Source organism: Cohnella cellulosilytica, from assembly GCF_042431195.1.
In the GTDB taxonomy this organism is placed as follows: domain Bacteria; phylum Bacillota; class Bacilli; order Paenibacillales; family Paenibacillaceae; genus Cohnella; species Cohnella cellulosilytica.
The window spans coordinates 303,936-361,606 of sequence record NZ_JBHMDN010000034.1; the positions used below are offsets into that span (position 1 = coordinate 303,936).

Below are 57,671 nucleotides of genomic sequence, written 5' to 3' on the forward strand. Positions count from 1 at the left end.
TCGGCAGATTCGTCACGATCCAAACGTCCTGCTATATTACGAGCAATATGCTGATCGAAGACGACGTGTTCATCGGTCCATGCTGTTCGACTTCCAACGATAAATATATGGGAAGCGGAGGAGAGGCCCACCAGGGACCGATCATTCGGCGGGGGGCCAAAATCGGCAACAACGCGACGCTTCTTCCGGGGATCCGCATCGGAGAGGGCGCCGTCGTCGGAGCCGGCGCCGTAATTACGAGGGATATCCCGCCGGGCTGCACGTATGTCGGCAATCCGGGCAGACCGCTAACGGACAGGAAGGTGAAAGGATGAACCGTGTGCAGAACCGGCGCAGCGTCCAAATCGTCGGACTTGGCTATGTCGGCTTGCCGCTGGCCGTATTATTCGTGGAGCAGGGCTTTGTCGTTACAGGCGTAGAGGTGGACGAGAAGAAGATCAAGCTTCTGGAGGAAGGAAAGAGTTATGTAAAAGATTTGACGGACGAAGAGCTGCAAGCCGCGTTGGCATCGGAAAGGTTCCGTCCGAGCTCCCGGTACGACGATTCCGCTCGGGCGGAAACGATTATTCTGTGCGTTCCGACGCCGTTATCGGATCGGGCGACGCCGGATATGAGCTATCTTCATGCCGCCGTTACCGAGATCGGCAGACGGCTTCGTCCGGGGCAGCTTGTCGTGTTGGAAAGCTCGACTTATCCAGGAACGACATCGGAAGAAGTGGTTCCAATACTGGAGAAGGAAAGCGGCCTTAAAGCCGGGCAGGATTTCGCCGTCGGCTATTCTCCCGAACGGATCGATCCGGGAAACACAAAATACAAGGTGAGGGATATCCCGAAGGTAGTCAGCGGTCTGACGCCGACTTGCCTGCAGAGAACGGAAGCCTTGTATGCCCAAACGTTCGGACAAACCGTCCCGGTGTCGTCTCCGGAGGTTGCGGAGATGACGAAGCTGCTGGAGAATACGTACCGTCTCATTAATATCTCGTTCATGAACGAGATGGCGATGCTGTGCGATGCGATGGGAATCGATCTCTGGGAAGCGATCGACGCCGCGAAGACGAAATCGTTCGGCTATGCGGCGTTTTATCCCGGACCGGGCATCGGAGGGCATTGCATTCCCGTAGATCCGCTCTACCTGCAATGGAAAGCCTGCGAATTCGGAATGAAGAGCTCATTTATCGAACTGGCTGAAAAGCTGAACCGCAATATGGCGGATTATTTGATCAGAAAGGTGCAAGAAAGGCTGACCGGCGGCTTGCGCGAGGCGGTGATCTACGGCGTCGCCTACAAGAAGGATGTGGGCGACGTGCGTGAATCGGCCGCGATTCAGTTGATCGGACGATTGCTGGACGAGGGGGTACGGGTCGCGTATCACGATCCGAACGTGCCGACGATTCGCATCCGGAACCGGCAGATCGACAGCACCCAGCTGTCGGATGAACTGCTGAACAAGGCCGATTGTGTTTTTATCATGGCGGATCATACGGGGATGCCCTTGCGGAAAATCGTTTCCGAAGCACGTTTTATCGTGGATACGAGAAACGCGACATCCGGTATGGAAGGGAGACATATTTACCGTTTCGGAAGCGGAAATGTCGGGCTTGTCCGCAAAAATCCGCTCTCATAAGAGGCAAATACTAGAACGGGTAAGCCGCGATTCTAATAAGCTGATCTAGATTTCGCGGCAGTTATCGGCACTTTCCCAACTTGGTCTTAGCCTATGCCAAGGGCGGAAAAGGCCTTTTCGCTTGCACGGAATCGAATCGATTGTAGAGGTGGTGAGATTCTATTGTCTATTGAAAACCGCATTGCCAATGGAGGTTTCGAGACGGGTACGCTGGCTCCGTGGACAGGCGTTAACGCCACGGTCACCAATACGAGAAGCCATTCGGGCTTGTACAGCGCGCAGTTGGCCGGCGGATCGACGTTATCGCAAATCTATCAATATGTGCCCGTTTCCGTAGGAGAAACCTTCCAGGTATTCGTCTCCTTCTCGAGAACGTCGGGAACGATCGGCGTCATTGCGGTCGTCGGATTAAATTACTACGACGGCTCGCTTAATTTTCTTGGAACCGGGATACTTTCTTACGTTCCGTTCAGCATTACGAGCTTGACCGGAAGCGACTGGGTTGAGTTCTATCAGACGGCTGCACCGGTTCCGCCGGGAGCTACGCAAGCTTTGCTGGTCATCCAGACTTTTCCGATAGCCGGCACGGCCGACTTGTTTGTAGACGACGTTGAACTGTTGACGGTGACTACAAGCGGTCCGACAGGCCCTGCTGGCCCGGCCGGCCCTACAGGGGCAACAGGCGCAATCGGTCCGAAAGGCGCAACCGGAGCGGCGGGCTCGACGGGTCCAGCAGGTGAGACAGGCCCGGTAGGAGCAACGGGTGCGACAGGTCCGAAGGGCGCGACGGGAGCGGGTGCGACGGGCGCTACCGGCGCAACAGGCGCAATCGGTCCGACAGGTGCAACAGGAGCGGCGGGCTCGACGGGTCCAACAGGTGCGACGGGTCCGACAGGAGTAACGGGTGCTACAGGTCCGACAGGTGCGACGGGTCCGACAGGAGCGACTGGCCTAACAGGGGCAACGGGAGAGACAGGTCCCACGGGAGTGACCGGCCCGACCGGTTCGACGGGGCCAACAGGGCCAACAGGCACAACTGGAGCCATTGGTCCAACAGGTGCTACAGGTCCGACAGGTGCGACGGGTTCAACAGGTGAGACAGGCCCAACTGGAGTGACGGGTCCGACAGGAGCGACTGGCCTAACAGGAGTAACCGGCCCGACCGGACCAACGGGAACGACGGGAACCACCGGTCCAAAGGGTGCGACAGGAGCAACTGGCCCAACAGGAACGGCAGGCACAACAGGTGCAACTGGTCCGACAGGAGTGACGGGGCCAACAGGAATAACAGGCTCGACCGGTCCAACAGGAACGGCAGGCACAACAGGTGCAACTGGTCCGACAGGAGTGACGGGGCCAACAGGAATAACAGGCTCGACCGGTCCAACAGGAACGGCAGGCGCAACAGGTGCAACGGGCGCAACCGGACCAACAGGTTCAACAGGCGTTACCGGTCCGACAGGCCCAACGGGTGTAACCGGTCCAACGGGTGCTACAGGAACAACTGGCTCAACAGGAGCCACTGGTGCAACGGGAGCGACTGGAGCCACCGGTTCAACAGGTTCAACAGGCGTTACCGGTCCAGCAGGAGCCACTGGCCCGACAGGAGTGATGGGGCCAACAGGAATAACAGGCTCGACCGGATCCATCGGTCCGACAGGAGTGACGGGACCAACAGGGGCCACAGGTCCAACTGGGACAACAGGCCCGATTGGTCCGATGGGAGTAACCGGAGTGACAGGCGCTACTGGCCCAACTGGTTTAACAGGTGAACCAGGTGTGACGGGTCCGACGGGAGCAACAGGATCAACCGGTCCAACAGGCTCAACGGGAGCAACTGGGGCCATCGGTCCGACGGGTTCGACTGGCGCGACCGGTCCAACAGGGGTTACCGGAGCTATTGGTTCGACTGGTTCGACAGGTCCAACAGGAGCCACCGGCCCAACTGGATTAACAGGTGAACCAGGTGTGACGGGTCCGACCGGAGCAACAGGATCAATCGGTCCAACAGGCTCGACTGGAGCAACTGGTCCGACAGGCGTGACAGGTCCTATAGGAGTAACCGGTCCAACAGGCGCGACGGGTCCAGCAGGAGCCACTGGTCTAACGGGTGCGACAGGTCTGAACGGGCCCACAGGATCAACAGGAGTCACCGGTCCGACAGGAGTGACAGGACCAACAGGGACCACAGGTCCAACTGGGCCAACAGGGGCAACCGGACCAACCGGTGCTACAGGAACAACTGGCTCAACAGGAGCAACCGGACCAACAGGAGCTACCGGCCCAATGGGTCCGACAGGCGTGATAGGAACCACTGGCGCAACTGGCCCGACGGGAACCACCGGTCCAACGGGTGTTACAGGTTCAACTGGCTCAACAGGTTTGACAGGCGCAACGGGTCCAACGGGGACAACAGGCCCGATTGGTCCGACAGGATCAACAGGCCCAACAGGAGTCATCGGCCCGACCGGGGTCACGGGGACTGCCGGCCCAACAGGCTCGACCGGACCAACAGGAGCGACAGGCGCAACAGGTGTAACGGGCGCAACGGGTGTTACCGGCCCAGCAGGATCAACAGGAGCCACTGGTCCGACAGGCGTGACGGGGCCAACAGGAGTAACAGGCTCGACCGGACCAACAGGAGCGGCAGGCACAACAGGTGCAACGGGAGCAATCGGACCAACAGGTTCAACAGGCGTTACCGGTCCGACAGGAGTGACGGGACCAACAGGGGCCACAGGTCCAACGGGGACAACAGGCCCGATTGGTCCGACAGGATCAACAGGCCCAACAGGAGTCATCGGCCCGACCGGGGCCACGGGGACTGCCGGCCCAACAGGCTCGACCGGACCAACAGGAGCGACAGGCGCAACAGGTGTAACGGGCGCAACGGGTGTTACCGGCCCAGCAGGATCAACAGGAGCCATCGGTCCGACAGGCGTGACGGGACCAACAGGCCCAACCGGAGCGACTGGAGTGACTGGCCCGACCGGAACAACGGGTGTGACAGGCCCAATCGGAGCAACGGGAGTCACCGGCCCGACCGGATCCATGGGAGCCACTGGTTCAACAGGCTCGACCGGCCCAACGGGAGCAATAGGAATAACTGGCCCAACAGGTGCAATTGGTCCAACGGGTGTGACAGGCCCAACAGGAGGAACGGGTTCGACAGGTCCAACGGGGGCACCAGGAACAACAGGCCCAACAGGCTCAACAGGTGCTACAGGTGTAACCGGTCCAGCAGGAGCCACGGGTGTTATAGGTGTAACCGGTCCCACGGGTCCAACAGGTGCGACGGGTGTTACAGGTCCAACTGGCTTAACAGGCCCAACGGGTTTGACAGGCGTAACGGGGCCAACAGGAGTAACCGGAGCCACCGGAACTATCGGTCCGACAGGAGTGACGGGATCAACAGGAATAACAGGCTCGACTGGTCCAACAGGAGCAATAGGCGTAACAGGCTCGACTGGTCCAACAGGAGCAATAGGCGTAACAGGCCCGACCGGTCCGACCGGAGCCACTGGCCTAACAGGTACGACAGGTCCAACCGGAGCCACCGGTCTAACGGGCGCGACAGGAGCCACAGGCGCAACGGGTCCAACGGGGACAACAGGCCCGACTGGTCCAACAGGAGTCACCGGTTTAATGGGCGTGACGGGTCCAACGGGAGTCACCGGCCCGACTGGAGCAACAGGAGCAACGGGCCCAACCGGAGCCACAGGTCTAACAGGTGCAACAGGGGCAACCGGTCCAACGGGTGCTGCAGGAACAACTGGCCCAACTGGTCCAACTGGAGCAACTGGAGATAGCGGTCCAACAGGTGCAACTGGAGCCACCGGCCCAACAGGATTAACTGGTTCGACAGGTCCAACTGGCGCGACCGGTCCAACAGGGGTTACCGGAGCTATTGGTTCGACTGGTTCGACAGGTCCAACAGGAGCCACCGGTTTAACTGGTGTGACGGGAGCCACCGGCCCAACTGGATTAACAGGTGAACCAGGTGTGACGGGTCCGACCGGAGCAACAGGATCAACCGGTCCAACAGGATCAACAGGAGCCACCGGTCCGACAGGAGTGACGGGACCAACAGGGGCCACAGGTCTAACTGGGCCAACGGGAGCGACAGGCCCAACAGGGGCAACCGGTCCAACGGGTGCTACAGGAACAACTGGCTCAACAGGAGCAACCGGACCCACAGGAGCTATTGGAGCCACCGGCCCAATGGGTACGACAGGCGTGATAGGAACCACTGGCGCAACTGGCCCGACGGGAACCACCGGTCTAACGGGTGTTACAGGTCCAACTGGCTCAACAGGTTTGACAGGCGTAACGGGTCCAACGGGAGCAATAGGAATAACTGGCCCAACTGGAGCCACTGGTCCGACAGGAGTGGCGGGAACAACAGGGGCCACAGGTTCTACAGGAACAACAGGCCCGATTGGTCCGATGGGAGCAACCGGAGTGACAGGTCCGACCGGACCAACAGGGACGATGGGTGCAACGGGAACCACCGGTCCAACGGGCATGACGGGTCCAATAGGAGCCACTGGAGCTACAGGAGCAACAGGCCCAACTGGCCCGACGGGAGCCACAGGTCCAACGGGTGCGACAGGTCCGACAGGAGCCACCGGTCTAACGGGAGCAACCGGAGCCATCGGTCCGACAGGAGTGACAGGACCAACAGGAATAACAGGCTCGACTGGTCCAACAGGAGCAATAGGCGTAACAGGCCCGACCGGAGCGACTGGAGTGACTGGTCCGACCGGTCCGACCGGATCTACGGGTCCAGTAGGAGCTACAGGTGCTATAGGTGTCACTGGTCCGACGGGTTCGACAGGACCAACAGGAGCAACAGGTGTGACCGGAGTAACCGGACCAACAGGTTCGACGGGAGCCACTGGCCCAACGGGAACCATCGGTCCGACTGGTCCAACAGGAGTCACCGGTTTAATGGGCGTGACGGGTCCAACGGGAGCCACCGGCCCAATAGGCCCGACGGGAGCCATCGGTTTAACGGGTGCTACGGGAACAACTGGCTCAACAGGAGCAACTGGAGCCACCGGCTCAACAGGTTCGACAGGTCCAACTGGCCCGACCGGAATAACGGGTGTGACAGGCCCAATCGGAGCAACAGGTGCAACTGGAGCCACTGGTCCGACAGGAGTGATGGGCCCAACAGGAGCTACAGGTGCAACCGGTCCAACGGGTTCAACTGGAGCCACTGGCCTGACGGGTGTGACAGGCCCAACAGGAGCTACTGGAGCCATCGGCCCAACAGGCCCGACAGGAGCCACCGGTCTAACGGGGGCAACAGGCCCAACCGGGGCAATTGGTGTAACAGGCGCGACCGGCCCGACGGGAGCCACAGGCCCAACGGGTCCGACGGGTGCGACAGGATCCACCGGTCTAACAGGAGCAACAGGCCCAACCGGGGCAATTGGTGTAACAGGCGCGACAGGCCTGACGGGAGCAACAGGCCCAATCGGAGCAACAGGTGTAACTGGCGCCACTGGTCCGACAGGAGTGATGGGACCAACAGGAGCTACTGGAGCCATCGGTTCGACAGGGGTGACGGGACCAATAGGAATAACAGGGTCGACCGGCCCAACGGGTGCAACCGGAGCTATTGGCCCGACGGGTGCGACAGGTCCGACAGGTCCGACAGGATCCACCGGTCTAACAGGAGCAACAGGCCCAACGGGTGCGATAGGTGTGACAGGCCCGACGGGAGCCACAGGTCCAACGGGTGCGACAGGTCCGACAGGTCCGACAGGAGCCACCGGTCTAACGGGAGCCACAGGCCCAACCGGAGCAATTGGTGTAACAGGCGCGACCGGTCCAACAGGCGCAACAGGCCCAACGGGTGCGACAGGTCCGACAGGAGCCACCGGTCTAACAGGAGCCACAGGCCCAACCGGGGCAATTGGTGTAACAGGAGCAACCGGCGCGACGGGAGCCACAGGCCCAACAGGTCCGACAGGTCCGACAGGAGCCACCGGTCTAACGGGAGCAACTGGTCCAACCGGGGCAATTGGTGTAACAGGCGCGACCGGGCCAACAGGCGCAACAGGCCCAACAGGTGCGACAGGTCCGACAGGAGCCACCGGTCTAACAGGAGCAACAGGCCCAACCGGGGCAATTGGTGTAACAGGCGCGACCGGGCCAACAGGCGCAACAGGCCCAACGGGTGCGACAGGTCCGACAGGAGCCACCGGTCTAACGGGAGCAACAGGCCCAACGGGTGCGATAGGTGTGACAGGCCCGACGGGAGCCACAGGTCCGACAGGTCCGACAGGAGCCACCGGTCTAACAGGAGCAACAGGCCCAACCGGGGCAATTGGTGTAACAGGAGCAACCGGCGCGACGGGAGCCACAGGCCCAACAGGTCCGACAGGATCCACCGGTCTAACGGGAGCAACAGGCCCAACCGGGGCAATTGGTGTAACAGGCGCGACCGGTCCAACAGGCGCAACAGGTCCAACGGGTGCGACAGGTCCGACAGGAGCCACCGGTCTAACGGGAGCAACAGGCCCAACCGGAGCAATTGGTGTAACAGGAGCAACCGGTCCGACGGGAGCAACAGGTATCATTGGTCTAACTGGAGCGACCGGCCCAACTGGCCCCACAGGAGCCACCGGCCCAACAGGCCCGACAGGAGCCACCGGTCCAACCGGTCCCACAGGCCCGACCGGTCCAACGGGCCCGATGCCTGAATTGTTTGCGGCAGGTACGGCGGGAACGTTGGCGTTGGCCAACAATACGCCTGCAACGACGATGACCGTGAGCAATGTGCCTGTGACCGCAGCGGACAGTGTGAAAATCGATTATGCGGTTCAGGTAAACACGACCATCACGTTAGGAGCTGTCAACCTGACGGTCACGATTGCGCTGCAAAGGAACGGCACGTCCATTCAGACGATCCAGTATGCAAGCGCAGGACTTGCTCTGGGCAGCCAGACCCAACCGATCAGCTACACCTTTGTCGACAGTCCTCCGACTACCGCTTCTGTCAGCTACTCCGTCCAAGTCACTTACTCGGCTACGGGAATCGGAACGGCTGCCGTTACGGTAAGCAACCGATATATGAACATTGCGAATTTCCAGTGATTCGATTCTTTGCCGGCAAGCAGGATACATCTCTTCTGTAGATGCATCCTGCCTTTGCCGTTCGGCATGCCCGCCATTCCGCAAAGTTTAGCCCAATACGAAAGGGGAAGTTATACGGTGGTTTCCATCAGTCTCTGCATGATCGTCAAAAACGAGGAAGCCGTGTTGGCGCGATGCCTGGATTCCGTCCGCGATCTTGTCGACGAAATCAACATCGTGGACACGGGCTCGTCCGATCAGACGGTCGCCATCGCTCGCCGATACACGGACCGGATTTATTTTCACGAATGGACCGGCAATTTCGCCGAGGCCCGCAACGTATCTTTTTCCTACGCGACTCAAGCGTACATCCTTTATATGGATGCCGATGACGTTATGCTCGAGGAAGACCAACATCGATTCAGGAAGCTGAAGGAGACGCTGGATCCGGCAGTCGATTCGGTGTCCATGTTTTACAATGCGGGGGAGGACAGCTTCGGCAACGTTACGCTTCGTTATCGTCGAAATCGGCTGATTAAGCGGTCGCGCAACTTCCAATGGAAGGGGGATTGTCACAATTACCTGGAGGTGACGGGGCTGATCGTCAATTCCGATGCTGCGATTACCCACCGCAAGATCAAGCATTCCGTCGGCAGAAATTTGGATATTTATAAAATGAAGCTTGAGCGGGGAGATGCTTTTACCGCACGCGATTATTTTTATTACGGGAACGAGTTGAAGGATAACCGGCACTACGCGGAAGCGATCGAGAGCTACATCAGGAATATCGAGCTCGATACGGGGTGGGCAGAGGATAAAATCAACGCCTGCATCAACATGGCCGACTGCTGCCGGTATTTAAACGATCAGGACAACGAATTAACGGCGCTGTTTCAATCGTTTCGGTTCGACAGCCCCCGGCCCGAAGCGCTTAGCCGGATCGGCGACCATTTCAAACGCCGCAAAGCATACAGGACGGCGGCATACTGGTACGAACAGGCGATCCGGATTCCTGAAAACCTGAACCAGTGGAGCTTCAGCTACCCCGCCTACCGGACATGGTATCCGAGCTTGCAGCTGTGCGTATGTTATTACAATCTGGGGGATTTGGACGCCGCTTATCGGCACAACGAGGAAGCGCGCAAATACCGGCCTCAAGACCCGCACGTTCTTCACAACAAGCAATTGCTGGAATCCAGGCGGGCCTGAACTGCATCCCGACTTCAAGAAAATCGGCCGCGCGAAAATCGTTCATTTCGGTTTTCAGCGCGGCTTTTCCTATGCTGCGAAGCTTTAGAGAAATTCGTCGCTCCCGCCGCGACAAGCCGCCGACCGGATCAGCCTGCTGCCGCTCCGATCTTTGGGACTGACGACGGAAAAGGACGGCTAAATTGCAAAGCGGGTTGCGGCCGGCACGGTTATTCGGCGGAGGGAAATGCTATAATCTTAATACGGCCGGAGGTTTGATCCGGGTTGAAGGAGGGAAACGATGAGCTTTCGCAGACATTCCACGTTTCTGAAATACTCGCTGCTCTTTATCGTTTACGCGATCGCGGTCGCTCTCTACGCATGGTATACGATGCCGAACCAGGTTCCGGAAGCGTACCGGGGCACGCCTGCCGATCCCGCGACGTTTTTTACTTCGAACCAGCTGCGCAACAGCGAATGGCTGAACGCGGCCCGCAACTGGATCTTTTTCATGAGCGGCCCTTGGGAATGGCTGATCTACTTTATGATGCTGGCGAGCGGGCTCGCCCGCAGATGGCGGGATAAGCTGGAACGACGCGGCTTGCCGGTGTACATACGCTTTCCTTTCTATGTGCTGATGATTCAGGCGACGGCGTATTTGCTTTATTTTCCGCTGCGGGTGATCAGTTACAATCTGTCGAAGGCGTACGGCATCTCGACGCAGCCGGTGGCGGGATGGCTCAGAGACAAGCTGATCGCGTTCGGGATCGGCTATGCGACGATGCTGGCCGTATCCGCGGTTGCGTTCTGGATCGTCTCCCGGGGCGGGCGCTGGTGGCTGAAGCTGTGGCTGCTGTCCGTTCCGTTTACGTTGTTTATGATGTATGTGCAGCCGGTCGTGATCGATCCGCTGTACAGCAAGTTTAGCCGTCTGTCCGATCCGCAGCTGGAAGCCCGCATCCTGGAGCTGGCAGCGAAGGCGGAAATTCCCGCGCACCGGGTGTACGAGGTCGACATGTCCGAGAAAACGAACGCCCTGAACGCCTATGTGAACGGCATCGGCTCCTCTCTGCGGATTGTGCTCTGGGATACGACGCTGCAGCGGCTCGACGAGCCGGAGATTTTGTTGATTATGGCCCATGAGATGGGGCATTACGTCATGCACCATCTGGAGTGGAGCGCCGTGGGAGCGGTCGGCTCGTCGTTCGTGCTGCTTGCGGTCGGAGGCTGGATCTACCGGGTCACGATTCGTAATATGGGCACCCGCTGGGGGATACGCTCGCTGTCGGATATGAACGCGCTCCCGCTCGCACTGCTGATTATTTCGATGATTTCCTTTGCGGCGCTGCCGGTGTCCAACTATGTGTCGAGGCAGGCGGAATCGGCGGCCGACCGGTATGCGGTCGAATTGATCGGAAGCGCGGAAGGGTCGGTGAGCATGAATCAGAAGATGGCCGTGGCCGCGCTGAGCGACATCCATCCGCCGCTGCTGGTCAAGTGGTTCAGAGACACCCACCCTTCCGATATGGAAAGGATCCTATATGCGGAAAACTACGAGCGGACGCGGGGAAAATAACCTCGAAATCTATTGTCTGGCGGGATTGGCGACGGCTCCGCGGTTTATGGAAAATTTGCGGCTGGCGCTGATGGAGCGGCTCGGGCGGACGGATGTGTTCGAAGGGGCCGGAATTCGGTCCAGCCTGCTCTATCCCTACGGCGATTGGAGCCGGAACGCGATCGCCCAAATGCGGGAAATTCGGGCGGACATGAGCAGGAAGGACGGGGGATTCGAAAAGTCGATCGGAGGCGGCAGAGCTCTGGAAGCCATTGGACGGGAGCGGAGGGAATCCGGCGATTCGGGAGAGGCCGGAACGACGCTGCTCGTCGGCCACAGCGGAGGCGGCATAGCGGCCGTCCACGCCGCGGCCGTGCTGACGGCCGGCGGGGCGAGCGCTTCCTGCTTCGCGGTCAAGATCGGTTCGCCGCGCTGCCGCATTCCGGAGCGGCTGAAATCCCGCGTGCTCTCCATTCATGCGGAAGGACGGAAGAGAAGCGGCGGCGAGGGGAGATCGCCGGATTTCGTGTCCCGCATCGGCTCCTACGGGGGCTGGGGGAGAAGCCGGGCATGGCCCGTCTGGCGCAGCGCCCTGCACGCTCCGGGAACCCGGATCGCGGTGCCGATCGTCGGGAAGCACGCGGATTATTTTCGCGACAAGGCTCCTTACCTGAACGAGGACGGGAAGTCCAATCTGGAGCTGGTCGTCGAGGCGATCGCCGCCTGGCTAACTGCATGGAAATAAACATCATTTCGGTAATTTCGCGCATTTCGGCGCCGAACGTCCGGCTTCATAATGGAAGGTACATTTGAAGTCGAAGGCGGGGGAACGTCTATGAGTTGGGTCGTCGAGGAAGCCGGATTCGATCCGAATCGGATTGCGATCAACGGAAACAAGTATATGCTGGGCAACGGAGCCATGGGCTACCGGGGGACGTTGGAGGAGTTTGGGAAGGAGCAGTTGACGGCCTGCACGCTCGCAGGTCTGTACGACAAAGTCGGCGACCGCTGGAGGGAGCCGGTGAACGCGCCGAACGGGCTGTCTACGCGGTATTACTGCGAGGGCAGACCGCTCGGCTTGCTGTCGTCGGAACACGAATCGCACCGCCAATCGCTGAACGTTCGCAATGCGACGTTCGAGCGGGAGACCGTATTGGCCGGTCCGGGAAACAACCGGATCGAGATCCGTTCCCGGCGCTTCGTCAGCATGAAGCGGCTTGACCTGCTGCTGATGAAGGTGGAGCTCTGCGCTTCGGAGGATTGCGAGCTTACGGTGCTGACGGGCATCGACGGCGACGTGTGGGATATTAACGGACCGCACTTGGAAGAACCGGAAACGCTCGCGGCGGACGGCATCGTCGCCGTATCGGCGGTCACGCATGAATTGCGCAGGACGGTCGGCGTGGCCGAGGCGATCCGCTGGGAGAGCGTTCCCGCGTCGGTGTCGATCGAGCGCGAAGGTCCGTCCGTCTTCAGAAGGGCGACGTTCTCTTGCAAGGCGGGGGAGACGTACGCGTTCACGAAATACGTGTCCGTCGTTATCGGGGATGACCGGCCAGCCGTTCTGGAGCGGGCGCTGAGCCGGGCTCGGAGCGCGGCCGAATCGGCTTACGAGGATCATCTGCGGGAGCACGAGGCGGAATGGGAGAAGAAATGGGCGGAGTCGGACGTCGCGATCGAAGGGGACGAGGAAGCCCAGTTCGCGCTGCGCTACAGCCTTTACCAGCTGCATATCATCGCTCCGACGCATTCCGAGAGAGTGTCGATTCCCGCTCGCGGATTGTCCGGTCAAGTGTATAAAGGAGCCGTATTCTGGGATACGGAGATGTTTATGCTGCCGTTTTTCCTGTACAGCCAGCCGGACGTCGCCAGAAATTTGGTCATGTACCGCGTGCATACGCTGGACGGCGCGCGCAGGAAAGCGAAGGAGTACGGTTATCGGGGCGCGTTCTACGCCTGGGAGAGCCAGGAGACGGGGGACGACGCCTGCACGCTGTTTAACGTGACCGACGTCTTCACGAACCGTCCGATGCGGACGTATTTCCGCGATAAGCAAATTCATATCAGCGCCGACGCGGCCTGCGGCATCTGGCAGTATTACGAGTACACCGGCGACGAAAGCGTGCTGCTGGACGGCGGCGCGGAGGCGATTCTCGAATGCGCGCGTTTCTTCTATTCTTATGCTTACTATAAAGAAGACAAGAAGCGCTACGAATTGCTCGACGTGACCGGGCCGGACGAGTATCACGAACGGGTCGGCAACAACGCGTTCACGAACGCGATGGCCAAGCGGACGATCGGAATCGCCCTGGCCGCGCTGGAGCTGCTGCGCGAGAAGCATCCCGAAATGTGCCGCGAGCTGATCGGGAAGCTGGATTATTCCGAAGATTTGGCCAGCCTGAGCAAAATGCACAACGAGCTGTACGTGCCGGGTCCGGACCCGCGGACGGGCGTCATCGAGCAGTTCGACGGTTATCGGAAGCTGGAGGACGTCGATCTGCCGACGTTAAAGTCGCGAATGCTGAACAAAAACGAGTATTTGGGCGGCGGCAGCGGATTGGCGACGACGACGCAAATTTTGAAGCAGGCGGACGTCGTGCTGATGCTGCATCTGCTGAAGGACGATTACGCGCAGGACGTGAAGCGGGCGAACTGGGAATATTACGAGCCGAGGACGGAGCACGGCTCGAGCCTCAGCTCGTGCGTCTACGCTCTTGTGGCGTCGGATATCGGGGCTCCGGATTGGGCGTACCGCTACTTTATGAAGACGGCGACGATCGATTTGACCGGGGAATCGAAGCAGTACGTCGGCACGCTGTATATCGGCGGAACGCACCCGGCCGCCAACGGAGGCGCCTGGATGGCGGCCGTGCTCGGCTTTGCCGGGGCGAGGCTGCATCGCGGAGCGCTCGTCGTGAAGCCTTCCCTTCCGCAAGGGTGGCAGTCGATTGCTTTCCCGATGTATGTGAAAGGGCAGCGTCTTCTGATCTCCGTGACGCCTTCGGAGGTCGTCGTCCGCTCCGACGCCGCCAACCTCAAGTCCCAGCTCATTCGCGTCGGAGAGGAAGAACGCGCGGTTTGGCCCGGAGGCACGCTGACTTTCCGCAGCGGCCGTTCGGAAAGAGAGACGGATCTGCCGGGTCCGTTCAAGGGCGCGCTGTTCGACCTGGACGGGGTGCTGGTGGATACGGCGAAGTATCATTATCTCGCCTGGAAGCAGCTGGCCGGGCAGCTTGGCTTCGAGTTTACGGAAGCCGACAACGAGCGGCTGAAGGGCGTCAGCCGGATGAGATCGCTGGAAATCGTGCTGGAGGTCGGAGGCGTCGAGCTGTCGGAGGAAGAGAAGCTTAGATTGGCGGAGGAGAAGAACGAAAGATATTTGCAGTACATTCGGCGGATGGACGAATCCGAGCTGCTTCCGGGGGCCAAGCGGTATTTGCAGGCGCTGAGGGCGCAGGGCGTGAAAATTGCGCTCGGCTCCGCCAGCAAAAACGCGGCGTTTATTTTGGATAAAGTGGGCATTGCCGATTTGTTCGACGCGATCGTCGACGGGACGAAGGTGTCCCGCGCCAAGCCCGACCCGGAGGTATTCGTCGTCGGCTGCCGTGAGCTCGGACTGGAGCCGGACGATTGTGTCGTGTTCGAGGACGCCGAGGCCGGCGTCCAGGCGGCGCTCGCCGCGGGCATGCGCGTCGTCGGCATCGGCCATGCCGACATTCTCGGCGCGGCGCATCGGGTCGTGCGCGGACTGGATGAGCTGGTCGGTTAGTTGACGCTTAAGCTTGGCGCTTATATACTCGTTACAGCACGAAAATAACGGAGGGATAAGCGCCATGACGCAGCATGAGGCAAAGTTGGGCAAGTACGAGAGCGAGCAAGCGGTCTTCCTGAAATACGGAAAATATTCGGCCATTATACTGCCGGGAATCGGCGGCAATCTGATTTCGTTCCGGGACGACGACCGGGGCTTCCGGTTTATTCGCGAGCCGGAGACCGCGGACTGGGCGGGATTCGTCGAGCGTCCGTGGGTGCACGGGATTCCGGTTCTGTACCCGCCGAACCGCTACGATGCCGGAACGTTCGAATTCGACGGGCGTACATACCGGTTTCCGGTGAACGAGCCGGCGACGGGCAACCATCTTCACGGCTTCGTCTACAGCTCGAAGTGGGAGCTTGTCGAGTACGGCAGTTCGGAGGAGAAGAGCTTCGCGACCGTTCGGCTGCGTTTCGACGAGAAGGAGCCGGGTTTTGCGCATTTCCCGCTTCGGGTCACTCTGTCGCAGACCTTTACGCTGACGGACGCCGGACTTTCGCTGCGGTTCGACGCGACGAACGACGACGACAAGGCGATTCCGTTTATGCTCGGCTTCCATACGACGGTTAACGCGCCGTTCGCTCCGGGAAGCCAGGCGGAGGATCTGGAATGCGGATTTTCCTTCGGCGAACGCTGGGAGCTGGACGAGCGCATGCTGCCGACCGGGATACGGCTGCCGTTGAACGAAGGGGAGCAACAGCTTCGCGACGGGAAAGGCAATCCGTATTTCGCGTCGATGGACAACCATTATACGGCGGCGAACGTCAACGGAGTCAACGCGATGACGCTGTACGACCGCCGCGCGGGCGCTCGCTTCGTCTACGAGGCCGGCGACGCGTACAAGCATTGGATGGTGTACAACGGCGAGGCGAGCGGCACCTTCTTCTGTCCGGAGCCGCAGACCGGCATGGTCAACGCGCCGAACGTCAACTTGCCCGCGGAGCTGACCGGATTGATCCGGCTGGAGCCCGGCCAGAGCTGGAGCGCGGTCAGCCGCATGTACTCGGAGTAACGCGCGGCCGCGCCGCAAGCCCGGGCGTTCCGCCCCGCGAAGCGTTTTAGGCCGTGCATCCGCATGATCGTAAACCCGCCGGGAGGGACGTCCGATGTCGAAAAGGTTCGTACTGGATATCGCGATGCAGCACCAGGTAACCTCTTATTTGAATATCGCTTATCCGCTGCTGTTCATTTTATCCGATCCCAAGCTGGAGCATTGGGCGAAGGAACGGTTCGTGCATATGTACGCGCAGTGCTGGTTCGGCAACTATTTGCGCACGGACTATACGGATTCCAGCCGCTATTTCGGAGATTTGCTTGAGCGAATCTCGTATTCGCTCTCCGAAGCGCGGGAGCTTGCGCAAGCCGGCGGCGCGATCGGCTTTGTCAAGGAATCGCTGGAGCGCGGTTATGCCGTCAACGTGTTTACGATCGACCTGTACCATCTGCCGGAAGCGGCGGAATATCGGAAGGAACACCGCATTCACGAGCTGCTGGTGTACGGCTATGACGATTTGCGAGGCAGGCTGGAAGTGATCGGCTACGATCGGAACGGCTTGTTCGCGGCGTATTCGGTTGCCTACGCCTCGTTCGAGGAAGCGCTTGCGGAAGCGTTGGCCAAGCCTCCCGATTATTTGCGCGAAGCGCTGCATTTGATCCGAAAGCGGGAGCTCAGGCACGCCTATCGTTTCGACCCCGCCGCGTTCAGCGGGGAGGTAAGCAAGCTGGCCTTCTCCGTTCCGGATCGGCCCAAGCTTTTCTACACGCTTGCCGACGACAGCGAGGCGGTGTTCGGAATGGCGGTGTACGATCGCATCCTGGAGCAGATGGAGCGGAGGCTGGAGGGCAAGCCGAGCCTGATCGTGAACTTCACGACCGTTCATTTTATCCGCGAGCACGGCAAGCTGCTGGAGGAGCGCTTTGCTTTCGTCGACGCCTTCTGCCGACCGAAGGGGAAGCTGCAAAGCCTTCTGGCGCGGTACCCGCAAGTGGCGCAGGAATACGAAGCGGCGAGGAACGGCTATTTGCGGCAGGCGATGAAGGAGTCGAGCTTTGCGAGCCGATACAAAATTGCCGATGAAGAGGCGTTCGGGAGAATCTACCGCCTGCTGAAGGGGACGACGGAACGGGAGAAGGAGCTGCTCGCCGAGCTGGCGACGGAGTTGAAGCGCGAATATGCCTGACGAACAGCAAGGACTGTCCGCAAGCGATCGGAGTCGTACGATTCCGCCGCCTGCGGACAGTCCTTGCCGCATTAGAGAGAGGGAGACAACTTGGAGGAGCCGGGCGACGCCCGGACGCTCTCCAGCCATAGCAGCTCCTGGCTTAAATAATGGAACGGATCGCGGCCGAACCATTCGAGCGAAGCTTGAACGTCCGGACATGCCGCCTGCATGAGCGGCAGGACGCGCCTGTAGTCGACGGCCCCCTCGGCCAGCGGAACCATTCCCGAACGGCTGCCGCTCGGAGCATAGACGTTCTCGGGCGCGAAGACGTGCCCCCCGTCCGCACGCAGCACGTTTTTCAGATGCGCGTGAAGCACGAACGGCCGGAGGGAACGCCAGGCCTCCTCGGGGGACGTTCCGCTCTCCCACAGATGCAGGAAATCGAGATTGATGCCGATGCCGGGGTGATCGGCGTCCCGGATGAGGCGAATGGCCGATTCCAGCCGATCCGCATACGTCCGGGGATGCGTTTCGATCAGCGTGCGTATGCCGTGCTGCGCGGCTCGGTCGGCCAGCAGGCGAAGCCTCAGAGCGACCGTCTCCCAATCGCGGACGCCGCATTCCCGGCTGCCGCGATTGCCCGCGAAGATGCGGATTTTGTCGGTGCGGAAGGCCCGGGCGAGCTCGATTAGCTCCTGCCAATGCTTCTCGACCGCGGGGAAACCGGCGGCATCGGCGTTCAAGTCGGCATAATGGCTGATCATGGAAATGCCGATGCCGCGCCTGTCCATCTCCTCCGTCAGCAGGGGGATATCGAGCGGACGCTGGCGAAGCGCGGCCAGCCCGTGCACGCCCCACAGCTCGATGCCCGCGAAGCCGCTGTCGCCCGCGAAGCGCACCAGTTCCAGCAGCGATACCAGCTCATGGCGAAAAGAAATCGAACAGATGGAATACTTCATCCGATCGCCTCCCCTTCTCTGTAGAGCGCTTCAAGAATTGCGGATTCCGCCAGGCGAAGGGCCTCGAGCCGGGAGCGGATCGCGTCCGGCAGACCCGGCGAAAAGCGGGCTTTGCTCCACTTGAACAGCTGCAGATTCAGCTGCGTCCATTGCGCGACGAGGCCCGAGAAGGCGGCTTCCAACGGAGCGCTTCGCTCCGCCGGCAGGACGTTCGCGGCGGACAGGCTTTGCCAGATGAGGCGGCGGTTTCTGACGATCGTCGTAATGGCGATGTTGTTGCGGGCGACCCAGTCGAGCTGCCGCTTGGAGGGCGCGGGAACGAAGCGCTCGAGCTCCTGCAGCACAAGGGAGAAGATTTCCCGGTTTCTTAAATTGCGCACGTAATTCTGCTTGCTGGCGAGCGCGAACGCTTCCTTGGTGGCGGGAGCCCGGAAGCCTTCCGTGCGCTGCAGCGACCATAGCCGGAATCCGCCGCCGGACGGAGCGGCCTCAAGAAGCCGCTCGCCGGCCAATTCGCCGGCATAGCCCGCGATCGGATCGACGATCAGAAATCTCCCGTCGGCCTCGCGATAGCCGTGCGCCAGCACGTAGTGGTCGAAGCCCTCGTCCTCGAACCGCAGCAGCTGCGGCGGAAAATACGGGAGCTTGGACGCCCGGGTGACGAGCAGCGCGTAACGGCCATCTTCCCGCACGAGATCGGCGCAGGCTTCCAGCGGCGCGTCCGCGAGCCACTCGCTGCGGATGCCGTACAAGGCCTCCAGATCGATTCCCTTCATATTTCTGCCTGCCAGCAAAGTTCCGTTCTCGTAATAGAGATTCCAATAGTTCATGAAAAAGGCGCCGTAGTCGCAGCCGAGCATGCCGAGCAGCGTGGAGACGCACGACTCGGTGCAGGTCATCGCGCCCAGGGCGACGATGGACGAGGACGCCGAAGCTCCGGATGGAACGGGGGCGATCATAGACTACCTCCTGCGGTTGCGGATTTTTTTGAATCGTTCGGAATGCAGCGGCTCCTCCTGCAGCGTGACGTATACCGGAATTTGATAGCTTTCGAGCCTGTCGCGGCAGAAGCTTCGGATCAGCGCCTTCAACTGCCCGGCGCCCAGACCGGCGAACGGGGCCCGCACGTTGACGGCGGCTTCGAGGACGCTGCCGACGAGCGCGTGAGGTCGGCCGGTGACGACCGCGTCCTGGATTTCGGGCATCTGCAGCAGCACCTCCTCGACCTCGAGCGGGAACACTTTGCGTCCTCCGACGTTGACGATGTCCGAGGCTCTGCCGATGATCCGCACGTAGTCTCCGTCGACGAGCGCCTGATCCTGGGTGTTGAACCACCCTTCGTCGTCGAACGGATCGGGGGCGTTCAGATAGCCGAGCATGGCCGAGTCGGAGCGGATGTGCAGCAGTCCGTCGACGATGCGGGTTTGCACGCCCTCGCCGCCGATTTTCATCCACAGCGATCCGGAGCTTCGGGATTTTGCCCTCAAAATGCCCAGCTCCGACAGACCGTACGTCTGCCGGAATTCCAGACCGGGGAAGAGGCCGGCCAGCGCGGCCAGCGTGCTGGCGTTCATCGCTTCGGTTCCGTACGTCGCGATGCGCAGCGAGGACAGATCGCAGCGCTTGTACGCCTCCGACATGATCAGCAGGTTCAGGAAGCTCGGCGTCGTCGGCAGCAATTCGGCCCGATACCGCTCGATGCAGGCGCAGATGTGCAGCGGATGGCGGTTGTGCGGGAAGATGAGCGTGCCCCCGTTGGCCAGCGTATGGAATAAAGTGTTCATGCCGCCGATGTGGTCGATCAGCAGAAACGACAGCGTCCGGAAGGCGGCGCGCCGGTGCGCGTATTTCTTCAGCAGGCGGCTCATGTCGTGAACGATGGCTTTGGGTGTTCCCGTACTGCCGGACGAGAACAGGACGAGTCCGGGATGCCCCGCCTCGCGAAGGGCGATCAGCAGCTCGCTGCGGATTTCCCGCGAAGTACGCTCTGCCCTGAGCTGGCCGCCGTCTTCGCGCAGCAGCCAGCGCGCCTGGGTCAGCTCGATCAGCTCGGATCTGCGGGACGGGGAGGAGCTTCCGGATACCGGTACGACAATGCTGCGGTTGGCGATAAGCGCCAGCAGCATGCCGCACGTCTCGAAGGTAAAGTCGCCTTCCAGCCAGACGACTTCTCCGGGACCGATGCCGATGTCGGCCAAGCGGGAACGCTGCTGCGCGACGCCGGCGAGCAAATCTCCGTACGTGCGGGTTTGCCCCTCCCAGATGAGCGCTTCGCGTTCCCGATGCTCGGCCATGCGCTCGAACAGCCAATCGAGGGCGCTCATACGCCGTGCTCCCGTCCCGCCGCGGCCGCCGTCCGCGCCGATTTGACCTGCACGAATTCCCGGAACCGGCCGTACCGGCTCATTATCGGCAGCGTCATTTCCCGCACGTCGATCTCGATGTCGAAGGCTTCCTCCAGATCGGCGAACAGATTAACGATCGACATCGAATCGAGCGCGAGATCGTTGACGAGATCGGTTCCGTCCGCAATATCGTCCTTGCGGCAGGGCATCGCGGCGTTGCGCACAATCAATTCTTTCAACAGATCGTCGGCATCCATATCGGGACGGCCTCCTTGTTCGTTATCCGTATTGGTTGAATCCTGAAAAGGAAGTCCATTTCATTGGGTCATCCCTTCGTCGTCCGCCGGTAATCGGCCCGTTAACGGTCTGCCAGACCGCTATTCCCGCGATTCCACCGGGATTGGCCCGTTAACGGTCTGCCAGACCGCTATTCCCGCGATTCCACCGGTGATTGGCGCGTTAACGGTCTGCCAGACCGCTATTTCTGCGATTCCACCGGTGATCGGCCCGTTAACGGTCTGCCAGACCGCTAATCCCACGATTCCATCGGGATTGGCCCGTTAACGGTCTGCCAGACCGCTATTTCTGCGATTCCACCGGGATTGGTCCGTTAACGGTCTGCCAGACCGCTAATCCCACGATTCCACCGGGATTGGCCCGTTAACGGTCTGTCAGACCGCTATCCCCACGATTCCACCGGTGATTGCCCGTTAACGGTCTACCGGACCGCTATCCCCGCGATTCTATCGGTGATTGGCCCGTTAACGGTCTGTCAGACCACTATTCCCGCGATTCCATCGGGATTGGCCCGTTAACGGTCTGCCAGACCGCTATTTCTGCGATTCCACCGGGATTGGTCCGTTAACGGTCTGCCAGACCGCTATTCCCGCGATTCTACCGGTGATTGCCCGTTAACGGTCTGTCAGACCGCTATCTTTGGATCAACTTATCTGGAAGTTTGTTCGAGAGCTTGAACGGGGCGGAACGGCTTTCCCCACTCGTTCAGCTCGGACAAGATATACCTTTCTTCCGTCTCCAGCCGGGTTAAGGTCCGGATCAGCTCCTGCGCCTGCTCGCGGGACGGGTGGAGCGATTCCTTGTATTTGGACAATTGGTAGTTTAAGTGCTGCCACAGTCTTACGACGGCTTTGACCCGGACGCCGCCTTCGGATAGCTGCTCTCCGGTCATGACCTGCAGCTCGCGCAGACTGTTCCACACCTGCTGGCGAACCTTCCAGATCGAGGTGACGGTGAGCTGGTTTCGCTCGATCCAGCGGCGGAGCGCCGGGCCCGGCCAGTCCGGGGAAGCCTCGACATCCCGGCGGACGAGCTCGAACGCCCGGGCACCGCTGTTGCGATTGCCGAACCATTCGCTCCACAGCTGCTGCCGGTCTTGGGCCGATTCCGCCGGCGCCCGGTCCGGGATCGCCCGGTCCGGGATCGCTTGGGCGGCGTTGAAGTGCAGCCAATTTCGCTCCGTGCAGTAGCCGAACACGGCTTCGGCCGACGGAGGCTCGTACTCCGGCAGCGCCTCCAGCAGAAAATAAATCATTTGCCGGCGATGATCGCTGCGGGTTCCGGCCTCCGCAAGCTCCTCCCGGTCCGCCTCCCCGATATAGTCGACCATCGGATCGGCGACGCGATACGCTGCCGTCCGCGGATTCCAGCTTTGCACAAGAATGCAGTGCTGGAAGCCCGACGTCTCCAGACCGAGCATCGAAGCGGGAAAGTAGCGCAGCTTGGAGGCGGAACAGAGTAGAATGGCGCAGCCGCCGGACAGCAAATCCGCCTGCAGCCGCTCCTGCTGTCCCCGAACGAGGGTTATGCGGACGCCGTAATGGAAAAGAAGCGACAGCTGCCTGGCGTCCTTGCTGGATAGCAGCGTGCGGAACTGATAGTTCAAATTCCAGTAATCGGGCATGATGCCCGGGCGGTTTCTTCCGAGCGCTCGCGCGTAGGTGAGCGCGCAGGAGGCGAAGCATTCCATGGCCGCCAGCTTGACCAGATGCTCCGGGGCGATTTCCGGGACGGACAGGTTCATTCCAGCTCTCCTTTCTGCCGGCGGGATGCCGGCCGTCAAGCGGTCGAACGGGACGGATCGCGGGCGGAGCGGGCTTCCGCGAGCACATCCCGGAACAGCTGACATTGCTTCGCCAATTGCTCGTAGGTGCCGGAATCGACGATCCGGCCGCCGTCCATCACACAGATGACGTCGGCGGAACGGATCGTTTCGATTTTGTGCGTGGAGACGAGCGTCGTTTTGCCCTCCATCAGCCGCCGCAGGGCGTTCAGCACGTACGCTTCGGTCTCGCGGTCGAGCGCGGAGGTCGGCTCGTCCAGAATGAGAATGTCCGGCCGCTTGAGAATCGCCCTGGCGATCGACACCCGCTGGCGCTGTCCTCCGGACAGCAGAAAGCCCTGGTTGTCCAGCCGCGTATGCAGCCCTTGCGGCAGGCCGTCGATCAGCTCCCGCAGCCCCGCCTGGCAGGCCGCTTCGTACACCTCGTTCTCTTCCGCGGACAGATTGCCGATGGCGATGTTCTCCAGCAGCGTACCGGCGAACAGGAAGGCGTCCTGGAAGACGAAGCCGACTTTCCCGGTCAAATCCGCCCGGGTCCACTGCTCGTGCGGACGGCCTTCGAGATGGAGGCGTCCGTCCGCGACGGGCCACAGCCCGCAGATCGTCTTCAGCAGCGTCGTCTTGCCCGCGCCGCTGCGGCCCACGAAGGCCGCGGTCTGGCCCCGACGGACGGCGAAGTCGATCCCGCGGATCAACTCGACGCCGTCGACGGATACGCGCAGGCCGCTCGCTCCAATGTAAGGCGCGTCTTCGCCGCAGGTCGCCTCCGGCCGGGGGCCGTCCAGGGCGGCAGGCTCCGGCGGAATGCGCATGAACAGCTCGATTCGCTCCATCGATACTTCCGCCTGCTTCAGATCGCCGAACAGGTTGTTCATCGTCATCAGCGGCTGCAGCAGGTTGTAGAAATATTGGACGGCCGCCACCAGCAGGCCGACGGACAGCGCTCCGCTCAGCACCTGGCCGCTGCCGAAGCCGTACAGAAACACGATGATCGCGCTGACGGCGAATACGCCGGTCTGGCCGGAGAGCGCGCGGTAGAGCGTCTCGCGCGTGCTGTAGGAGATCAGATGGCGATAGAGCTTGTCGTTACGCCTAGCTTCCCACTGCTCCAGCCCGAACGCGCGGATTTCGCGCGAGCCCTGAATCGTCTCGTACAGGAAGGTCCCGATTTCCTCGTTGTGGGCGCGAAGCTGTCCGGCGTAGCGGGCCAGCGGCTTCTGGAACAGCCGCGGAATGAAGACGATGGCGGCAATGCAGCCGAGCGCTGCGACGCCCATCCGGTAATCCATGTAGAAGATCATGCAGACGGCTCCGGCTATCGTAAAACACTGGATAACCAGCTCGACGACGACGTGATTGACGAAGTTGCCCAGCGCCGCCGTATCCCAGCCGAGCAGCGCCGAATATTTTCCGGGACCGTGCCGTTCGATCTCGGAGAGCGGAATGCGGCGGAGATGCGCCAGCGTCCGTTCCCGCAAGTCCAGCGTATGGCGGACGCCCAGGTAGCGAAAAATGCCCGCCCGGGCAAGGCTCGCCGCAAAATAGCCGACCGCAAGGCCCATGGACAGCGTCAGCAGGGGAACGATCCGGCTTCGTTCGCCGGCGATCAGGACGCGGTCGATCAGGTACGAAAACAAAACGGGCTGCACCAGGCTGCAGACAACGGCGAGCAGGGCGCACAAATATCCGACGGCGGCCAGCGGCCGGCGAAGTTCGATATAGGGCCGTATTCTGCGGAACAGCCTATAGCTCTGCATACGCGCCCCTCCCGGCGTAATGGCCGATGATCGGCTTGGCCAGCGGCATCCAGTCGGCCGGCGGAATCGCGGCGGCTTCGGACAGAATCGCCAGCAGGCTGTCCCGATAGAAGGGCAGCCTTTCGAGCCGCTCCCGGCGATAATAGTCCGGGAGCTCCGCAGGCGACGCCGCGGCGATCGCGGCAGCGCCGCTCATTCGCGGAGGCGGCAGCTTCGCGCGCTCCGCGGCATGCCCGACGATGCGGGGCAAGATGCTGCGGTAATCGTAAGCGCGCGCGGACGCAAAGGCGCGTTCGGCCATCGCCCGGCGGCGAGAGCCTGAGCGCAGCAGCTCCAGGCAGCGGGCTACGATCTGCCGCAGGTCTGGGGCAGGCATGTCCGCTTCCCAGACGCAGTCGGCGAGAAATCCGTCCTCCCCGTCCGCGATGAGCTCGCGGAAGCCGTCCCAGCTCGTGCAGACGACCGGCAGGCCATAGGCTTTGGCCTCGATCAGATTAAAGCCGAACGTCTCCCCGGGATCGGTCGACAGATTAAGCAGAATGTCCGACGAGCGGAACAGCGCCGCCTTGTCTTCTCCGTCCACGGGACCGACAAACGAGACGCTGTTATCCAGCCGCAGCCGGACGACAAGCGCCTCCAGCCGGGCGCGGTAACGCTCCGTCTGGCCGGGAAGCGAGCCGGTGTATTCACCGGCGACGATCAGACGCAAGTCCGGAATTGTCCGTCTCAGCGCGGCGAAGCCTTCGAGCAGCAGATCGATGTTTTTGACGTCCTCGATTCTGCCGATCGAGAGCAGCTGCTTGCCGGTCCGTCCGGCAAGCAGCGTCTCGAGCGGGACGGACGGGTCGACCGCCGTGCACAGCGGAATATGCAGGGCCGTCCGGTAGGCGTCCGACACGTTCAGCAGCGCCTCTCGGCTCGTCGCCGTGGCGGTCAGCAGCGTGTCGCGTTCCGAGAGCCAGGGGGCGATGGCCAGCCACTGCCGCAGCCAGGCTTCGGAGCCGACCGAGTGGGCGAGGAACAGGAAGCCGAGATCCAGGCCCGCGTGGCTGCGCGCCATGAGCAAATAAGGAATCAGGGCGGGAACGTTCATGTAGAGCGTCGAGATGCGGTACGCGCGGCACAGCTCCCCCAGACGCTCGCCCAATTCGTCCAGCGAATGCGGGAACCGCGAGCGCCAATCTCCGATCGCGCCGCCGAACAGCTTGAACAGCGCGACAGGGGGGATGCGCACGACTTCGGCGTATTGTCCCAAGTAGCGCGTCCACTGCTCGTCGATCGCGCGCTCGTTGATTCGCTTCGCCCTCCCGGCACAGCAGCCGATGCGGATCGTGCTGGTCTCACTCATGCGGCATAGCACTCCCTCCATCGTTCGAATCGTTTCCACAGCTCCTGCCGGACCAAGCGTTCGGCCTCGTCGATCTGGGCCGTCCTGGAGCGGAAGGCCTCGGGATCGACCGAGCGGCTGCCCGTCATGCCGAGGCGGAACAGCATCAGCAGCAGACTGTCCCACTGCTTCAGAAGCTCCGCCGTCCGGTCTTCGCCGGGCGGCCCGTCCAGTCCGGCGGCGAAATAATGCGCGCAGACACGGTAGCCGTTAAGCCGCTTGACCAGCGTCTTGGCTTGTTCGATCTGCGCTTGCAGCCGCTTGGGCTCAAGCGTCGTCCGCCCGTCGAGCAGCCGTTCGCCGTATCGCCGGACGGCCTCCGTCAGGCTGCCGGGGCTGCCGGCCAGGCTGAAGCGGCTCTCGAACGCCCGGGCGATGGCTCGCGTGTCCGGCTGCCGCAGCTGCCGGGGACGGATCGCAACGCCCGTGCCCATGCCCTGACAGCCGAAGCCGGCCCGCATCGTCTCGTGAGGGACGACGCCGCTCCAGCCCCAATAAGGATCGGAGAGCTGCCAGCCGCCGTCGGGCGTCCGCCCGTCGACGAGCAGGAAATGCGGGAAATGCTCCCTGCCGCAGCGGACGGAATGCGGCAGATAATACAGATCCGCCATGACGAGAAGCGTCCGTCCGTCGCTTCGTTCCGCCAGCCGCTCCAGACGGAGAAAATTGGCCGCACCGGACGCTCCATAGTCGTACCACTGCTCCAGCGGCTGTCCGTACAGCAGCTCGAAATGGTCGAACAGCTCGGGGACGAGGAACCGGTCGGAATAATAAGCGAAGCCGTCCCGTTCCGAGTAAGCGAAGGGCAGATCCCAGACGCCGAAATACAACGGCTGCCAGTCGACCTGGCCGGACGTTCCGATCGCATGGGCCAGACAGTCGAGGAAGCAGTAGATTTGCCGCGTCTCGTGTCCGCTCATGCCAGCGCCTGTTCGACTTTCCGCCGTATTCGCTCGACCGTGCCGAACTGCTGCATGATCATTTCCTCTTCCTTGAACGCGATGCCGAACCGCTGCTCCATGCCGACAACCATGCGAATGAAGGTCATCGAATCCAGCTCGGCGCCCAGCTTGGCGTTTAATTGCTCGACGTCCGGCTCCGCATCCGGCAGCTCGAACAACTGCGCGAGCTGGCGAACGATGGCGCTCTCCATCTCCTGCCGGGTCATCGTTTCCATTATCTCTCCTCCGTTTCTGTCGCTTGAAGCCGATCTAGACGCGAACCGGGCCGAGGAACGCCAGCATTTCTCCGGCCACCTGCGCCACGGCGGCTTCGTCCATGGCGATGTGCATCGGCAGCGAGACGATCTCGGCGGCCAGCCGTTCGGCGTTCGGGAACGACCCGGCCTCGTAGCCCAGATGGGAGAAGGCGGGGGTCAGATGAACGGGAACGGGGTACTGCACCGCGGTCAATATGCCTTTTTTCTGCAGCTGCCTGCGCAGCGAATCGCGCGCCGAAGCGTCGGTGCGGACGACGTACAGATGAAATGCGTGGCTCTCGTCTCCGCGATGGGCGGGCAGCATCAAATCTCCAACGCGCGCCAGCTCCGCTTCGTACATGCGGGCGACGGCGCGGCGATGCTTCGACCATTCGTCCAGGTAGTTCATTTTCAGCGCCAGCGCGCTTGCCTGAATCGGGTCCAGCCGGCTGTTGAAGCCGGGCAGCTCATGCTCGTAGCGGACTTCGCCGCCGTGGTTGCGCAGCTTGCGGAGCACGGGAAGCAGCGCTTCGGTGTTGACCGCGATCGCGCCTCCGTCTCCGAGCGCTCCGAGATTTTTGTCCGGATAGAAGCTGAAGCATCCGAGCGCTCCCTGGCTGCCGGCGGCCCGTCCCCGATGGAAAGCTCCGGCGGCCTGCGCGCTGTCTTCGACGACGGCGATTCCCCGGCTCTCGGCCCATGGCAGCAGCCGCTGCAGATCGACCATCTGGCCGTACAGATGGACGGGGATGACGGCTTTCGTGCGCGGGGACGCCGCGGCCATCGTCTGCTCCTCGTCGATCAGGAAATGGTCCGGATCGCAGTCGACGAGCACCGGCCTGGCTCCGGTATGATGAATGGCCTCCACCGTCGCGATGAACGTATTCGCCGCCGTGATCACCTCGTCTCCCGGCCCGACGTCCAGCGCCTTCAGCGCCAGGAACAGGGCGTCGGTTCCGTTGCCGACCCCGACGGCGGCCCGCGAGCCGAGATAAGCGGCGAATCGCTGCTCGAAGGAAGCGACCGGCGGCCCTCCGACGAATACGCCGCGCGCGGCGATGTCGCGGACGGAGCGGAGCCAGTCTTCGGCAATAACGGCAAACTCGGCCTGGGAGCCGGAAAATAAAACGCCCATTCGTTTCCCTCCTCGTTACATTGCGGCTTTCTCTCTTATGGCGGCGATCGCCCGCATCGCCTCGGCCGCCTCGTCAAGCGTCACCGCGGGGCGCTCCCCGCGCAGCAGGCAGCCGGCGAAGGCGGCGTACAGCCGCTGCGGTCCGCCGCGGTTCGCCTGCGGAAGCTCGAACCGGCGGGCGGGCTGCCCTTTGGCCAGCAGCAGCGCCTCCCGCTCCGGCCCGACCTGCAGCGTCGCCCGCTCCCCGCCGACGATCCACAGCGGGAGAGCGGCGTTCGAACCGAAGTTCACGTCGCAGCTCAGCACGATTCCGTTGTCCAGCCGGAAGCTGGCGTGCACCAGATCCTCCGCGTCGCCCTGCTGCCAGCGAAGCGAAGCGGTATGGGCGGACAGCACGCGCTCGATCCGTCCGAGCCGCAGCTGCAGAAGCTGGTCGAGCAGGTGAACGCCCCAGTCCAGCAGGGCTCCGCCGCCGAATTCGCCTTCGTTGCGCCATTGCGGGCGGAACGATTTGACGCCGAAGGAGGCGCCCGAACCGAACATCTGATGCCGCCTCTCAACGAACAGAACTTGTCCGAGCCAGTCCTCCGCCAGCGCCCGGCGCACGAGCTCGTAATCGGGATCGAAGCGCCGGTTGTGAAACACGCTGACCGTCCGGCCCGTCATCCTCGCGATCGCCAGCAGCTGCTCCGCTTCCTCGGCCGTCCGGGTGACCGGCTTCTCCAGCATGACGTGCTTGCCCTGCCGCATCGCCTGCGCCGCCAGCGGGAAATGGCTGCTGGGCGGCGTGGCGATCAGCACGGCGTCGATCGGGGCGTCCAGCAGCCGCTCCAGCGACGGATAGACGGGCAGTCCCCGCTTGGCCGCAAGCTCGAGGCGCTGCGGGGTCAAGTCGTAGACGCCGCCGATCCCGATCTCGGGCACGCGCTTCAAAGCCGGAAGATGGACAAGCTCCACGATTCTGCCGAAGCCGACGATGCCCAGCCTGATCTGGCCGCTCATCCGTTACACCCTGGAGGCTTGCAGGTCCTGAATGAACGCGACCAGGCCGCCCAGCGTCTCGAAGGCGGACGGATCGACGTTCTCGTCGGGGACGGACACCTCGAACGCTTCCTCGATATAGACGACAAGCTGCAAAACCATAATCGAATCGATGTTCAAATCCTCGTAGACGCGCGACGCCTCTCCGGCATCGGCGGGGAGGGGATGCTCCAGATTTTCCTCGATCACCTGCTTCAGACGTTCCAATATTTGCTCTCGGCTCATAGGGATTCCTCCTGCTCCTGCAATAATTTTCGGCTGATTTTGCCGGACGGCGGCTTGGGGATTTCGTCCACCAGCCGAATGAGACCCGGCACTTTGTAGCCGGGCAAATGGCGGACGCACCACGCTTTGATCTCCTGTTCCCGAATGCCGGGGGAGGCGACGACGAGCGCCTGGACGGCCTCGCCCCACACGCTGTGCTTCGCCCGGTAGACGACCGCCTCCGCGACGCCTTCCATCCGGGCGATGACGCTTTCGACCTCCGAAGGGACGACCTTAAGCCCGGCGACGTTGATCAGATCGTCGCTTCGGCCGGTCACCGACAGCGATCCGGAAGCGTCGGCGAAGCCGATGTCCCCCGTATGCACGACGCGATCCCCGGAAGCGGCGACGATCTCCCGCAGGCCGGAATTCGGGCCGTCCGCCGCGAGCGGCAGGAACGACAGGCGCTGATGGCCGAGCGGCGGACCGACGTCGAACGGGGACGAGGGATCGCCGCCGAGCGCGATGCAGCCCGCCTCCGAGCAGCCGTACTGCTGCCAGATGCGCTGCGACCCGCGCCGCAGACGCTCCAGCAGCGCCTCGGTCAAAGGCGCGCCCGAGCTGACGAGCTCGGAGCCGAGCGGCCGGCCGCCGCCAAGCGTCTCGTAGAGATGGTGCAGGAACGGCACGGCGTACACGAGCGCGCGCGGCGTCTCGCGAATCGTCCGGACGGCGAATTTCGGATTTTTGTCGCGAACGATGTGCGGCTCGGCCCGGCGCGCGATCGCCGACAGCACCCCGGAGATCAAGCCGAAGGAATGGGAGACGGGGACGCAGACGACCGGCTGCGCGTCGGGCGCGTCCAGCCGCTCGTTATAGGCCGCCACCTCCCGGTCGACCTCTTCCCAGGAACGGCGAATAAGCTTGGGCGGCCCCGTCGTGCCGGAGCTGAATTGGCACAGGGCGGGCGCTTGTCCGTCCGCGTCCGCTGCCAGCTCGGCGATCCGGTCGAATTCGCCGTAGATCAAATAATGGGCCCCGGCCTGCCGGGCCGCCGCCGCGGCGCTCTCGAAAGGCGTGCTCTCATGCAGCAGCAGCACGCTTGCTCCCTGTTCCCGGGCGAACTGCACGAACCCGACGACATCGAAAGGATGCGACAGGCAGACGGCATACAGCTTGCCGTAACAGCTCCGAAATTCCCTCCTTCCGCTTAATTCCCCGAACAGGCGCCGCAGCCGCTCGGCGTCGAAGCGAATACCGTCGATTTTCAGCATGAATCGCCGCTTTTCCCCCTTCCGTTTATCCTCATATTTCAAGATTTAGCATAAGGAAGATCGAATGCCGGGGGGAGGTACAATTTTATGCAAAGTGTGGGCATTTCTACGAGCTTCCCCGAACTGTGTGCGATTCCATGATAATGGTAGTCAAATTTACGTTCCTTGATCTACAATGACGTGGAATGCTTTATTATCGAAGATAATGGAAATGTGAATCGTCCCGCTCGGGGATGGATCGGGGGCAGACCTCTTGGGCAAATCGCTAATGAATCCGTTAACCAGGCTCAGCGTCAAGCAGCAGCTGGTGCTGCTCTTCATCGTGCTCGTCAGCCCCGTCTTCGTCATTCACTGGTACGGCAACTTCAAGGCGGAGCAAATTTTGAAGCGCCACGTCACCCAGGCGTATTCGGAGCTGAACAAGCAGAACCGGCTGTTGATCAGCCGCGATCTCGATACGGTCAACCGGGTGACGCGGGCGATTATCCAGGACCCGCTGACCCAGGCGATGAACACGAACCGGCCGGCGACGCTGCTCGATCGGCTGACCAACTACGACGAGATGGAGAAGCTGCTGGGCTCCTACTCCGGCGGCATCAACGGCGGGGAAGCGATCCACTACACGCTGTACGTGTACGATCCGGGAGGGGAGTATTCGGTCGCGCCCAAAACGCCGAACCAGACGAAAAATTCCGGCGTCTTCTTCTATTCCGACGATTCGAAGACGGACTGGATCAAGGAGGCCGAGGCGCGCAAGGGAGCCGGCTACTTGCGGATGCTGTCCCGGGACGGGAGCCCGGAGTGGAGCAAGCAGACGCTCTACTACATCCGCGCGATCAACAACATCTACCGCGCCAACGACGTCATCGGCGTGCTGATCGCCACGATGGACCGCAAAATCGGCCAATCGCTGCAGACGATCTCGCTCTCCGACGGGGAAATTTATTTGACGGACTGGTCGAACCGCATTCTGGCCGCTACCGTTCCCGTGCAGGACGCCTACTTCCGCCTGCCCGAGGAAATCCATACGGGAGCCTCCTACGAAGGGACGCTGGACGCGATCTCCTCCGATTTTATCTATGTCATGAGCTACAGCTATCGCGCGGACCAGAAGCTGATCTACCGGGTACCGGTGCATACGCTGCTTCGGCAGCAGAACGAGCTGAAGCGGGTCATCCAGTTCATTACGGTGGCGGACGCGCTGCTCGCCGTCCTGGTCATGAGCTATTTCTGGCAGGGGCTGATGACGCCGCTGCAGCGGCTGGCCTGGTTCGTCCGCCATTACGTGCCGGGCCGGCTCGTGCCGAACACGCCGGACCGGTACCGCAAGGACGAGGTCGGCGTGCTCGTCTCCTCCGTATACGACATGGCCAGAAGGCTGAACGTCCTGATCCGCGACCATTACACGGACGAGATCAAGCGGAAGGAGACGCAGCTTCATCTGCTCTATCAGCAGATCAATCCCCATCTGCTGTACAATACGCTGGAGACGATCTATTGGAAGAGCATGCTGGAGGGCAAGTCCGAATCGGCGGAGATGATCAAGGAGCTGTCCAAGCTGATGAAAATCGCGCTCAGCCGGGGCAAGGAGCTGATCCCGCTCGAGGAGGAGCTGCAGCATGCCACCGCCTATACCGCTCTGGTCGAGAAGCGGCAGGAGCAGCGCTTTCACATTCGCTGGAACGTGGATCAAGACGTGCTGGCTTGCGCGATTCCGAAAATTACGCTGCAGCCGCTCATTGAGAACGCGATCATCCACGGCGTCAAAAATATGGGGGAGGACGGGGAAATCGCCGTGAACGGCCGACGGGACGGCGACCGAATCGTCATCGATATCGAGGACAACGGCTATAAGGAAATCGACGTCGAAGCGCTGACGAACCATCTGAACGAGGAGCGCGGCGAGGCGGACAAGGGGTATGGCATTCGCAACGTGCACCAGCGCATCCAGCTTCATTTCGGCGCGGCGTACGGATTGAGCTACAGCAAGCGCCCGGGCGGGGGGACGATCGCGACAGTGACGATTCCCTGCGGCCGACACGAGCAAACCGAATCCACATCATCGGAGGTGTCCCATGTACAACATCCTAATCGTCGATGACGAGCCGCTGATCTGCAAAGGGCTCAGCAGCCTGCTGCAGACCTCGGGGCTCGATCTGGATCGCATTCTGATCGCCTACAACGCTTACGAGGCGCTGGACTGCATTCGCATGGAGAACGTCGACGTGCTCGTCACCGACATCCAGATGGGCGCGATGAACGGCATCGAGCTGATGTACCAGGCGAAAATGATCAAGCCGTGGCTGGAGACGATCGTCATCTCCGCGCACGAGACGTTCCAGTACGCGCAGATGGCCATTCGGCTGGGCGCCAAGGATTACTTGATCAAGCCGCTGAACAACGAGCATTTTCTCAACACGGTGCGCAACGTCATTCTGAACATCAACCGTCCCGTCTCGGCGGAGCATCCGATTCTGTCGGGGACGCGCGACCATTTTCAGATGGAACATCCGGATTCCCGCAAAAGCCGGTATTTGCAAGAGCTGCTGACGAATCCCGCCGCCGCCGCGGATCGCTTGCCGCCGCCCGAGGGCTGCGGGGAATCGCCGGCCGGTCCTTATTTTGCCGTGATCCGGGTGCACCTGCAATTTCCCGACGTCTCGGAACGGGACGAAAATCTGCTGCGGTACGCCGCGCTGAACATCGTCAGCGAGCTGCTCGATCAGGAGTCGAACTGCCAGGCGTTCTATGCGGAGCCGGACGAAATCTGCATCCTGTTTCAATGGAACGAAGCGGACTATGCCGACACGACGGTGAACAAGATCAACCAGCTGGAAATTATCGGTCGCAGCCTGCACTATAACATCGAGCAGTATTTGCGGCTGGAGAACGTCGTCGGCATCAGCCAGATTCTGAAGGGAACGGAGTTTCTGGCGCAGCTGAACGAGCAGGCGATCAAGGCCGTCAAGTGGAACGACCGGCACAAGGATCACTACGTGTTTTATTTCGGAGATTACAAATGGGGGATCCAGTCCGAGGAGCTTACGGAGGAGGAGTGGATTTCCCGAAACAATTTTATCGTCGAGAAAGTGAAGGAATACATCGATGTCCATTTCCGGCTGAAAGGGCTCACGCTGAACGAAATCGCGCATAAAAACCACGTCAGCCCCAATTACTTGAGCTATCTGTTCAAAAAATATATGGGCTGCAACCTGTGGGAATACGTCATCAAGCTGCGCATGGAGGAGAGCAAGCGGCTCATCCTCACGACCGATCTGCGGCGGTACGAGATCGCCGACCGCGTCGGCTACGAATCGCCGGAGCATTTCAGCAAAATCTTCAAAAAATATTTCGGCTGCAGCCCCAGCGAGCTGAAGAAGTAAAATCGCCCATGATTGCGATAGATTCGCACATGTTAAGCGCTCCCGTTCCTTTTCTATAATGAAAGACAGACCAAAAGAAAAGGAAAGAGGAGTGCTTATGCAGCCACAAGCTACAGCTTCGATGCGGCCGACGAACGCGAATAAGCGAGGTCTGTTTCGAACCCTGAAAAGACATTTTTGGGGTTACTTTTTCGTGTTGCCCGCCGCTGTTCTGTTCATCCTGTTTTTGTGGACGCCGATCGTCAAGGGGTTCGTGTTCAGCTTCTACAACGTGGATTTCGTCAAGGGGAACACATTCGTCGGATGGGACAATTACAAGACGGTATTCGAAGATAATTTAATCGGGGTCGCGATTCGCAACACGCTGTATTATATGGCGCTCGGACTGCTGATCGGCTTCTGGGTCCCGATCGTCTTCGCCATTGCCATATCGGAATTGCGGAGATTTCAGGGCGTGTCCCGGATCGCAGCCTACCTGCCCAACGTCATTCCCGTCGTCGTGCTGTACGGCCTGTGGAGATGGCTGTACGATCCCGTCGGGCCGATCAACGCCCTGCTGAAAGGGCTCGGGCTGAATCCGATCATGTTCATGGCCGATTCGAAATGGTCGATGTTCGCGCTCGTGCTGATGGAGACGTGGCAGCAGTTCGGCTCGGCGCTGCTCATCTACCTGGCCGCCGTCGTCAGCATCCCCAAGGACTGGTACGAAGCCGCGGAGATCGACGGAGCGGGCGTAATGGCCAGAATTCGCCATATTACGCTGCCGTCCATCCGCAATCTCATTTTGCTGCTGCTCGTCATGCAGTTGATCGCCACCTCGCAGGGCTTCCAATCCCAGCTTGCCATGCTGGACGGAGGGCCGATCAACTCGACGCTGACGTACGGGCTGGTCATCGTGAAATACGCCTTCTCCCGGTTGGAATACGGCGTAGCCTCGGCGATGGGCGTGCTCATGTTCTTCGTGCTCGCCGTCCTGGCCGTGCTGCAGTTCAGAATGACCAACAAGGGGGACGACTGAGATGAGAGCCGCCGAACGCGCCATTTTATCCCGTTACGATTACCGGAAGACGTCCAATAAAATCGCCTTTGCGCTTGTCTGTCTCGTCATTGCGGCGATGGTGTTCACGATGATCTATCCGATCGCCGTGACGTTCATGAATTCGTTCAAGACGACGGTCGAGGTCAATTCGTTCCCGCCCAAGTTTCTGCCGGAGTCGTGGAAGCCGGACAACTTCAAAGAGGGCTGGCGCTATATGGACATCCCTCACTTCATGGGCAATACGTTCAAAATATTCGCGGGCAACATGATCGTCACGATATTTGCGCTCGGGCTGGCTTCCTTTGCCCTGTCCCGGCTGAATCTGCCGTACCGTCGGGCCATCTATCTGTTTTTCCTGATGACGCTGTTCATCCCGCCGTCCACCTACATCGTGCCGAATTTTGTCAACCTCAAGGACCTGGGGCTGCTCAATACGTTTTTCGCCTTCTGGCTGCCGGCCGGGGCAAGCGCGTTTAATCTGCTGCTGCTCAAAAGCTTCTTCGACAACATTCATCACGAGATGTTCGAAGCGGCGCGGATCGACGGCGCTTCCGACTGGCGCAGCTTTACGCGAATCGCGCTGCCGCTGTCCGTGCCGATCTTCTCGACGCTGGCCATCTTCGTCTTCTCGGCCGTGTGGAACGACTGGTTCTGGCCGTCTCTCGTCATGCACGGCGATCCGAATTATCCGCTGGCCACGGCGATCTACAAGAAGGTGATCGCGGCGCGGGGGCTGAAGCTGAACGTGAAGTTCGCGATTCTCGCGATGACGACGATTCCGCCGATGATCGTGTTCCTGATCTTCCAGAGATACATTATGGGCGGTCTGCAGATCGGCGGGGTGAAGGGATAGCCGGGAGCGGCTCCGCCAACAATCGTAAACACGCACACGAACGGAATAGGATTACACATCGTGCAACGATAACGTCTCTATTATGATGAAACTGTAATTCAAATTCAGTCGATAAGGGGAGTTACCATGCAAAAGAAGAACGTATTTTCCGCACTGCTGAGCTTGACGCTGCTCGGCTCGCTGCTGGCGGCATGCGGCGGCAACAACGGGGGCAACGAGGCTTCTTCGTCTCCTTCGCCGTCGCCATCGGGCGAGTCGGCCGCGCCGGCTCCGAGCGAGGCTCCGCCGGAGAAGGTAACGATTAAAATCTACTATCCTACGGCGGACAAGGTCGAGCTGAGACAGCTCGAGGACGAGAAGATCAAGCGGTTCCAGGACAAGTATCCGAACGTCGAGGTCGTTCCGGACGACTGGCAGTACGCGGTGGACGAGATTGGCATCAAAATGGCCGCCAACGAGGCGCCGACCTTCTTCAACACGTTCGCGACCGAAGCGAAAATGCTGGTGGAAAAAGGCTGGGCGGCGGACATTACGGAGCTGTGGAACAACTATTCGAACAAAGACCAGATCAACCCGGTATTCCAAAATCAATTTATCGTCGACGGCAAAGTGTTCGGCGTTACGCAGAAGGGCTACGTCGTCACGACGATGATCAACAAAAAGATGCTGGACGAAAAAGGCATCGCGCTCCCACCGTACGATTGGACCTGGGAAGACATGTTCAACGTCGCCAAAGCGGCGGCCGATCCGGACAAAGGCATCTCGGGCATCGCGCCGATGGCCAAGGGCGGCGACGGCGGCTGGAACTGGACGAACTTCCTGTTCGAGGCGGGCGGAGACATTACGACCGTGGCGGACGGCAAGCTGCAATCGGCCTTTAACTCCGATGCCGGCGTCAAGGCGCTGGAGTTCTACAAGAAGCTGCGCTGGGAAGCAAACGCCGTTCCGCAGGATTGGGCTTTGGGTTGGGGCGACGCGACGGCCGCGTTCGCGCAAGGCCGCGCCGCCATGGTGATCGCGGGCGCGGAAGGTCCGCTGCAGCAGGCGCTGCAAGCCGGCTTTACGCCGGACGACGTGCTCGTCTACCCGATGCCTGCGGCCGAGAAGGGCGGCAAGCACACGGGCGTGCTCGGCGGCGACTATCTGGTCATCAACCCGAACGCCACCAAGGCGGAGCAGGAAGCGGCGTTTAACTATATTACGTTCGACTATTTCTCCGACGATTATCTCGCTTCGCTGGAGAAGAACATTCAGATGTTCAAGGATGAGGGCAAATATTTCGTGCCGGCTCATATGGACTACTTCAATTCCGATTCCGATTACGGCAAGAAGGTTCAGGCGATTTTCGACAAGTACGACAACGTCTACAAGTATGCGAGCGAATCGAACGCGCTGCTGGACGGCAAGCCGGAAGCGCAGTACAATACGCAGGAATACTACAACGAGATGACGACGGTTATTCAGGAAGTATTCTCGAAGCAGAACGCCGATCTGAAGGCGCTGCTTGATACGGCGGCGCAAAATATGCAATCGAAGTATTTTGACGCGATCACCGTTCAATAAGAGCCAAAACGAGAGTCGAACCCCCAACGCGCGCAAGCGTAGAGGTGGTTCGACTCTTTTCTATTTCATAAAAAGTAAAAATAGCCTCTTTTTGGATATAAACGCACATCGTTATGTAAGCGTTTCCCGATTATGATGAAGAAGCACGGGACTGAAAACAATGAGGGAGGATCGAGCATGGCGCGAATGAAACGAATGCTGTTGCTGCTGCTTGTGACGCTGCTGGCCTGGCCGGCGATTCCGGCAGGCGCGGAAGGGGCGTCCGACGGAGGCGGCTTGCCGGAAGGGCCGTCCGGTTACGTCCGGTTGAAGAACAAATGGCAGAGCAACTATTTGTACGAGGGGTCGGACGGCGTCGTCCGCTACGGCGCGACGAGCGCGGACGATCGCGCTTCGCATTGGCAGGTAGAGACCGAGGACTCGTACAGCCGATTGAAAAATCGGGCAACGGGGCATTACATAACGGTCGAGTCCGGCATGGAGCGCACGGACCCGCTGAGAAGTCTGCCGCTGACCGGCAGCACCCTGGACGATCAATGGGTCATCGAAGCGTCGAACCGACCGGGATTTTACGTGATCAAGAACGCGCGAGACCCGGCCGGCAACTATGTCATCCACGAAGAGAATCAGCTTGGCTACGCGCAGTACAGCAACGATATCAATGTGACGTTCGAGAGTCCGCAGTGGGCGTTCGAGCCCGCCGAGGATACGGCTCCGGTCCGGTTGGCGAACCAGTACAGAGCCGGTCAATACTTGTACGAGGACGCCGAAGGGTTCGTGAAATACGGCCCGCTGCCGGCGACCGACTCTTCGTCCCATTGGTATCTCGACGTTCAATCGGAACCGGGCGACGGCACGCAAACCGTCCGCATCCGCAACCGGGCGACGGGACATGTCGTCACGCAGGGCGTGTTTTTCGACAAGATCAAGGCGCTGCCTCCCGGTCCGGGAAATCCGGCGGAGAGCGAATGGACGATGGCGCCGAACGCCGACCCTTCGTACGTCTTCTTCCGGAACGCGGCGGCGATGCAGCAGGACCCGCCTCTGACGTATGTGCTGAACACCCAGTTCGAGGAAGATACGAACGCCCGGTCGAACGATTGGGCGCAGCCGGAGTGGGGCAGCGCGCTGTGGCGGGCGGAGCTGGCGCCGGACACGGCTCCTCGCCGCATCTACAATTTTACCCCGGCGGCGACGGGGAGCGATTATCTGTACGACGATAACGGTCTCGTTAAGGTGGGCGCTTTGAATGCGGCGGACCCTGGCCGATCGTCGGCTTATCTGTGGGTGTCCGAGGATTACGATGGCGCGAAGCGGCTGCGGAATCTGTCCACCGGCCGTTATGTGAGCGAGCGGAATATCGCCGTCGCCTCCGATCCGCTGGAGACGCGGGAAGCTCCGGTCAGCGACGGGGGAGACCGCTGGCTGCTGCAGCCGTCGACGGAGTATGACGATTACGTCAGCGTGCAGAGCGCGGTCTATTCGAATCGCTATATTCATATCGCGGATTCGCTCGGCTGGGCGCAATCGGGCGAGGTCGATCCGGATTTGAACGCGGCGCAATGGCTGTTCGAGGACCCGGAATTCGCTTCCGACGGCAGCCCGGTCTACGTGCGGATCCAGAACGAGTGGCAGCCTTTCGTGCTGTACGAGGATGCGAACGGGGAGCTCAAGTACGGCAACGCGGCGGCGTCCGACCAGCGGGCGCAGTGGGAGATCGAGCGGTACGAAGGCAGGAAGCGGATCAAAAACCGCGCGACCGGCCATTACGTCAGCCTGGGAACGGCGGCTCCCGGACGAATCGGCGTCAGCGGCGGAGACGCCTCCGGCCTGGCGGCCAGATGGATCATTCAGGAGCTCGGGGGCGGCGTCAAGCTGATCCAGAACCTGGGGGATCGGCAGGACGGGAGCGGGCAGGACAAATACGTGCACCTGCAAGGTCTGAACAAGTACGCCGAATACGGCGTCATTAATTCCGGCTGGGGCAGCCCCCGGTGGCGCTTCGTCATCGTGAGGGACGCCGAGCCGACAACCTTCCGCTTCAAGAGCAAGACGACGGGACAATATTTGTACGAGGTTTATACCGAAGGCGACGCGGGCGAGCTGAAATTCGGCAGCGTATCGGCCGACGATCTGAGCTCGGTCTGGTTTAAAGAAGATACCGGGGACGGCGTAGGCACGTACCGGCTGAAAAATATGCGCAGCGGCAACTATGTCTCGATGGAGCATTTCGCGGCGGGCGGCCACGAGCTGGAGGACGCGCCGAATGTGCCGCTGCAGACGATCAAGCAAATCTATCCGACCTGGGGCAGCGTAAAATGGTACGTCGAGCCGGGCGCGGAGGCCGAGGACGTGCAGCTGCGCAGCGGCTGGACCGGAGCGCACTACGTGTACGACGACGGTTCGGGAGCGGTCAAAGTTCGCAAAAACGCGGCGGGAGACGATACCGCCCAGTTCGCGGCCGAGGAGGCGGAGCTTCCGGACGCTTCGCTGCCCGCGGGCGAGGTGCGCATCCGCAGCGCGGCCAACGGCATGTACCTGTACGAGAACGGCGGCGGCATCGTCATGTACGGCACGCCGGAAGAGCATAACGGCTATTCGCATTGGCGCATCGTGGTGGAGGCGGGGGATCACAAGCTGGTCAACCGCGTCACCGGCCATGCGATCCGCGTAAGTTCGACGGGCCGCATGATCGAAAGCGCGGAGCGGACGGATGCGGGCGATCCTCCGTATCGCTGGAGCGTCGAGCCGGCTCCCGACGGCGTCAGCTACGTCATTCGCAGCGCGATGCCGGGCATCGACGACGAGCTGCTGAACGTCCAGGCCGGGGCGGGCTACGCGGAAAGAGGCTTGTATCCGATCTCCTTCGGCTCCGTGCAGTGGACGCTGGAGGAGGCGCCGGCCGAATTCGACGCTCCCTCCTGGGACGAAGGACGCAACGGCAATACGGCCACGCCGATTCAGGACGAGGCGAATTATATCCGCATCTTGACTTCCGCGGATTCGAGCGGGGGGCTTCGGACGCTGTACGAGAGCGGCGGCAGGCTGCTGCTCGGTCCGGCCGACAAGTCGGACGAAGCGGCGCAATGGCTGCTGCAGGACTTCAACGGCCGCAAGCTGCTGAAAAATCGCGCGACGGGCGGCTACGCGACGATCGGAGCGGAGGGCGACGGCGCCTTGAACGCGCAGTGGACGATCGAGGAGCGTCTCGGCTACAATGTGCTGCGCAACGCTTCGCAGGGGGCGGGCAGCCTGACGGCGTCGACGGCAGGGGTGTCGCACGGCGCTTCGGCCAACGCGAACAATTCGCTGTGGACGTTCGAGCCGCTCGCATCCGACGTCAAATACGAGGCCGAGGAGGCGTTCGCGGGCGCCGGGGTAGCAATCGGCAGCTCCGGTACGGGCTTCTCCGGCAGCGGATATGCCGAGAACTTCGCGCAGGATAAGGGCAGGCTCAGCTTCGCCGTTCACGCGCAGTCCGCGGGGACGTACGAGGCGGTTATCCGCTACCGCAATACGGGTGGGGAGAGCGCACTGAACATCGTCGTCAACGGCTATTCGGCGGAAGCGCTGACGCTGCCGGAAGCGGCGGACTGGACGGACGCGGTCGTCGACGTCGCGCTGCGCTCCGGCATGAACTCGCTGGCGCTTGAGACCGCGGCGCCGGGAGGAGACGGCATCGCCGTCGACTACGCGGTCGTGAAAGCGAGCGTGAACAAAAATTACCGCGGGGCAACCGTTCCGTATACGACGTACGAAGCGGAGCACGCCGCGACGAACGGGGAAGTGATCGGGCCGTCGCGGACCTATCTGGAGATCGCCTCGGAGGCTTCCGGGCGGCAGGCGGTCAGGCTGGACGAAACCGGCCAGTACGTCGAGTTCAAGCTGACGAAGCCGGCCAACTCGATCGTGCTGCGGTACGCGATGCCGGACAGCGCCGACGGCGCGGGCATCGAAGCCGACTTGGCGCTGTACGTGAACGGCGTTTTCCGCCAGAACCTGCATCTGACGTCCAAGCACGCCTGGGAGTATGGAAGCTATCCGTGGTCGAACGATCCGAGCCAGGGAAGCGGCCACCGCTTCTTCGACGAGGCTCACGCGCTGATCGGCGACGTTCCGGCCGGAGCGACGATCCGGCTGCAGAAGGACGCCTCGAGCGCCGCCGATTATTACGTCATCGACCTGGCCGACATGGAGCAGGCGGACGGTCCGTACGCGATGCCGGACAATTTCCTGTCAATCGCCGATTACGGCGCCGTGGCGGACGACGGCATCGACGATACGGCGGCTTTCCTGGACGCGATGGCGGCGGCCAAAACGAGCGGCCAAGGGCTGTGGATTCCGTCCGGGGAGTTTACGTTCGGCGACGATCCGATCGAGCTGGACGACGTGACGATCCGCGGCGCGGGCATGTGGCATACGACGCTGCTCGGCGCGAAGTTTTTCGGCCGGGGAACGAACATCCGGGTGTACGATCTGCTGATCGACGGGGATTTGAACGTGCGGGACGACGAGGCAAGCACGCACGCCTTCGAAGGCGCGTTCGGCATCGGCTCGGTCATCGAGCACGTATGGGTCGAGCATTCGAAGACCGGCCTGTGGCTGACCCGCCCCAAGACCGGAACGGAGCTGACGGAAGGGCTGTACATGATGGGCCTTCGCCTGCGCAATCTGATGGCGGACGGCATCAACTTCTGCGTCGGCACGAGCGACAGCATGATGGAGCAGACGGACATTCGCTACCCGGGCGACGACGGCATCGCGATGTGGTCGGCCGAAGGGGTGGCGAGCGTCAACAATACGGCCAGATTCAATACGGTGTCGCTGCCGTGGCTGGCCGACAACATCGTCGTGTTCGGCGGGAGAGACAACAAGATCCAGGACAACATCGCCAAGGATACGATCGTCAACGGCGCCGGCATCGCGGTGTCGACGCGCTTTAATCCGGTTCCGTTCTCGGGAACGACGATCGTCGAGCGCAATACGCTCGTTCGCACGGGCAGCTACGATACGGGATACGGCACGAATCTCGGCGCGATCTGGCTGTTCGCCAGCGACAAGGACCTGAACGGCAGCGTGATCGTCAGAGATAATGTCGCGATCGACAGCACGCACAGCGGCATCTTTGTTCACGGCTCCTTCGCGGTCGACAATTTGCTGCTGCAAAACATCGTCGTCGACGGCGCCGGCACGAACGGAATCGAAGTGTCGAGCGACGTTCGCGGGGAAGTCGAACTGGACAACGTGATCGTGAGAGGAGATCGCGTGGCGCCGGTCGGCGCGCTGCCGGGCGGGTTCGCTCTGACGGAGCGGAACGCGGGACTCGTTTCTCTCCGGCCGGCGTTCCAGGTTCGGCTGAACGGGGGAAGCCCCGGAGCGCTGCGGCTTCGTCCGGATCAAACGGGGACGCTGCAAATCCGCGATGCCTCCGGCGCGAATGTTACCTCCTCCGCCGTCGTGCGGCTTGAGCCTTCCACCGTCGCTTCGCTGGATGCGAACGGTCGGATCGCAGCCGCGGCATTGGGGAACGCGCTTGTTACCGTTCAAGTCGGCGGCGTTACGCAGGCGTATACGCTCATCGTTGCCGCCGGTTCGGGCGGCAGCGGGAACGGAGGCTACAGCGGCGGCGGTGGTGGCGGTAGCGGCAATACGGCCGGCGAAACGGCGGCCAACGACGCCCGGCTGACCGAAGCGGAAGCCGGACCGGACAAGACGATTCGGTTCGAGACGGGCGGCGGGGAGATCGGCACGGTATCGTTCAGCGCGGATGCGCTGCGGACGTTTGCCGAAGCGCATCCCGACGCGTTCCTCCGCATCGGGCATGGCGGCGCCTCCTTAACGTTCCCGTCGGCGCTGATCGCGCGTCTGCTCGAGGAAGCGGGAGCGGACGGCCGGGAAGGGGTATGGACGTTCTCCATAGGCAAGCCCGACGCGGATACGCTTGGCCGGGTGGGCGAGCAGGCCGGCAAGCAAGGCATTAAGACGATCGGCGAACCCGTCGACTTCACGATCGGCCTCTATCGGGACGGCAAGCCGGTAAAAGTATTCAAGCATTTCGGCGGCACGTTCGTCGAGCGCACGATCGAGCTTGCGGAAGCGGCGGACCAATCGCTGGCCGCGGCATTCCGCTACGATCCGGATACGGGCGAGCTGCGATACGTTCCGGTCCGTTTCGAGACGGAGGACGGGAAGACGATCGCTGTCATCCGGAGCATGAGCAACAGCGTTTACGTCGTGGCGAGCCTCGCTGGGCAGAGAGCGTTCCGGGATGTACGGGGCCACTGGGCGGAGCGGGAAATCGAGCGGCTGTCCGCCAGAACGATCTTGAACGGCGTCTCGGCCGATGAGTTCGCGCCCGGACGCACGGTGACGAGAGCGGAATTCGCGGCGATGCTTGCGCGCGCGCTGGGGCTTGGCGGCAGCGGCGCCGAAGCCGGATTCGCCGATGTCCGCTCCGGCGACTGGTTCGCGGAGGCGGTCTCGGCTGCCGCGCAGATCGGCATCGTCGAAGGCGGAACGGACGGACGGTTCCGTCCGGGAGCGACGATTACCCGCGAGCAGATGGCGGTGATGGCCGCCCGCGCGCTTGGCTTGACGGGCGTCTCCTCCGGCGAAGCGTCCGGGGCCGCGGCGAATCTGAAGGACTTGAACACGCTCAAAGCCTGGTCGGTCGAACCCGTCCGGCTTGTGCTGGAAGCCGGCATCATGCGGGGCAACCCGTCCGGCCTGTTCGCGCCGGAGGACGCCGCGACGAGAGCGGAGGCGGCGGTCATCATCGTCCGACTGCTGGAAGCGATGAAGCTGATATAAGTTAGCAAGCGGCTGGTCGATCAGGCATTGCGGCATGGCGACCGAGAGAAAGGGCTAAGCGCCTATCTCGTCCTCCGCTGCTATACGATCCTGAAATGGGAACTGGTAAACCCGTGATTAGGAAATTTCAGGAACGTATGAGGCAGTCTCCGGAAGAGACAGGCGCTTGCTACTCCTCTGTCCCACACTCTCGTTGCGCTTATCGAACAGCCGCTGCTCTTTATTTTCAAGCGTCAAACACCGTTCCCATCTTGTCCAACCCTTCATAAGATAGAACATCAACGGCACGCAAGCTGGAAGGGGGATGCAAGATGCAGCTGTACGCAGGGACGGCGTGCGCTCTACTCGGAGCGGCGATCACTTTTTCGTTCGGAATGTGGAACGAGTCGCTTACCTTTCTGCTCGTTCTGATGGCGATCGACTATATAACGGGGGTAGCCGCCGCGATCAAGGAAGGCAGCGGGCTTAACAGCAATATCGGCTTTTGGGGACTGCTCAAAAAAGGGCTTATTTTGCTTGTCATGATCATAACGCATCGTCTGGACATTTTGCTGGGCGCGGATGTGATCATGGGCAGCGCCGCGTTTTTTTATATTGCCAACGAGCTGCTGTCGATTATCGAAAACTACGGAAGATTGGGACTTCCTCTGCCGCCCCGCTTGAAAAATATCGTGACCGTGCTCAGGAACCGGGCCGGGGAGAAGGAGGACGAATTGGGCAAGAAGCCGTAAGCGGTCGGCATTGCCCGTAAAAATGGACATGCTTTGCATAGAAGACCACCGGGAAAGGCCGCGCCGCTGCGATTATAATGAAGAGGTGAAGCGATGGCTTCCGACTATACGACGGAGGAGGCATTATCATGTCCCGGGCCAGCAACGCGCAGATCAAAGCCCGCTTGGCGAGCGTGATCGAGCAGCTTGACGAACAGGGCAGAAATCACTACATGCTGCGGAATTTGGAGGATTATTTGTTCCACAGAGGGCATCTGGACCGGCTGCTGCGCATGCTCGACCTGCTGCTTCCGTACTGCGCGGAGGACAAGCGTATGGCGGATTTGGGCAGCAACATCGTCTTTCCCTATCTGATCAAGCTCTGCACTTCGGTGCGGGCTTGCGACGGGATCGCCAAAACGCTGGAGAGAAGCGAATATTTCGTTTTCCGCGAAGACGGCTCGACGACCGTTAACGCCTTGACGAATCCGTATGCCGACCTGAGTGGGGAGGACGGCATTCCCGTGGCGCTGATCCACTGCGATCTGTCGAAGGACAGGCTGCCTTATCGCGACGCTTCGCTTGACCTGATCACCTGCTATGAAACGCTGGAGCATCTGAGAAGCGATCCGATGAATCTGATGGCGGAGGCGAACCGGACGCTGCGATCCGATGGACTGTTCATGCTGACGACGCCCAACGCCAATTCCATCGCGAATCTTAAACGGACGATCCGCTACGAGTCTCCAAACTTTTATCCGCCTTTTATTCGAAATATGGAATTCATCGAGCACGTCAAGGAATATTCCGTCAACGAGATTCGCCTGCTGTTCGCCAGCGCCGGCTTCGAGATCGTCCGGCTGGAAACGTTCGATCACCCGAACACGGAGGCCTTTAATCATTACGAGGCGTATCAGATCGGCTACGCGAACGCCGGCGAGGCGGCGATTCGGCAATTGAGGGAGGACGACGCCGAGCTGGAACGGACGGTGACGAGGCTGCTGGAAGCGGAGGGCGCGGACCGTCTCAGAGGAGATTATATTCTTGTGTTCGCCCGGAAAGTCGCGGAGGTCCGGGATCGCTATTGTTTTCCGATCTACGAGCAATTCGAGCTGTAGCCGGCCCTGCAGGCCTGTACGAAGAGGGTTGAGACCGATAAAAAACGCATGTCTCTTCTTCCGCCGCAATACAATAGGCGGAAGAGACATGCGTTTTTGGTATTCCGTCCGCTTTCGCTGCGAAAGCGGGTTAACACGATAGAGGCCGGGTATACTTGGATAGAACCGGAAGAACAAGGCGCCACAAGGGAGGGCTTCGCTATGAGATTGGAGAACGGTACGAGCGTGATTCTGCGGGTCGAGATGGACAAGCAAGCGGTGACGTTCGGGGAGCTTGTCTCCTTAATCGGCCGGCAGGGCGGCGATATCGTCGCCATCGACGTTATTCAGCCCGGCAAAAAAACGGAAATCAGGGATCTGACGGTCAGCGTCGCCGAGCCGTCCGTCATCGGCGCGTTATCGGAGGCCGTCAGGACGCTGCGGGGAATCCGCCTGGTCAACGTCTCCGACCGGACGTTCCTGCTGCACCTCGGAGGGAAAATCCAGGTCCGCTCCAAGGTGCCGATCAAAAACCGCGACGATCTGTCCCGCGTCTATACGCCGGGCGTAGCCAACGTCTGCCTGGCGATTCGCGACGACGTGAATAAATCCCATTCGCTGACGATTCGCCGCAATACGGTCGCGGTCGTATCGGACGGAACCGCGGTGCTCGGCCTGGGCGACATCGGTCCCCATGCGGCGATGCCGGTAATGGAAGGAAAGGCGATGCTGTTCAAAGAGCTGGCGGGCGTGGACGCGTTCCCGATCTGCCTGGATACGAAGGATACGGAGGAGATCATCGCCATCGTGAAGGCGATGGCGCCGACATTTGGCGGCATCAACCTGGAGGACATCTCCTCGCCCAGATGCTTCGAGATCGAACGCCGGCTGAAGGCGGAGCTGGATATCCCGGTGTTCCACGACGACCAGCACGGTACGGCCGTTGTGCTGCTCGCCGGACTGATCAACGCGCTGAAAATTGTCGGCAAGGAGATCGCGGACATTAAAGTCGTCGTATGCGGCATCGGGGCCGCGGGCATCGCCTGCTCCCGCATGCTGCTGGCCGCCGGCGTGTCGCGCTTGATCGGCGTCGACAAATGCGGCGCCATTCGCCGTGACGAGCGGTACGACAATGAAGCCTGGAACGAGTTCGCCCAACTGACGAACCCCGATAACGAGCAGGGACGCTTGTCCGACGTGATCGCGGGGGCGGACGTATTTATCGGCTTGTCCAGGCCCAAACTGCTATATAATGAAGATGTGCGGAAAATGAACCGCGATCCGATCGTATTCGCCATGGCCAATCCCGATCCGGAAATTACCCCGGAGGAGGCCGGTACGGACGTGAGAGTGTTCGCGACCGGAAGGTCCGATTATCCGAACCAGCTGAACAATGTGCTCGCTTTCCCCGGAATTTTCCGCGGCGCACTGGACGCCCGGGCCGCAACGATCAGCGAGTCGATGAAGCTTGCCGCCGCGCATGCGATCGCTTCGATTGTCGCGCCGGAGGAGTTGAACGAGGAATATATCATTCCCGGCGTATTCAACGACAAAGTCGTCCCCGCCGTTCGGCGCGCCGTCGTACAGGAAGCGATCAACGAAGGAATTGCCCGCAAAGTGCCGAGCGATTTTCGCAATCTCGACTGATTGTTCATGAATTTGTCAAAAGTTTTGAAGGAAGTTTCCAGACAAATGCTTGAGTTCAAACGAGAGTTTTAGGTAGAATATGAGGTAGACATTTTGTAGGAAGCAGGGGAGCAGACAATGCACAAATGGATCATGTCCGCATTGGTGACGATCGCGTGCGCGATGGGAGTCTACTTGCTGGCGACCGCGATGCCGGAGAGACCGAAAGAGGAAACTTTGGCGGAAGGCCAGGAGTTGCTCAGAATCAAAGCGACAAACTTCGAATTCGACCAGGCGGAGTACAAAGTTAAAGCCGGTACCAGCTACAAGGTGAAGTTCTCCAATACGCTTGGCAGTCACGGCGTCGAGTTCGTCGGATTGGGCATTGAGCTGAACAAGGACAATCCGGAAACCGAAGTTACGTTCGACCAGCCGGGCACTTACGAGCTGCACTGTTCCATTATGTGCGGTCAGGGGCACGCCACGATGATTTCCAAGCTGATCGTCGAATAGAAGAAGAAGGAGCCGTCAGGCTCCTTTTTTCCAGCCTCAGGCCCGGCTTCTCGCGCGCGAACGGGTCAGGGAGACGCCCAGATCGATCAAATAACCGATTAAGGCCCAGCTGAGCACCGTAAGCGCGTACATCAGCCATACGCTGACGCTGTGCAGATCGGCGAACAGTTCGACGAACCACATCGGAACGCTGAACATCATCAGGAACAGATTGTGGGGATCGTAACCGGTCGAGTTGAAAAGGCAAAGCGCAAGACCGATGAGCGTACATATTCCGGTAAAAGGATAGCGCATATCGCGTGCATGCCCCTTTCGCTGTTTACCGTCTAGTATGCGCGATGGGCGATACCCTCATGATAAGAAAGGAATGGGAAACAATGATAACTCATATCGTCTTTTTTAAGCTGAAGGATCGGAGTCCCGAGAGCGTCGAGCGTACGGCTCAAGTGCTGCGGGACATGGAGGGCAAAATCGACGTGCTCCGTCACCTGGAAGTGGGCAAGGACGTGCTTCATTCCGAGCGTTCCTACGATATCGCTCTGGTGACGAAGTTCGATTCGCTCGAAGGGCTTGACGCGTACCAGGTGCACCCCGTGCACCAAAAAGTCATCGAGCATATGACCGCGGTTCGGGAAGCCTCGGTCGCGGTCGATTATGAGAGCTGATTCGATGCTTACGCTGGCGGAAAACGACCTGTCCGACATGAGAGACGTGTTCGAGATGGGCACGTACGTCGTTGTTATTATCGTCAGCGCGTTGATCATGATCCTGTGGCTGAAGCGCAGAGGGCGCAGCAAGAAGAAATGACGGGGGGGAGATTTGCCCGATGTACGACGTTAACGTAACCTACATTCGCCGCCGTCTCGCCTGTCTTCCCGAGCTTGCCCAGGCGTTGTCGGCGGCGACGGTGTCGTGGACCGGCGGGTTGACCGAGGGGCTCGCGCAGGAGCGCGCGCTTCATCTGGCGGCGGAGATCGCGACGGATGTCGGCCACGCCCTGATCGACGGCTTCATTATGAGGGACGCCAGCAGCTACGAGGATATTATCGATATTATCGCCGAAGAAGGCGTAATCTCCCAGGAGTCGGCGGAGCCTCTGCGCAGTCTCGTTCTGCTCCGCAAGACGCTTGTGCAGGAATACGACCGCTGGCCTCGTCATGAGCTTCATCCGCTTACTCCGGCTCTCCCGAGAGTGCTCATGGGCTTCTCCGACCAGGTGGAAGCTTATTTGGAGAAAGAATTGATTTAAGCAGCGTTAAAAGCTGGGATTGCCCCGCAAGGTTTCCAAGCGATTGGAAACCTTGCTTTCTACGGCTGCAGCTCCGTTTTACGTACACGAGCGCGCGCTCTATGAAGCTATGAAAAAGACCGGCGTTAGTCGAAAAAATCGATTAACGTGACTCGAATCAGGCTCAAATAGCGGGCGTTAGTCGAAAAAATCAAATAACGCGACTCGAATCAGGCTCAAACAGTGGGCGTTAGTCGAAAAAATCGAATAACGCGACTCGAATCAGGCTCAAACAGTGGGCGTTAGTCGAAAAAATCGAATAACGTGACTCGAATTAGGCTCAAACAGCGGGCGTTAGTCGAAAAAATCGATTAACGTGACTCGAATCAGGCTCAAACAGCGGGCGTTAGTCGAAAAAATCGATTAACGTGACTCGAATTAGGCTCAAACAGTGGGCGTTAGTCGAAAAAATCGAATAACGTGACTCGAATTAGGCTCAAACAGCGGGCGTTAGTCGAAAAAATCGATTAACGCGACTCGAATCAGGCTCAAACAGCGGGCGTTAGTCGAAAAAATCGAATAACGTGACTCGAATCAGACTCAAACAGTGGGCGTTAGTCGAAAAAATCGTACAACGGGAACTAAATCAAGGTCGCATGCTTATTGCATCGCTTTCGCCGACTGTAAGAATGTCTTCAAGGATTTCCGGAAATGCAACATCTTCCATAAGCCCGCCACACGGCTCTATTCCACCTGCATCTCCCGTAACATCCGCCATAAGCCCACCACGCGACTCTACTCCACCTACCCCCGTAAGCCGACGATATTCAGAAGATAGCCTTATCCGCAAAATCGCTCTGTGAATTTGCGCGAATATTTATGCTTGTCCGCTGTGTCAAGACAGGCTGCCGTTACTTATATTGTATTAACCGCATGGGCATTCGCCCGGGTGAGGCGGCGGACGGAGGGGAAGCCGATGGCATGGCAGGTGGCGGGTTACGGGGTCGCGGCGGCGGCGCTGGCCGTTGCGGCGGCGATCGTGTTCGCGATGGCGTCGTTGTCCAGATCGGTACGAAGGCTGGAACGTACGGCGGACGCCGTGGGCAAGGAGGCGGAAGCGTCCTTGCGCCGCTGCGGCAGCTTGGCGGAGGAAGCTAGGGAGACGCTTGCCGTGACCAGGGAAGGCCTGGAAGGCTTCGCTTCGCTCGCGGAGGGGGCGCGGGCGTTAGGCGAGGCCGTTCATACCGCCGCGAAGACGACGGTACGCTTGACCGAGCTGTACCGCGATTGCCTGGCCGCTCCTTTCCGGCAGACGGCCGGGGAGGAGCAAGCCGGCGAAGCGGCGGAGCCGGTCGAGTGGGTTCGTTTGCTGCGGTCCGTTTGGAAGAGCCGCCGCGACCGGAGCCGCTCTTCGTCCGCCGAATGTCGCAGCCCGGAGACGGGTGCGGATCAATCAGAGGGAGAGTGAGAAAAGATGGCAGAGAAGAAAGCCGCGAAGTCGTTTTTGTGGGGGGCTCTGGCCGGCGCCGTGACGGGCGCGGTCGCCGCTCTGCTGCTGGCTCCGAAATCGGGACGCGAGCTGCGCGGAGACCTGGCGGAAACGGCGCAGAAGGTCGGAGAGAAGACGGCCGATATCGGCCGCCAAGCCGGTTCGGCCGTGCAGTCGTTAGCGAAGCGCACGTCCGGTCTGATTACGGATATTCGTTCCCGCCGAGGCCAGGAGACCGCGGAAGCGGAGACGGACGCGCTGCCTTCCGAGCAGGAAGAGGATAACGCGGCCGCACTGTAACGAAGCGCCAGTCGTCATCGATCGAAGCGCCGGGATCGGCCGTTCTCGGATTTTTCGGACGCCGAGGAACGCCAAGGATGCTCTACGAATCGCTCGCCAGAAGCCGCCCGCTCCCGCAGGGCGGTTTTTCGCCGTGCGCGCGGAGGGAACCATTTGTTCTTCGTCCTCATAATGTAATCTGAACGGCCTCACCACAAAGAAGAAAGCGGTGTTTCTGTGCAGCAAGCGATCGCTGTTCTCGACTCCGGAGTGGGGGGGCTGACCGTCGTCAAGGAAGTGATGCGTCAGCTGCCCCGTGAGCGAATTTTGTATTTCGGCGACACCGCGAGAGCCCCCTACGGACCTAGAGCGGCGGAAGAGATCGCTGCTTTTACGCGCGAAATCGTCGACTATCTGATCCAGTACAAACCGAAGATGATCGTGATCGCCTGCAACACGGCTACCGCGGCGGCGCTGGAGGAAATCCGCGACCGGGTCCCGATACCGGTCATCGGCGTCATCAATCCCGGCGCGCGGGCGGCGGTCGGACGCACGAGATCGGGCATCGTCGGCGTGATCGGCACGGAAGGAACGGTGAGGAGCGGGGCGTACGAGGCGGCGTTAAAGCGGCTGTCTTCCCGCGTCGAAGTCGTCAGCCGCGCCTGCCCTTCGTTCGTGCCGCTGGTCGAGGACGGGAATTTCCGTTCGGCGCGCGCGTCCGAGATCGTCGCGCATGCGCTGTCCCCGCTTCGCGGCTCGAAGATGGATTGCTTGATTCTCGGTTGTACGCATTATCCGTTTTTGACCGATTGCATTTCTCGGGTAATGGGACCCGAGGTTCATCTGATCAATTCGGCGGAGGAAACCGCGAGGGAAATTCAGGATGTGCTGAGGAAAAGCAACGATCTTGCCGGCGAGGAGGAGACTCCGCTTCACCGGTTTTTCTGCAGCGGAGATCCCCGGAAATTCAGGAGGATCGCTGAGGACTGGCTTGACGAGCAAATTCGCTTAGCCCCCGTCGTATGGCAGTTTCCGCGCATCGGTCGGTGAACCGGCATGGCGGCGAGCCGTCGGGGCGGCAGTGGAGCCGCCTGTAAAATGAGCATAAGCCGAGCATGGCGCGCATACATGATTACCATCTCCGACAAAGGGAGGAATCGCGATGGCGGACAGCTCGGCGAATTCGGATTACGGACCGGAAAGGCTGGAGGCGGAGGTGCGGGCTCTAACCCGCGAATACCCGTTTGTCGTTGCGGGATCGATCGGCAGCAGTTCGCTGGGCCGGCCGATCCCGTATTTCAGGCTGGGAAACGGGGATTACCGGTGGCATTTTAACGGCGCGTGCCATGCGAACGAGTGGATCACGTCGGTGCTGCTGATGAGGTTTGCCCGAGACTACGCGAACAGTTATGCGCGGGGCGGAGCTTTCTGGGGCAAATCGGCGAAGGACCTGTTCGCGCGATGTACGCTCTGGATCGTTCCGATGCTCAATCCGGACGGCGTGGAGCTCGTCCAGCGGGGCTTGACGGCGGATCATCCTTATTATTGGGACCTGCTGCGCTGGAACCGGGGCTCCGGGCAGTTTCGCCGGTGGAAGGCGAACGCCAGGGGCGTCGACCTGAACGACCAGTTTCCGGCGCACTGGGAGGAGGAACGGGTTCGCCGCGCCGCGGAAGGCCCTGCTCCCCGCGACTACTCCGGGGAGAGGCCGCTGAGCGAGCCGGAAGCGGCCGCCCTGGCGGAGTTCACGGAACGCCGCGACTTTCATGCCGTGCTGGCGCTCCATACGCAGGGCGAGGAGATTTATTGGAATTACCGCGGGGGGGAGCCGCCGGAGTCGCGGGAATGGGCCGCGCGGATGGCGAGAGCGGCGGGTTACCGGGCCGTGTATTTGGAGGGCAGCGACGCGGGGTACAAGGATTGGTTTATCGATCGGTTCGGCCGTCCAGGCTTTACGGTCGAGGCCGGGTGGGGGCATAATCCGCTGCCGCCGGAAGCGGCCGACGAGCTGTACGACGATATCGCCAGGCTGCTGGCGGAGGCGCTGGATTGCGCTCCCGCGCTTGATTGAAGGAAGGATAGGCAGGGTACACTGAGAGAAAGCTTCCGCTTGCAGGAAAGGAGCGTCTCTCATGGCCCGCAAATCCGGATTGGCGGTATGGACTCGCGTTCCCTCGCGAGTATGGCGAATTTTACGATCGGATCGGGTGTCGCCGAAGGATAAGCTGATTTTCGTCGTTCCGGTGCTTCTCTATTGGATATTGCCCGATTTTATGCCGCTGATGCCGATCGACGACGCGGCGTTCACCGCGGTCGCCGCCGTGTGGTACGCGCGTGCGATGGAACGCAAATACGGCTTATGAACCCCTCTATGGGCGCTTGCATATACTCTTTATAGATTTTTCAAGCTGCCATAGAGAGGCGTGAACGTTTTTTGGCTATTTCCTATATGGATTATGCGTCGCCGGATGCCCAGTTTACCTTTGATCTCAGGAACGACGTGTTTTTTAAGAAAGACGACCGCAATTACATCAACCGTCTGTCGATCAAGGATTTGAACACGCTGGGCAACTACTCCTTGCTGGACATTTTTTTAAGCACGGGCAATGTCGTCGAACCGCACATTCATCAGAATGCGTCGCAGCTCGTCTATTGCATTTCCGGGTCCGCCGTCGTTTCGCTTATCAACCCCTTTTCGCTTAAGCTGATGAATTTTGCGATCAAGCCCGGTCAGGTCGCGAACGTTCCGCAGGGCTGGTGGCATTACGAGATCGCCACTGTCGACAATACGCATCTGCTGGCGATTTTCGACGCTCCGATTCCGGAGGCGATTTTCGGCTCGGATATTTTGCGTCTGACCCCCGCCAGCGTATGGGCGCATACGTACTGTCTGGACGAGGCGCAGGTGAAGGCGACCTTCGCGCCGCTGCAAGCGACGACCTATATCGGTCCCTCCGCGAACTGCAAGAAGGATCAGCAGGTCAAAGTCCATTCCGCCAGAGCCGCAGCTTCGCCGATTCGGCAGGTTCAGCCGCAGCAGGCCGATCAAGCGGGCCGGCCTTTCCAAGGGTATGGCTATCCGCCGTATCCGGTCCAGGCTCCCGCCCGCAATCCCGGCCAAGCCTACGGACCGCAAGGCTTCGGGCCCCGCTAAGACGCGCTCGGCCGGGAGACCGGCGACCGAGGCCGTCTCGTTAGCAAGGGGCGACGGCGCGGAGCTTGCTCCATGCTTATGACAGCCCGACTTCCGCCGATAATCGTTCGGTGCCGGCTCTGTTTGCTGATGAGCCGGCTTCTTGTTTTCCGACAGCAAACTCATTACAATAGAACGGAGAACCTGACGGGAGTGAACGACGGATGAACTGTAAAATTACCCGCAATGCGGCGAAGGTGCTGCGTCAAGAGCTGGACAAGCCCGAGAACGCCGAAATGAAGCTTAAAGTGTTCGTTACGCATAGTCACGGAGACCATGCGCACTACGGCATGGATATGGCCAAGCCGACCGACGGCGACGAAGTCGTATCGACGGATAAGGGCATCGACGTCATCCTGACCAAGGGAGAGGAGTTTCTCGACGGCGTCAAGATCGATTATCTTTATTTTCCGGAGGAAGGATTCGTCATTACGAATCCGGGCAAGGGGAACCATGGAGACCACTGACCAAGAGCGAGCCGCGTCCCGGAACGATATCCGGATCTGCGACAAGTGCAAGCATATCCGGGCCAAGACGATGCTGCCCAAGCTGCAGAAGATGGCTCCCGGCACCGAAATCAAGGTGGCGTGCAAATCTTACTGCGGTCCTTGCGCCCGCTACGCCTTCGTCTTCATCAACGGCCGTTACGTGACGGCGCCCACGGAGGACGAAGTGATCGACAAGGCAAGCCGGTACGTCAAACGCTGACGGGACATGCAAAGGCCATTCCGCCGACCATCGGGAGATGATCGCGGAATGGCCTTTGCTTATCTGAATCGACTCTGCAAAGAGGCAGCCTCCTATGCTCGGCGGGACGAGTTCGTTAGAAGCCGCCGTCCTCTTGCCGGAAGACGGGCAGCAGATCGTTCTCGATCGTCGTGTCCGATACGCTTAAATCCCGTTTCGCGGATTCCGCGCCTTCGGCGCAGGCGGCGGTATCGATTTCGGCCGCTTCCTCGCCTTCGAGGGAATAACACTTGCCGTTCTCGATCAAGCCGTCGGCGCTCGGGATGAAGTACACCTTCCCGTCGGTAAAGCCGCCGTTGCGGAACACAACCGATTTGGGCGCTTCGGACAGCATGCTGATTCCCATCAAATAGCGGTCTTGCGTCGGAATTCCGAGCAAGTGCATCAGCGTAGGCAGCGTGTCGATCTGCCCGACGGCTTTCTCCACGACGCCGACCTGTTCGTCGCCGGGAAGATGGATGAGGAACGGCACCTGCCGGACGATCCGGTCTTTATCCAGCTCGGAGACGGGCCGGCCGAAAAACTTCTCGTACAGACTCCAATCGTATACGGAGTTGTCGTGGTCGCCGTAGAACAGAAGCACGGTATCGTCCCACAAGCCCTCGTCCTGCAGATCGCGAACAAGCTTGCCGACGGCCGAATCGACGTAGCGGGCCGCCTGGATATAATCGCCCATAATCGTTCCGGACAGCTCGCCCGTGTTCATCTCCTGGTTGACGTAGGGCAGTTTAAACGGATGATGGCTGGAGAGCGTAATGGTCATGGCATAAAACGGCGACCGATTGCGTTCCTTGAGCTGCTCGACCGTCTGGCGGAAGAACGATTCGTCGCCGAGCGACCAGCCGATCGGCTCGTCGATCTGATAGTCTTTAAGGGTATAGAACTGATCGTACGCCATGTTATGATACATGTTGTTGCGATTCCAGAAGCTTCCGTCGTAAGCATGATGCACCGTCGTGTCGTAGCCCAGGTTTTGCAGAATGCCCGCGGCGCAGTCGAACTCGTTGCCCGCGAAACGGACGAATACGGAGCCTGTCGGCATCGGATGCATCGAACAGCTCGTCAGGAAGTCCGCGTCCGAAGTCCGCCCTTGCGCCGTCTGATGGTAGAAGTTCGGAAAATAAAGGCTTTGTTCAATCAGGCGATTCAAGTTCGGCGTAATTTCCTCGCCGCCGATCGATTGGCCGAGGACGAACGTCTGGAACGCCTCCGCCTGCACGATCAGCACGTTTTTGCCCGCGTATTGGCCGAACATCGGCTCGGACTCCATTTGCTTTTGCAGCTGCTGTCTGTCCTCGAACCAGGACTTGGCTTCCTGGATTTGCTCCTCCGACAGCTTGGCACCGAACCAATGCTCCTTGGCGTAACGGTAGGTATCGTAGCCGTGAAAGCCGAGAAGTCCCGTTACGTTATAGATCGGCACGTTCCACCAGTTGCCGACGAACAAACCGCTCGCCCAGCCGTTCTTCTGCTCCTCGACCGGATAATAGACGAGCGCCCAGCCGACGACGAAGACGAGGGAGGCGGGAAGCAGCTTGCGCCAGAGGAACCCGATTCGGGACCGATAGGCAATCCGCTCGGATGCCGCCGCCCGCTTCCGCTTGGCCGAATGCTTCCACAGCATCCATCCGGCCAGGGCGAAGGCGATCGGAAGATCGGCGAAGTAGATCCAGTCTCCCGGCTGCGTCAGGCTCCAGATACTCTCCTGCAGCTCCCCGACTTGGCCGGCCTGCAGCAGAACCGGCACCGAGATGAAGTCCTTGAAATAACGAAAATAAATCAGATCGGCGAAGATCAAGAAGGACAGGACCGCGTCCAGAACGGCCAAGCCGACCGCCCTTGCCCGCACGCCCAGGAAAACCGTCCAGAAGGACACGAGGAGGACCGCCCCGAAGTTTACCGCCCATTTCCAGTAATTCATTCCGCCGACGTTGAACTGGTGGTCCAGTTCGTTTAATTTGTACCCCATCGCGGCGACGAGCAGCAAGATCCCCCAAACAGGCCATGATTTGAACGCGTTCCAACTTCGGCTGATTCGACCGGCACCGGCCGATCGCAGCTTTGACAGCATATCGCACTTCCTTTCCAACGGCGTCATTCGCCGTTGTCTTCCTAATTTTCATTTGTAAAGTAGAAGTAAAAAATAGTATAGCTCCCCTGGAGGAGATTTACAAACTTTGTGATAAAATGATCATAAAAAAACGTTCGGTCGAATCGGGACCGCAGACGTCTATATGGAGGAATGGACAATGGGAGAATGGACGCCGAATACGTATTTCGACAGTCTATACGAAAGCGATCGAGATCTCGAACGGGTTGCCGAGCGCTTGCA

46 protein-coding genes and 1 pseudogene (2 of these 47 cut by a window edge) are annotated in these 57,671 nt (G+C 60.6%); 32 read left to right on the forward strand and 15 right to left on the reverse strand.

Annotation, left to right across the window (positions count from 1 at the left end):
• The 10 genes and pseudogenes from ACFFT4_RS24475 to ACFFT4_RS24515 form a co-directional block, all read left to right on the forward strand.
• Positions 1-314, forward strand: partial view of an N-acetyltransferase gene (locus tag ACFFT4_RS24475; RefSeq protein WP_378051555.1) — the 3' portion only. Its footprint begins 400 nt before the window's first position; 314 of the gene's 714 nt are visible here — the last part of the coding sequence; its start codon lies off the left edge, out of view; its stop codon occupies positions 312-314.
• Positions 311-1,624 carry a nucleotide sugar dehydrogenase gene (locus tag ACFFT4_RS24480; RefSeq protein WP_378051556.1) on the forward strand — a complete coding sequence of 438 codons (1,314 nt, stop codon included), beginning with the start codon at positions 311-313 and terminating at the stop codon, positions 1,622-1,624. The genes ACFFT4_RS24475 and ACFFT4_RS24480 overlap by 4 nt, the downstream gene beginning before the upstream one ends.
• Before the next feature lie 93 nt (positions 1,625-1,717).
• Positions 1,718-2,239 (forward strand): annotated as a pseudogene (locus ACFFT4_RS35385) (NTTRR-F1 domain); the annotation flags it as partial.
• 213 nt (positions 2,240-2,452) lie between these two features.
• On the forward strand, positions 2,453-8,731 hold the full coding sequence (locus ACFFT4_RS24485; protein WP_512699941.1) for a beta strand repeat-containing protein: 6,279 nt from the start codon (positions 2,453-2,455) through the stop codon (positions 8,729-8,731).
• 117 nt (positions 8,732-8,848) lie between these two features.
• Positions 8,849-9,919 carry a glycosyltransferase gene (locus tag ACFFT4_RS24490; RefSeq protein WP_378051557.1) on the forward strand — a complete coding sequence of 357 codons (1,071 nt, stop codon included), beginning with the start codon at positions 8,849-8,851 and terminating at the stop codon, positions 9,917-9,919.
• 280 nt (positions 9,920-10,199) lie between these two features.
• Entirely contained in the window at positions 10,200-11,474 is a 1,275-nt protein-coding gene (locus tag ACFFT4_RS24495; protein WP_378051559.1) for a M48 family metallopeptidase, read from the forward strand.
• The gene (locus tag ACFFT4_RS24500; protein ID WP_378051561.1) at positions 11,440-12,198 is read left to right on the forward strand and encodes a hypothetical protein; all 759 of its coding nucleotides are present in this window, start codon (positions 11,440-11,442) and stop codon (positions 12,196-12,198) included. Before ACFFT4_RS24495 ends, ACFFT4_RS24500 begins: the two co-directional genes overlap by 35 nt.
• A 90-nt stretch (positions 12,199-12,288) precedes the next feature.
• Positions 12,289-15,222 carry a beta-phosphoglucomutase gene (pgmB, locus tag ACFFT4_RS24505; RefSeq protein ID WP_378051562.1) on the forward strand — a complete coding sequence of 978 codons (2,934 nt, stop codon included), beginning with the start codon at positions 12,289-12,291 and terminating at the stop codon, positions 15,220-15,222.
• A 64-nt stretch (positions 15,223-15,286) separates the two neighbouring features.
• Positions 15,287-16,279: an aldose 1-epimerase gene (locus ACFFT4_RS24510; RefSeq protein ID WP_378051564.1), complete on the forward strand. Its 993-nt coding sequence runs from the start codon at positions 15,287-15,289 to the stop codon at positions 16,277-16,279.
• A gap of 94 nt (positions 16,280-16,373) precedes the next feature.
• Positions 16,374-17,447 (forward strand): cysteine peptidase family C39 domain-containing protein, encoded by a 1,074-nt coding sequence (locus ACFFT4_RS24515; protein ID WP_378051565.1) that lies wholly within the window; start codon positions 16,374-16,376, stop codon positions 17,445-17,447.
• A gap of 71 nt (positions 17,448-17,518) precedes the next feature.
• On the opposite strand, the gene ACFFT4_RS24520 is transcribed toward ACFFT4_RS24515, so the two are convergent.
• The 13 genes from ACFFT4_RS24520 to ACFFT4_RS24580 form a co-directional block, all read right to left on the reverse strand.
• Positions 17,519-18,388, reverse strand: a complete 870-nt coding sequence (locus tag ACFFT4_RS24520) for a sugar phosphate isomerase/epimerase family protein (RefSeq protein ID WP_378051566.1) — start codon at positions 18,386-18,388, stop codon at positions 17,519-17,521.
• Positions 18,385-19,347 (reverse strand): cysteine peptidase family C39 domain-containing protein, encoded by a 963-nt coding sequence (locus ACFFT4_RS24525; RefSeq protein WP_378051567.1) that lies wholly within the window; start codon positions 19,345-19,347, stop codon positions 18,385-18,387. The genes ACFFT4_RS24520 and ACFFT4_RS24525 overlap by 4 nt, the downstream gene beginning before the upstream one ends.
• A 3-nt stretch (positions 19,348-19,350) precedes the next feature.
• Positions 19,351-20,712 carry an ANL family adenylate-forming protein gene (locus ACFFT4_RS24530; protein ID WP_378051568.1) on the reverse strand — a complete coding sequence of 454 codons (1,362 nt, stop codon included), beginning with the start codon at positions 20,710-20,712 and terminating at the stop codon, positions 19,351-19,353.
• Complete coding sequence (locus tag ACFFT4_RS24535; protein ID WP_378051569.1) at positions 20,709-20,990, reverse strand: acyl carrier protein; 282 nt, start codon at positions 20,988-20,990, stop codon at positions 20,709-20,711. The genes ACFFT4_RS24530 and ACFFT4_RS24535 overlap by 4 nt, the downstream gene beginning before the upstream one ends.
• Before the next feature lie 689 nt (positions 20,991-21,679).
• A complete protein-coding gene (locus ACFFT4_RS24540; RefSeq protein ID WP_378051570.1) occupies positions 21,680-22,774 on the reverse strand; it encodes a hypothetical protein in 1,095 nt (364 codons plus the stop codon).
• Between the two features lie 35 nt (positions 22,775-22,809).
• The gene (locus ACFFT4_RS24545) at positions 22,810-24,570 is read right to left on the reverse strand and encodes an ABC transporter ATP-binding protein (protein WP_378051572.1); all 1,761 of its coding nucleotides are present in this window, start codon (positions 24,568-24,570) and stop codon (positions 22,810-22,812) included.
• Positions 24,557-25,918: a glycosyltransferase gene (locus tag ACFFT4_RS24550; protein ID WP_378051573.1), complete on the reverse strand. Its 1,362-nt coding sequence runs from the start codon at positions 25,916-25,918 to the stop codon at positions 24,557-24,559. Before ACFFT4_RS24550 ends, ACFFT4_RS24545 begins: the two co-directional genes overlap by 14 nt.
• Positions 25,915-26,877: a DUF6005 family protein gene (locus ACFFT4_RS24555; RefSeq protein WP_378051574.1), complete on the reverse strand. Its 963-nt coding sequence runs from the start codon at positions 26,875-26,877 to the stop codon at positions 25,915-25,917. Before ACFFT4_RS24555 ends, ACFFT4_RS24550 begins: the two co-directional genes overlap by 4 nt.
• On the reverse strand, positions 26,874-27,134 hold the full coding sequence (locus ACFFT4_RS24560) for an acyl carrier protein (RefSeq protein ID WP_378051575.1): 261 nt from the start codon (positions 27,132-27,134) through the stop codon (positions 26,874-26,876). Before ACFFT4_RS24560 ends, ACFFT4_RS24555 begins: the two co-directional genes overlap by 4 nt.
• Positions 27,135-27,168: 34 nt before the next feature.
• Positions 27,169-28,290 (reverse strand): DegT/DnrJ/EryC1/StrS family aminotransferase, encoded by a 1,122-nt coding sequence (locus ACFFT4_RS24565; protein ID WP_378051576.1) that lies wholly within the window; start codon positions 28,288-28,290, stop codon positions 27,169-27,171.
• Positions 28,291-28,305: 15 nt separating this feature from the next.
• The gene (locus tag ACFFT4_RS24570) at positions 28,306-29,292 is read right to left on the reverse strand and encodes a Gfo/Idh/MocA family protein (RefSeq protein WP_378051578.1); all 987 of its coding nucleotides are present in this window, start codon (positions 29,290-29,292) and stop codon (positions 28,306-28,308) included.
• Between the two features lie 3 nt (positions 29,293-29,295).
• Positions 29,296-29,556 (reverse strand): phosphopantetheine-binding protein, encoded by a 261-nt coding sequence (locus ACFFT4_RS24575; protein ID WP_378051579.1) that lies wholly within the window; start codon positions 29,554-29,556, stop codon positions 29,296-29,298.
• Positions 29,553-30,809 carry an AMP-binding protein gene (locus ACFFT4_RS24580; RefSeq protein ID WP_378051580.1) on the reverse strand — a complete coding sequence of 419 codons (1,257 nt, stop codon included), beginning with the start codon at positions 30,807-30,809 and terminating at the stop codon, positions 29,553-29,555. Before ACFFT4_RS24580 ends, ACFFT4_RS24575 begins: the two co-directional genes overlap by 4 nt.
• A gap of 253 nt (positions 30,810-31,062) precedes the next feature.
• Between ACFFT4_RS24580 and ACFFT4_RS24585 the strand changes: the two genes are divergently transcribed.
• The 10 genes from ACFFT4_RS24585 to ACFFT4_RS24630 all read left to right on the forward strand — a co-directional run bounded on the left by ACFFT4_RS24585 (position 31,063) and on the right by ACFFT4_RS24630 (position 48,403).
• Positions 31,063-32,910 carry a cache domain-containing sensor histidine kinase gene (locus ACFFT4_RS24585; protein WP_378051581.1) on the forward strand — a complete coding sequence of 616 codons (1,848 nt, stop codon included), beginning with the start codon at positions 31,063-31,065 and terminating at the stop codon, positions 32,908-32,910.
• Positions 32,885-34,192: a response regulator gene (locus ACFFT4_RS24590; RefSeq protein ID WP_378051582.1), complete on the forward strand. Its 1,308-nt coding sequence runs from the start codon at positions 32,885-32,887 to the stop codon at positions 34,190-34,192. The genes ACFFT4_RS24585 and ACFFT4_RS24590 overlap by 26 nt, the downstream gene beginning before the upstream one ends.
• A 121-nt stretch (positions 34,193-34,313) precedes the next feature.
• A complete protein-coding gene (locus tag ACFFT4_RS24595; RefSeq protein ID WP_378051640.1) occupies positions 34,314-35,210 on the forward strand; it encodes a carbohydrate ABC transporter permease in 897 nt (298 codons plus the stop codon).
• Position 35,211: 1 nt separating this feature from the next.
• Positions 35,212-36,084, forward strand: coding sequence for a carbohydrate ABC transporter permease (locus ACFFT4_RS24600; protein ID WP_378051583.1), 873 nt, complete (start codon positions 35,212-35,214; stop codon positions 36,082-36,084).
• A gap of 126 nt (positions 36,085-36,210) precedes the next feature.
• Positions 36,211-37,647, forward strand: a complete 1,437-nt coding sequence (locus ACFFT4_RS24605) for an ABC transporter substrate-binding protein (RefSeq protein ID WP_378051584.1) — start codon at positions 36,211-36,213, stop codon at positions 37,645-37,647.
• A gap of 177 nt (positions 37,648-37,824) precedes the next feature.
• Positions 37,825-44,457, forward strand: coding sequence for an S-layer homology domain-containing protein (locus ACFFT4_RS24610; RefSeq protein ID WP_378051585.1), 6,633 nt, complete (start codon positions 37,825-37,827; stop codon positions 44,455-44,457).
• A gap of 311 nt (positions 44,458-44,768) precedes the next feature.
• The gene (locus tag ACFFT4_RS24615) at positions 44,769-45,188 is read left to right on the forward strand and encodes a phage holin family protein (protein WP_378051586.1); all 420 of its coding nucleotides are present in this window, start codon (positions 44,769-44,771) and stop codon (positions 45,186-45,188) included.
• A 128-nt stretch (positions 45,189-45,316) separates the two neighbouring features.
• On the forward strand, positions 45,317-46,285 hold the full coding sequence (locus ACFFT4_RS24620; protein ID WP_378051587.1) for a class I SAM-dependent methyltransferase: 969 nt from the start codon (positions 45,317-45,319) through the stop codon (positions 46,283-46,285).
• A 201-nt stretch (positions 46,286-46,486) separates the two neighbouring features.
• Entirely contained in the window at positions 46,487-47,911 is a 1,425-nt protein-coding gene (locus ACFFT4_RS24625) for an NAD-dependent malic enzyme (protein WP_378051588.1), read from the forward strand.
• A gap of 117 nt (positions 47,912-48,028) precedes the next feature.
• On the forward strand, positions 48,029-48,403 hold the full coding sequence (locus tag ACFFT4_RS24630; protein ID WP_378051589.1) for a cupredoxin domain-containing protein: 375 nt from the start codon (positions 48,029-48,031) through the stop codon (positions 48,401-48,403).
• 36 nt (positions 48,404-48,439) lie between these two features.
• Here the strand turns inward: ACFFT4_RS24630 and ACFFT4_RS24635 are convergent, their stop codons facing one another.
• Positions 48,440-48,697 (reverse strand): hypothetical protein, encoded by a 258-nt coding sequence (locus ACFFT4_RS24635; RefSeq protein ID WP_378051591.1) that lies wholly within the window; start codon positions 48,695-48,697, stop codon positions 48,440-48,442.
• A gap of 83 nt (positions 48,698-48,780) precedes the next feature.
• On the opposite strand from ACFFT4_RS24635, the gene ACFFT4_RS24640 reads away from it, so the two are divergent.
• The 11 genes from ACFFT4_RS24640 (at position 48,781) to ACFFT4_RS24690 (ending at position 55,300) form a co-directional block, all read left to right on the forward strand.
• A complete protein-coding gene (locus ACFFT4_RS24640) occupies positions 48,781-49,068 on the forward strand; it encodes a Dabb family protein (RefSeq protein ID WP_378051592.1) in 288 nt (95 codons plus the stop codon).
• Between the two features lie 4 nt (positions 49,069-49,072).
• Entirely contained in the window at positions 49,073-49,210 is a 138-nt protein-coding gene (locus ACFFT4_RS24645) for a hypothetical protein (RefSeq protein ID WP_378051594.1), read from the forward strand.
• Between the two features lie 19 nt (positions 49,211-49,229).
• Complete coding sequence (locus ACFFT4_RS24650) at positions 49,230-49,652, forward strand: DUF86 domain-containing protein (RefSeq protein ID WP_378051596.1); 423 nt, start codon at positions 49,230-49,232, stop codon at positions 49,650-49,652.
• A gap of 955 nt (positions 49,653-50,607) precedes the next feature.
• Positions 50,608-51,099 (forward strand): hypothetical protein, encoded by a 492-nt coding sequence (locus ACFFT4_RS24655; protein WP_378051597.1) that lies wholly within the window; start codon positions 50,608-50,610, stop codon positions 51,097-51,099.
• A 6-nt stretch (positions 51,100-51,105) separates the two neighbouring features.
• Positions 51,106-51,420: a YtxH domain-containing protein gene (locus tag ACFFT4_RS24660; RefSeq protein WP_378051598.1), complete on the forward strand. Its 315-nt coding sequence runs from the start codon at positions 51,106-51,108 to the stop codon at positions 51,418-51,420.
• Between the two features lie 216 nt (positions 51,421-51,636).
• Positions 51,637-52,449 (forward strand): glutamate racemase, encoded by an 813-nt coding sequence (racE, locus tag ACFFT4_RS24665; RefSeq protein WP_378051600.1) that lies wholly within the window; start codon positions 51,637-51,639, stop codon positions 52,447-52,449.
• Between the two features lie 112 nt (positions 52,450-52,561).
• On the forward strand, positions 52,562-53,470 hold the full coding sequence (locus tag ACFFT4_RS24670; protein WP_378051601.1) for a M14 family metallopeptidase: 909 nt from the start codon (positions 52,562-52,564) through the stop codon (positions 53,468-53,470).
• A gap of 61 nt (positions 53,471-53,531) precedes the next feature.
• Complete coding sequence (locus ACFFT4_RS24675; protein WP_378051602.1) at positions 53,532-53,762, forward strand: hypothetical protein; 231 nt, start codon at positions 53,532-53,534, stop codon at positions 53,760-53,762.
• Between the two features lie 71 nt (positions 53,763-53,833).
• Positions 53,834-54,553: a cupin domain-containing protein gene (locus tag ACFFT4_RS24680; RefSeq protein ID WP_378051603.1), complete on the forward strand. Its 720-nt coding sequence runs from the start codon at positions 53,834-53,836 to the stop codon at positions 54,551-54,553.
• Positions 54,554-54,756: 203 nt separating this feature from the next.
• Complete coding sequence (locus tag ACFFT4_RS24685) at positions 54,757-55,059, forward strand: iron-sulfur cluster assembly accessory protein (protein WP_378051605.1); 303 nt, start codon at positions 54,757-54,759, stop codon at positions 55,057-55,059.
• Positions 55,046-55,300, forward strand: coding sequence for a YuzB family protein (locus ACFFT4_RS24690; RefSeq protein ID WP_378051607.1), 255 nt, complete (start codon positions 55,046-55,048; stop codon positions 55,298-55,300). Before ACFFT4_RS24685 ends, ACFFT4_RS24690 begins: the two co-directional genes overlap by 14 nt.
• A 115-nt stretch (positions 55,301-55,415) precedes the next feature.
• On the opposite strand, the gene ACFFT4_RS24695 is transcribed toward ACFFT4_RS24690, so the two are convergent.
• Positions 55,416-57,410, reverse strand: a complete 1,995-nt coding sequence (locus ACFFT4_RS24695; protein WP_378051608.1) for an LTA synthase family protein — start codon at positions 57,408-57,410, stop codon at positions 55,416-55,418.
• Between the two features lie 178 nt (positions 57,411-57,588).
• Between ACFFT4_RS24695 and ACFFT4_RS24700 the strand changes: the two genes are divergently transcribed.
• On the forward strand, positions 57,589-57,671 hold the beginning of the coding sequence (locus tag ACFFT4_RS24700; RefSeq protein WP_378051609.1) for an O-methyltransferase. It continues 568 nt past the right edge of the window; 83 of the gene's 651 nt are visible here — the first part of the coding sequence; the start codon lies at positions 57,589-57,591; its stop codon lies off the right edge, out of view.

Excerpts from the sequence above, each read along its gene's own strand:
- ACFFT4_RS24630 (WP_378051589.1), top strand. The coding sequence starts at position 48,029 with ATGCACAAATGGATCATGTCCGCATTGGTGACGATCGCGTGCGCGATG.
- ACFFT4_RS24535 (WP_378051569.1), bottom strand. The coding sequence starts at position 20,990 with ATGGATGCCGACGATCTGTTGAAAGAATTGATTGTGCGCAACGCCGCG.
- ACFFT4_RS24660 (WP_378051598.1), top strand. The coding sequence starts at position 51,106 with ATGGCAGAGAAGAAAGCCGCGAAGTCGTTTTTGTGGGGGGCTCTGGCC.
- ACFFT4_RS24650 (WP_378051596.1), top strand. The coding sequence starts at position 49,230 with ATGTACGACGTTAACGTAACCTACATTCGCCGCCGTCTCGCCTGTCTT.
- ACFFT4_RS24610 (WP_378051585.1), top strand. The coding sequence starts at position 37,825 with ATGGCGCGAATGAAACGAATGCTGTTGCTGCTGCTTGTGACGCTGCTG.
- ACFFT4_RS24480 (WP_378051556.1), top strand. The coding sequence starts at position 311 with ATGAACCGTGTGCAGAACCGGCGCAGCGTCCAAATCGTCGGACTTGGC.
- ACFFT4_RS24555 (WP_378051574.1), bottom strand. The coding sequence starts at position 26,877 with ATGAGCGGACACGAGACGCGGCAAATCTACTGCTTCCTCGACTGTCTG.
- ACFFT4_RS24495 (WP_378051559.1), top strand. The coding sequence starts at position 10,200 with ATGAGCTTTCGCAGACATTCCACGTTTCTGAAATACTCGCTGCTCTTT.
- ACFFT4_RS24575 (WP_378051579.1), bottom strand. The coding sequence starts at position 29,556 with ATGAGCCGAGAGCAAATATTGGAACGTCTGAAGCAGGTGATCGAGGAA.
- ACFFT4_RS24510 (WP_378051564.1), top strand. The coding sequence starts at position 15,287 with ATGACGCAGCATGAGGCAAAGTTGGGCAAGTACGAGAGCGAGCAAGCG.
- ACFFT4_RS24640 (WP_378051592.1), top strand. The coding sequence starts at position 48,781 with ATGATAACTCATATCGTCTTTTTTAAGCTGAAGGATCGGAGTCCCGAG.
- ACFFT4_RS24685 (WP_378051605.1), top strand. The coding sequence starts at position 54,757 with ATGAACTGTAAAATTACCCGCAATGCGGCGAAGGTGCTGCGTCAAGAG.
- ACFFT4_RS24530 (WP_378051568.1), bottom strand. The coding sequence starts at position 20,712 with ATGAGCGCCCTCGATTGGCTGTTCGAGCGCATGGCCGAGCATCGGGAA.
- pgmB (WP_378051562.1), top strand. The coding sequence starts at position 12,289 with ATGAGTTGGGTCGTCGAGGAAGCCGGATTCGATCCGAATCGGATTGCG.
- ACFFT4_RS24690 (WP_378051607.1), top strand. The coding sequence starts at position 55,046 with ATGGAGACCACTGACCAAGAGCGAGCCGCGTCCCGGAACGATATCCGG.
- ACFFT4_RS24620 (WP_378051587.1), top strand. The coding sequence starts at position 45,317 with ATGTCCCGGGCCAGCAACGCGCAGATCAAAGCCCGCTTGGCGAGCGTG.
- ACFFT4_RS24605 (WP_378051584.1), top strand. The coding sequence starts at position 36,211 with ATGCAAAAGAAGAACGTATTTTCCGCACTGCTGAGCTTGACGCTGCTC.
- ACFFT4_RS24515 (WP_378051565.1), top strand. The coding sequence starts at position 16,374 with ATGTCGAAAAGGTTCGTACTGGATATCGCGATGCAGCACCAGGTAACC.
- ACFFT4_RS24550 (WP_378051573.1), bottom strand. The coding sequence starts at position 25,918 with ATGAGTGAGACCAGCACGATCCGCATCGGCTGCTGTGCCGGGAGGGCG.
- ACFFT4_RS24525 (WP_378051567.1), bottom strand. The coding sequence starts at position 19,347 with ATGATCGCCCCCGTTCCATCCGGAGCTTCGGCGTCCTCGTCCATCGTC.
- ACFFT4_RS24540 (WP_378051570.1), bottom strand. The coding sequence starts at position 22,774 with ATGAACCTGTCCGTCCCGGAAATCGCCCCGGAGCATCTGGTCAAGCTG.
- ACFFT4_RS24570 (WP_378051578.1), bottom strand. The coding sequence starts at position 29,292 with ATGAGCGGCCAGATCAGGCTGGGCATCGTCGGCTTCGGCAGAATCGTG.
- ACFFT4_RS24560 (WP_378051575.1), bottom strand. The coding sequence starts at position 27,134 with ATGGAAACGATGACCCGGCAGGAGATGGAGAGCGCCATCGTTCGCCAG.
- ACFFT4_RS24625 (WP_378051588.1), top strand. The coding sequence starts at position 46,487 with ATGAGATTGGAGAACGGTACGAGCGTGATTCTGCGGGTCGAGATGGAC.
- ACFFT4_RS24545 (WP_378051572.1), bottom strand. The coding sequence starts at position 24,570 with ATGCAGAGCTATAGGCTGTTCCGCAGAATACGGCCCTATATCGAACTT.
- ACFFT4_RS24645 (WP_378051594.1), top strand. The coding sequence starts at position 49,073 with ATGCTTACGCTGGCGGAAAACGACCTGTCCGACATGAGAGACGTGTTC.
- ACFFT4_RS24600 (WP_378051583.1), top strand. The coding sequence starts at position 35,212 with ATGAGAGCCGCCGAACGCGCCATTTTATCCCGTTACGATTACCGGAAG.
- ACFFT4_RS24590 (WP_378051582.1), top strand. The coding sequence starts at position 32,885 with ATGTACAACATCCTAATCGTCGATGACGAGCCGCTGATCTGCAAAGGG.
- ACFFT4_RS24655 (WP_378051597.1), top strand. The coding sequence starts at position 50,608 with ATGGCATGGCAGGTGGCGGGTTACGGGGTCGCGGCGGCGGCGCTGGCC.
- ACFFT4_RS24670 (WP_378051601.1), top strand. The coding sequence starts at position 52,562 with ATGGCGGACAGCTCGGCGAATTCGGATTACGGACCGGAAAGGCTGGAG.
- ACFFT4_RS24675 (WP_378051602.1), top strand. The coding sequence starts at position 53,532 with ATGGCCCGCAAATCCGGATTGGCGGTATGGACTCGCGTTCCCTCGCGA.
- ACFFT4_RS24615 (WP_378051586.1), top strand. The coding sequence starts at position 44,769 with ATGCAGCTGTACGCAGGGACGGCGTGCGCTCTACTCGGAGCGGCGATC.
- ACFFT4_RS24695 (WP_378051608.1), bottom strand. The coding sequence starts at position 57,410 with ATGCTGTCAAAGCTGCGATCGGCCGGTGCCGGTCGAATCAGCCGAAGT.
- ACFFT4_RS24580 (WP_378051580.1), bottom strand. The coding sequence starts at position 30,809 with ATGCTGAAAATCGACGGTATTCGCTTCGACGCCGAGCGGCTGCGGCGC.
- ACFFT4_RS24595 (WP_378051640.1), top strand. The coding sequence starts at position 34,314 with ATGCGGCCGACGAACGCGAATAAGCGAGGTCTGTTTCGAACCCTGAAA.
- ACFFT4_RS24520 (WP_378051566.1), bottom strand. The coding sequence starts at position 18,388 with ATGAAGTATTCCATCTGTTCGATTTCTTTTCGCCATGAGCTGGTATCG.
- ACFFT4_RS24635 (WP_378051591.1), bottom strand. The coding sequence starts at position 48,697 with ATGCGCTATCCTTTTACCGGAATATGTACGCTCATCGGTCTTGCGCTT.
- ACFFT4_RS24500 (WP_378051561.1), top strand. The coding sequence starts at position 11,440 with ATGCGGAAAACTACGAGCGGACGCGGGGAAAATAACCTCGAAATCTAT.
- ACFFT4_RS24565 (WP_378051576.1), bottom strand. The coding sequence starts at position 28,290 with ATGGGCGTTTTATTTTCCGGCTCCCAGGCCGAGTTTGCCGTTATTGCC.